This window comes from Kocuria sp. 2SI, assembly GCF_005502825.1.
Classification (GTDB): Bacteria; Actinomycetota; Actinomycetes; order Actinomycetales; family Micrococcaceae; genus Kocuria; species Kocuria palustris.
In genome coordinates this window covers 1-57,671 of the sequence record NZ_SCNB01000017.1, presented here as the reverse complement: position 1 = coordinate 57,671, position 57,671 = coordinate 1, and the positions used below count along the sequence as shown (strand labels likewise).

Below are 57,671 nucleotides of genomic sequence, written 5' to 3'. Positions count from 1 at the left end.
CTCGGCCAGCGGCTGGGCACCGCGCTCCAGGGCGGAGTCCCGGTCCTCGATCAGCACGCTGGCAGCGCCCTCGGCGGCGTGCCAGTCGCCGCCGTCGAACAGGCCCAGGTCCCGCAGCCCGCGCACGACCGACGGGGTCAGCGCCTCGGCGGAGGTGCCCAGGATCGCGTCGGCGCGACAGCGCCGGATCTCCTGGGCGCCCATGCTCAGCGTGAGCGCCCCCGCGGCGCGTCCTGCGGTCAGCGTGGTGGTGGGGCCCACGCAGCCCAGGTTCATGGCGACCTGGCCGGCGGCGGCGTTGTAGACGGTGTTCGGGAACAGCGCCGGGTTGGCCGCGGAGGGGTCCTCGTCGAACAGGGGCTGGGCGAAGCGCTCCATGACGTCCATGGGCCCGATCTCGGTGCCCAGGATGATGCCGGTGCGCTCGCCTGCGGTGTGGTCGGCGTGCTCGAGCGCGGACTGCGCGGCCACGACCGAGCCGATCGCCAGGCGATCCATGCGCCGGCGCACGCGGGGGGCAAGCTGCTCTTTGCCGGTCGCCGTGAACAGCCCGACCTGCTGGCCCTCGACCTCGGTGAAGGCCTGTTCGCCAGCGGCCACCGCCTCCTCGAGCGCCGACACCGTCTCCCCGGCGGAGGTCACCGCGCCCAGACCCGTGAGGACGACCCGGCGATCGCTGACCGGCAGGCGCGTGTCCTCGTGATCGCGGGTGAGCACGAGCGAGGCGTTCGCCCCGCCGAAGGCGAAGTTGTTGCAGATCGCCGCGTTCGTCTCCATCGGCTGCGCCTCGATCGGCACATGGCGCAGGTCGCAGACCGGGTCGGGGGTCACGAGCCCGGCGGTGGGCGGCGCGGTCTGGGTCTGCAGCGCCTTGACCGTGACCATGGCCTCGGAGGCCCCGGCCGCACCCAGCAGGTGCCCGATCATGGACTTCGTCGACGACACCCGGATCTGGTCCAGGTCCTCCCCCAGAGCCCGTCGCATGGCGGCGGTCTCGGCGGGGTCGTTCTTGGCGGTGCCCGTGCCGTGGGAGTTCAGGTAGCCGACCTCGGAGGCCGAGACCCCGGCCTGGCGCAGCGCCTCCTGGATGGCCCGGGCCGCGCCGCGGCCCTCGGGCTCGGGGGCGGTCGGGTGGTAGCCGTCGGCGGACAGGCCCAGCCCGGCGAACTGCGCCAGGACCTCCAGGCCCAGCTGCTCGGCCAGGTCCTCGCGCACGAGCACCATCATGGCCGCGCCCTCGCCCAGCGAGAGTCCTTGACGGTCGGCGGAGTACGGCTTGGCCGGCTCCGGCGACAGCGACTCGAGCGAGTTGAACCCGGCGAACAGCACATCGGACAGGGCATCGGTGCCGCCGGTGAGCACGGCATCGGCGCGACCGTCGGCGATCAGCTCGGCGGCATAGCCCACCGCGTTGGCGCCGGCGGCGCAGGCGGTGTTCAGCGACAGGACCGGGCCGCGGATGGCGTGGGCTCCTGCCACGGCCTCGGCCAGGCCCTGCGGGGTCGAGTACGCCAGAGCCTCGCCCTTGCCCTCGCGCCCGGCGCGCTCGTCGAGGTACCACTGCTCGGCCGAGAGAAGCCCGGCGTTGCAGGTGCCCAGGACCAGGCCCCAGCGCTCCGGCTCGATGCCGAGGCCCTCGGCTGCGGCCATGGCCTCCTCGGCGGCGATCAGCGCGAAGTCCAGCGCCGGATCGTCGTAGCCCTCGGGGTAGCCGGCGCGATCGGCGGGCTTGTCCAGCGGGGCGACCTCGCCGGCGATGTCCGTGCGGATGCCCTCGGTGGACAGACGCTGGACGGTGCGGATCGCGACGCTGCCGTCGCGCACGCCCTCCCAGGTGGCCTCGGCTCCGCGGCCCTGCGAGGTCACCGCGCCCACGGCCACCACGACGGGACGGGGCTGAGCTGCTGCGTGCTGCTGGTTCATTCGGATCGTTCCCCCTGGTCTGCGGTCTGGTCGGCGGCGCCGGTCCCGGCGGCGCGCGAGGTCTGGGCGCGGCGCAGCACGGCTGCGCCGGACTGGCCCTGGAAGCCCTGGGCGAGTGCGAGCGCACCGGAAGGGCCGTCGTCGGACAGCGGCAGCGGCCGGGCGCTGCCCAGCACGAGATCGAGCTCGGGCTCGTCTGCCTGCTCGGCGGAGGTCCCGACGATCGCCGGAACCGTCCCGGCCTCCAGCACCAGCGCAGCCACGGCCACGTTGAGCAGCCCGGAGGCCGCCGTCGTGTGCCCGGCAGCGCCCTTCACCGCCGTCACGGCCGGACGGGCAGCGCCCAGCGCCTCGCTCAGCGCCTGGACCTCGCGGAGGTCGCCGTCAGCGGTCGCGGTGCCCTCGGCCACGACGGCTGCGATCTGCTCGCCGTCGATCCCGGCCCCGGCCAGCGCGGCGCGGACGGCGCGGGCCAGTCCGTCGCCGTCGGCCAGGGGCGTGAAGACCCTGGCGCTGTCCTGGCGGGAGGACACGGCCTCCAGCCCCGCGTAGACACGGGCCCCGCGGGCGGCGGCGTGGTCGGAGGATTCGAGCACGAGGAACACCGAGCCCTCGCCGAGCACCGTGCCGGCGCCCTCAGCGGCGAACGGGTGCGGCTGGTCCTGCCCGTGCTGCAGCAGTCCCCAGTCCTGGTACTTGGACTGGTTCCACCACGACGTAGCGTCGTCGAAGCCCCCGACGACCACCACCTCGGCCTCACCCCGGCGGATCGCGCGCAGGCCCATGCCCAGGGCGGACATCCCGGCCTCGGCGGCGCCCGATACGTAGGCGTTGGTGCCCTTCATCTCGAGCACCTTGGAGATGTAGAACAGCGAGGCGGCCTGCAGGCCCTCGAGGTAGAACAGCGGGTAGAAGTCGGCGGCGCCCTCGGCGCCCATGACCTGGTAGTCGACCGAGCCGTCCTCGTCGCGGGCCACCAGCACGGCGTCCATGACCTTGTCCGGCTCGGAGATCTCCTTGGCGCTGGCCAGGTACAGCCCGGCCTGCTCCAGCTGGCCCTCCAGGCCCGCATCGCGGACGGCATGCACGGCGCCCAGTGCGGCCAGGCGGTCGTTGCGGATCATGTTGCGCAGCATGCGCCGGTCCACGAGCGGCTTCAGCGCCGACTGCAGCTCCGCGACCTCCGCGCTGGCGCGGCAGTCCAGCGACGAGGCGTCGAAGGACTGCGTGGGGGCGACCGCGCTGCGTCCCTCCAGCAGCGCCTCCCAGTTCTGCTCGGCGCTGTGTCCCAGGCCCGTGACGGCGCCGATGCCGGTGATGACGACGTCGCTCATGCGCCGACCTCGCTTCCCTGTCCGGTGCTGTCGGCGCCGTCGACGGTCCCGCGCGCATCCGGCGCGCCGATCGGGGCCACGCGCTCCAGGCGCAGCGCGTTGACCTTCATGACGGCCTTGCCCTCGACCGAGGCCGAGGCGCGGTAGGTCTTCTCACCGGTGCGCTTGACCTCCAGCTGCAGGACGTCGCCGGGGCGCACGAAGGTGCGGAACTGCACGCGGGTGGCCCCGCCCAGCTGCAGCGCCGGCGCCGCGGTCTCGTCGGTCGTCGACTCCTCGACGATTGCCGCGAGCTCGGCCAGCGAGCCCAGCAGCAGGACGCCCGGCAGCACCGGGAAGCCCGGGAAGTGGTCGTCCAGCAGGTCCATGGTCCCGCCGACCCCGCGCACGCCGCGGGCGCTCACGCCCGGGACGAGCTCGGTCACGCGGTCCACGCCGGTGAGCTGAGGCATGCGGGTGGTGCTGCGCTGCGTCATCGTGCGGCCTCCTCATCGGCGGGTCGGGCGGGCTGCGCCGCGTCGTCGACGTGGCGGGTGATCACCGTGCAGGCGTTCGTGCCGCCGAAGGCGAACGCGTTGACGAGCACGGCGTCGGTGTCCAGGACCCGGCCAGGCTGCGGGGCGTAGTCCAGGTCGCAGTCCGGATCCGGGTTCTCCAGGTTGATCGTGGGCGGGACGCGGCCATCGGCCAGCACCCCCAGGGCTCCGAGCGTTCCGAGCGCGGAGGCCGCAGCCGTGAGGTGACCGCTCATCGACTTCACGGAGGTCATCACGAGCTCGCCGGCGTGGGCACCGAAGACCTCGCGCACGGCCTGGGACTCGCTGACGTCGTTGCCCGGAGTGGAGGTGCCGTGCGCCGCGATGTAGCCGATGCGCTCGGCGGGGACCCCGGAGTCTTCGACGGCCCGGACCATGCACTGGGTCACCCCTCCCCCGGGAGGCGGCGGATCCGTCATGCGGTAGGCGTTCATGGTGGCGGCGTAGCCGGCCATCTCGCCCAGGATCGGGGCGCCGCGGCGCAGGGCGGACTCGCGCTCCTCGAGCACGAGCATGATCCCGCCCTCGCCGAGCACGAAGCCCGAGCGGTCGTCGCTGAAGGGCCGGGAGGCTCGCTCGGGCTCATCGGCGTGGTCCTTGGTCAGCGCTCCCAGCAGGGAGAAGCCCAGGACGTCGAGCCAGGTCACGAGCGAGTCGTAGCCGCCGGCCAGGGCCGCATCGGCCTCGCCCTCCTGGATCTGGCGGAAGGCCTCGCCGATCGCGTGCCCGGAGGCGGTGCAGGCCGTCGAGACGGACTCCACCGCTCCGCGGAAGCCGGCCTCTCGGGCCAGCACCGCGGCAGGGATGTTCTGGTCTCGGCGCAGCACGTCCTCGATCAGCGGCCTGTGCAGGGGCAGCTCGGACTTGACCCGGTGGAAGAACTCGGCCATCTCCTGCAGGTCGGGACGGCCGGCGGTGGCTCCGACCACCACGGTGCGGCGGTCGGCCTCGTCCTCGTCGCGGGCGGCGGGCAGCCCGGAGCGGCGCAGCGCTTCGAGCCCGGCGGCCACGCCGAAGGCTCCCTGCCGGGAGAGCAGCTCGGCCTCGGCGACGTCGGGCACCAGCGTGCGGGCATCCTCCACGGGCACCGTGCCGGCGATGCGCACGGGGTAGGTCGAGGCGTCGAACTGGGTGATCTCCCGGACGCCGCTGCGACCGGCCACCAGGGACTCGAGGGTCGACTCGGCGTCCAGGCCCAGCGGGGTCACGGCACCGGCGCCGGTGATCACCACGCGGCGGCGGGCGGTCTGGGCGGGGCTCATGCGCGCACCAGCGTCTCGTAGAGCCGCCGCGAGGTCTCGCGGTCCTGCAGCGTCTCGGCGTCCATGAGCGAGCACATGATGTCCTCGGCCTCGAGCACCAGCTCGCCGTCGGCCGCGGCGCGGCCGCTGAGCACGGCGATCTCCTCGGTCCAGCTCACGACCGTGCCGGTGAGCTCCAGGCGCTGGCCGGGGCGGACCAGCCCGTGGGTGCGCAGCTCGCCCACCTGCAGCAGCACCGCGCGGCGGGTCAGCTCGGTCGAGCCCATGATCAGCCAGGTGCCGGCCTGGCAGATGCTCTCGAGCACGAGGCTCGGCGGCATCACGGGCGGCTCGCCCTGCCAGTAGGGTTCGGCCAGCGAGGTCGCCTTGACGGCGCGCACCGACTCGTGCGGCCTCAGCTCCTCGATCCGATCCACGAGGTGGAATCTCATCAGTGCTCCTGACGGTGGTGTGCCAGCTGGTGGTGGTCGCGGCCGGCGCGTGCGGCTCCGGGGCGCCCCAGCGGCTCGGGCCGCAGGGCGGTGCCGGCGCCGCTGTCGTGCCGCGGGTCGAAGGCGGCCGCGTAGAGGACGACGTGGGCGATCGCGTAGTCGCGGGTGTGCGAGAGGCTCACGTCGGCCCCGGTGAGGCCCAGCCGGGCAGCCGTCTCGGCGGCGCGTCCGGTGAGCTCGAGCCGGGGCCGGCCGCTGAGCTCGCGCTCAATGCCGATCTCGGTCCAGGCCACGCCCCGGCTCATGCCGGTGCCCAGGGCCTTGAACGCGGCCTCCTTGGCGGCGAACCGGGCGGCGAGCCGCTCACCGCTGCGCCGTCCGCCGCGCAGCGCGTAGGCCAGCTCGGCGGCGGTGAACAGATCGGGCAGTCGGTCCGGGAACCGCTCGGCGAGCCGAGCGACCTTCTCGGTCTCCACGAGGTCGACCCCCACCCGCACCAGCGCAGCCTGCGGTTCCCGGACCGTCATGATCAGGCCCGGGAGGCGACGAGCTCGGTGAGGTTCGCCACGGTGAAGTGGCTCATGACGTCCTCGGGCGAGAGCTTGCCGTCGAGGTCCTTCTCCGCGATCTGCGGCATGACCTTCTTGAGCTGCTCCATGCCCTTGGGGGTGATGACGTCGGCGTCCTCGTCGCCGAACTCCTCGTCGGGGATGCCGCCCTGGACGTAGGAGGCCAGCTCGTCGGACTGGATCTTCACGCCGGTGGCGCGGTCGATGCGGAAGAGGATGTCGAGCAGGTCGATGGACTCGGCGCCCAGCTCGTCGAGCAGGGTGGACTCGGGCGAGATCTCGTCCAGGTCCAGGGCCAGGGCCTCGGCCACGCAGTCGCGGACCTTCTCGTAGAGCTCGGTGTTGGTCTCGGCGATCGAAGCGGTCATTGCGCTCTCCTTCTTCGTGTCGGTCCGAGCGGTGTGCTCGGCGGATCCTTCGGGGTGGTCGGGTGGTTCGCGGCGCGCCGGTCGGCGCGGGTCACTTGGGCCGGCCGAGGCCGAGCTGGGCGGCGGCGCCGCCGTCGACGGCCAGGCACTCGCCGGTCATGTAGGCGGAGTCCTCGCCTGCCAGGAAGGACACGACGCCGGCGATCTGCTCCACAGCGCCGAACCGGCGCATGGGCAGCTGCCTCTTGATCCCCGCGCCGGACTTCGCCACGAGCTCCTCGACGAGCTCGGTCGGCACGAAGCCGGGCATCACGGCGTTGACGCGGATGCCGAAGCGGGCCAGCTCGACGGCCGAGCAGCGGGTGAAGGCGTTGATCGCGCCCTTGGAGGCGGAGTAGTTGGCCTCGCCCACCCAGCCGCGCTCGCCCATGACGGAGGACATGTTGATGATCGAGCCGGTGCCGCGGGACATGAAGTGCTCCAGCACGGCCTTGGTGCCGTTGAAGACGCCGCCGAAGTTGACGTCCATGACGGAGCGCCAGTCCTCGGTCTGCATCGACGAGATCAGCACGTCCTTGGAGATCCCGGCGTTGTTCACGACCACGTCGAGCTGCCCGAAGGCCTCGATCGCGCTGGCGGCCGCGGCCTTCATCTGCTCGAGGTCGGCCACATCGCCCTGCACGGCGATCGCCTCCACGCCGAGCTCGCGGAGCTGCTCGACGGTCTCCTGCGCGGCCTCGGCGCCGGAGCGGTAGTTGACCGCCACGTCGAAGCCGTCCTGGGCCAGGCGCAGGCTCAGCGCGGCGCCGATGCCGCGGGAGCCGCCCGTGACCAGGGCGGCCCGGCGCCCGGCGCCCTCGGTCTGGTTCTGCTCGCTCATCTGATTCCTCTCGGTTGCAGCTGACATGTGCTTCGGGTCCGGCTCTTTCAGGAACCGGCCCGAGCGGCTTCGCGCAGCGACGACGGCCCGCCGAACGACGGCACGGCCCCGGGGAGCCCGTGGCGCTCGGCGGCCAGCTCGGCGACGGCTCGGCCCGAGGTCAGGGCCCGCAGCGACGACTCGCCCTCCTCCGACCAGTGCCCCGCCAGCAGCAGGCCCTTGAGCGGGGTGACGTGGGGCAGGCGCTTGGAGGCGGTCTGCGACGGGGTGTTCTCCCAGCCGTAGGCCGCTCCCCCGCGGTTGCTCGTCCAGCGCGCGTAGGTGGCCGGCGTGGCGGTCTCCATCAGGTCGAATCCGTCGCGGAATCCCGGGAAGGCCGTCTCGACGGCGGCGATCATGTCCTCTGCCAGCTCGGGCTTGGCCGCCGACCAGTCCCGGGACAGCTCGGCCGGCACCAGGCCGGTGACCGTCACCGAGTGCCTCCCGGCCGGGGCCATGCCGGGATCCACCAGGGTGGGCACCGAGGCCCAGAGCCCGCCGGGGCGCCCGTCCTGCAGCTCGGCCCAGGTCCGGCGGTGGTCCCAGTGGCGGAAGACGATGTTCTCGTCGACCATGCCCAGCTGCTGCGGGTCGCCGTCGAAGCCGCCGAACAGCGTCACGGCGGAAGGGGCCAGCGTGTAGCGCTCCACGCGCCGCTTCCAGGACGCGGGCAGGGCGTCCCAGCCCACGAGCTCTGCCAGCAGCGCGGTTCCGTCGGAGGCGCCGATCACGGTCTCGGCCAGGATCTGCTCGCCGTCGACCAGCTCCACGCCGGTCACGGCGCCGTCGGCGCTGAGCACGCGGGTGACCTCGGCGCCGGTGCGCAGCGTGCCGCCGGCCGATTCCAGCCCGCAGACGATCGCATCCACGAGGGACTGGAAGCCGCCGCGCGGGAACCATCCGCCGGTGTGGAAGGTCTCGAGCATCTGGTTGAACAGCAGGAAGGACAGCCGGTCGGGGCTCGAGCCCAGGTACGGCCAGATCGCTCCCATGACGGCGCGGGCGCGCTCGTCGTCCAGGTACGGCGCGCTGGCCGACTCGACGGTCGAACGACGGTGCTCGAGCACGCGCGGGACGCGGGCCATGACCGCCTCGATGTCCTCGGCGAGATCGAGGCGCTGCGGCATGGACGAAGTCTGCTCGTAGAGCTCGCGGCGCATCTCGAACAGCTCGGCCAGGCCGCGGGCCTGAGCCGGGAACGCGTCCTGATGCGCGGCCAGGAAGTCCTCGCGCCCGGTGGGGGCGACCATCGAGAAGCCCGGCAGATCCACCCGGTAGATCTCGCCGAAGCGCTCGAAGACGACCTGATCGGCCACGCCCAGGTGCTCGAGCAGCAGGCCGATATAGGCCTCCGGCCGCGCCTCCACGGTCACGTGGACGGCCGGGTCGAAGGTGAAGCCGTCGCGGGTGAAGGAGCGGGCGCAGCCGCCGGGGCCGTCGGCCTTCTCCAGGACGACGACGTCCAGCCCGACTCGGGCCAGCAGGGCTGCGGCGCTGAGCCCGGACAGGCCCGCGCCGATCACGATCGCATCGTGGCGGGCGCTCATGCGTCGCGCCCGGTGCTCGCAGGAGCCGGCGCGGTCCAGTCCAGAGTGATCCCGGCCCAGATCCACTTGGTGGCCTCGACGCCGATCAGGCTGACGCGCTGGCCGACCTCGATCATGCCCGAGCGCCAGGCGTGATCGAGGAACAGCGGGACGGCGGCCGAGCCGCAGGCGCCGGTGTCGGCGAGGTTGTCGAAGACCTTGCCCTCGAGGGCCTTGAAGTCGGCGTTGAGCGTGCCCTGCTCCTCCATGGAGTCCAGCAGCCAGCCCACATTGCCCTCGGGGATCAGGCACCAGTCCAGATCGGCCGGTGTCGCCCCGGCGGCGGCCAGGGTCCCGGACAGCGCCTCCAGGACCATCACGGGGGTGAACTCGCCTGCTCCGACCACGTCCACGCGCAGATCGACCAGGCGCTTGGTGCGCTGCTGCTCCACGAGCGGCTTGAACGTGCCTCCGCCCACGGCGTGGATGCCGGGCTTGCGGTTCCCGCCGATGGCCTGCTCGGCCCCGGGCTCGAGGCCCTTCGACTCGTCGTCGGAGGCCTCGACCACGATGGCGCCGGCGCCGTCGGAGAACATGTAGATCGGCACGCGGTCGCGCATGCGGATCTTCTCCTTGGGCATGGCCAGGTAGGTCCCGGCCAGCACCGGGGAGATGCACTCCGAGCCGATCACGAGCACGCGGCGCCGCGTGCCGGCCGCGATCTGCAGGCGCGCGATCTCCAGTGCCTGCACCGCGCCGGCACCGGCCGAGCGCAGCTCCATGGTCGAGACCTTCTCCAGCCCCAGCTGCTCCTGCACGTAGCCGACCGTGGGCGGCAGCGTGTACTCGGGGGTTCCGGTCGAGAGGATGATGCCGTCGATGTCCTCCGGGACCAGTCCCGCCGAGTCGAGGGCGCGATGAGCGGCCTTGGTCGCCATGTCGGCGTTGGACTCGCGGTGCTCACCGGTGCGCGGGTCGATCAGCCAGAAACGCTGCTGAATGGACAGCCCCTCCAGGACCTCGGCCGGCAGCTCGCCAGCCAGCTCCTCGATCACGTCGTTGCCGATGGGCTCGCCGGGCTGGTAGCCGCCGACGCCGGTGATCCGTGCTCGTGCCATGGTCCGTGGGGTCCTCTCGGAGGTGCTCGGGTGGTGCTGGGTCTTCGGGCAGTGCCCATCAGGGGCCGCTGCAGGGGCGGTGCGGTGGGGCCTGGCGGACGCGCTGCGCGTCCTGCTTCCGGGCTGGGAGCCGCTCGCGGCCGGCTCGGTCAGGTGCGGGCTACTGCCCGTGCTCCGGCGAGGCGCAGATCGGCGCGGCTCGCGGCGGCTGCCGTCGGATCGGCGACGGCCTGCCGTGCCACCGCCCCCGTCGCGTGCATGCCGGCGCCCTGTCCCTCGAGCGCTGTTGCCTGTCCAGCCATGCTGCAGCCTCCCTCTGGCCTGTGGTCCTGCTCGAGCGGTGTGCTCCACCGCCGTGCGGCACGGAGAGGGCGCCGATGCACTGCACGCATCGACTGCGCCTGCCCGTCGAGCCCGCAGCCTCACCGGCTTCCGCGCCGCGCCCGCCTGGCGCACCCTCCCCAGGGGCGCCGTAGTTCGCGGGCGGTCCCGGCGCGGACGTCGCACCGCGGTCATCGCCCTGGATCAGGTGGGCTCGCGCGGCGCGAGTTTCCGGTCACTGCCGAACTCGAGTATTCATCGTGGCACGTCACGGGCCTGCGTCCAGGGGCCGATCGGCGCCTGAGAGAGGACTTGTAGGCCGCTTGGCATACAAGTCGCGGACCCCGGCAGATGGGGACAGGACCCCGCCGCGCGAAGGCTCGCTCAGCTCAGGCTGAAGCCGCCCGGGGATCGATGGACGCCCCCTGCGCATCTCGAGAGGCCCCATCCGTCAAGACATAAGTGCATTTTCGCGGCGTGATTGTCCCCCGAGCGGGGAACGTGATCCCCCAGGAGTGGGGACACCCCGTCTCGCCCGGACCGGATACGCCCCGTCACATCCCCGCCCGCGCCGCGCGCCCTCCCAGGCCGGTGCCCCACGATGAAGGGGATCTCGGCCTCCGCACGGCCGCCGCACCCCACCAGGAGGACAGGACATGGATCGCACGCCCACCCCGCAGCAGGACCCGCAGACGCGGGCCTCCGGAGCTCCGCGCACGATCGCCGTGATCGGCAGCACCGGGCAGCTCGGACGCAGCGCCGTCGAGGTCTTCGCCGCCCGCGGCCACCGCGTCCTGGCAGTGGCCCGCGGCCGGCAGACGGACCTGCCGGCCGGCGTCGAGGCCCGCGTGGCCGATGTGACGCGCCCGCAGACCCTGCCGGGGGCGCTCGAGGGCGCCGAGGCCGTGCACCTTTCCCTGAGCGGAGGCAATGATCCCGAGCAGATCCGCGCCGTCGAGGACGAGGGCGTGCGGCACGTGGCACGGGCGGCCGGGCAGCTGGGCATCACCCGGATCTCGATGATCTCCGGCATGTACGCCCGCCCCGAGTTCGCCGATCACCCCGGCGAGGGGGCCAAGGTCCGCGCCGAGCAGCACCTGCTGGCCGCGCGCACACCGGCGACCGTCTTCCGACCGGCCTTCTTCGCCGAGACCCTCGAGTCCTTCGTGCAGAACGGGCGCGGCATGCTGCTGGGCTCGCAGCCGCACACCCTCCACCCCATCATCAGCGCGGACCTCATGGATGCGATCGCGCGCAGCTACGCCATGCCGCAGGCCCAGGACCGCGTCTTCGAGGTCACCGGCCGCGAGCCCATGACGCTGAAGTCCGCGCTGCGCCGCTACCTGGAGGCCACCCGCCCCGGGGCCAAGGTCACCGTGATGCCGCTGTGGTTCATGAACCCCGTCAATCGCCTGTTCATGAAGGGCGGGCTGACCCGCGCCCTGGACACCATGGGACTCATGCAGGCCCACGGCGAGATCGCCGACCCGACGACCTACTTCCACGTCTTCGGCGAGCAGACCACCCCGTTCGACGCCTGGCTCGAGCAGCAGCCGGTGCGCAGCGCCTGAGCCGCAGCCCCTGCGCGCTGTCGCCCCGCGCCGCGCTGATAGCCTCGGCGGGGCCGCAGACCGCGGCCCGTTGTCGTGTCGGCATCCCGACGAGGAGGCGGTCGTGCAGCTGCTGGACCCTGAGGCGGTATTCCACGCTGTCGACCTGGCGGGGGTGTTCGTCAACGCCGTGCTCGGCGGAGCGATCGCCCGCTCCCTGAAACTGGACATCATCGGCTTCCTGGTCCTGGCCGTGCTCTCCGGGCTGGGCGGCGGCATGATCCGCGATGTCCTGCTCCAGAACGGCAGGCCGGTGGCCCTCAGCGATCCGACCTACCTCATCACCGCGCTGATCGGCACGGGCCTGATCTTCAACCTCCCGATCAAAGGCCGCTGGATGCACCGGGCCCTCTCGGCGGCGGATGCGCTGGCCCTGGGCTGCTGGGCCGCCACCGGCGCCTCCAAGGGGCTGGCCGCCGGGCTGGGCTGGATCCCGGCGATCATGCTGGGCATGATCACCGCGGTCGGCGGCGGCGCCGTGCGCGATGTCTGCATCGGCCGCGTCCCCGGCATCTTCGGCGGCAACACCCTCACGGCCACCACTGCGTTCGCCAGCGCGCTGACCATGGCGGCCGTGTGGGAGCTGGGTCGACCCAACTGGGGCATGGGGGCCGCGATCCTCCTGGCGGCCCTGCTGACCGTGCTCACGCGCACCCTGGGGTGGACGCTTCCGGGTCAGGGCGGCTGGGATGTCGGCTCGGCAGGGCGGCAGCTGGCCCGCACCGCCAGCGCCAAGAGGCCGCGGATCGTGGTGCACAAGGGTCGGCTGGGCCGGCAGCGCAGCCAGCGCAATGAGCAGGCCCGCACGGGGATGGTGCCCATCGTCCAGGTCGAGCGGGAGGACTCCGCCGCCTCGGACAAGGACGACGACTGAGCGCACTCACCTGCCGCCGCCCGGGCTCAGCGCCCGCCTGAGGCCAGCAGTCGCAGGCCCTCCTGCCGGCGCTGCAGCACGATCTCCAGGATCTCCTCGGCCACTGCGTCCTCGGCGAGCAGCGGCGCCGAGATCCGCTCGGCTCCGGCGTCCGCGGCCCGGTCGTGGAACTGCCCCGGCGCCAGCAGGAACGACGCCGCCGTGACCGGCCGCCCCGTCCGCTTCCGCACCGCCTCCACGGCCTCCGGCGCCGATGGCTGCGCGGCCGAGACGAAGCCCGTCTCCACGGGGCGCCCCAGACGCCCCGCGAGATCCTGCGCCTGGGCGCGGACATCGGCCACCGCGCGCTCGTCGGAGGAGCCGGCGGCGATCAGCACGATCGGATCCTCGCTGCGCTCGCCTGCCCCGGCCGCGGCGTGGCCGTCTTCGGCCGCAACGGGCTCCTGCTCAGCCTCCGCCAGCCGGCGCGCGAGCAGCGTGGAGAGCCGCGGATCCGGTCCCAGAGCACCGACGACGACATGGTGCGGCCGCCCGTGCACGGCCAGCTCCAGATCGTGGCGCACGTGGTAGCCGGCGGACAGCAGCAGGGGCACGATCACGACCGGGCGATCAGCCAGCTCGGCGCATCGCTGAGCGACATCCGGGGTCTGCACGTCGACCCAGGTCTCGACCACCTCGGTTCCCGGCAGCAGGCGCCCGACCTGCTCGGTGATCCGCGCCGTGGCGCGCTGAGCCGTCGGCGAGCGCGAGCCGTGCGCGCACAGCAGCAGGACGGGATCGACCTCGGACCGGGGTCCGGGGGCTCCGGCGCCCCGCGCGCTCACGGGCGCAGCGCCACGACGACCCGGCCCTGCGGGGAGACGGTCGCGTCGTGGACGGGCAGCTCGTAGGCATCGGTCGTGAGGCACTGGCCCGTGCGCAGGTCGTAGACCTCCTTGTAGAGCGGGGAGGCGATCGTGGGGGTCCCGTCGAGCGTGGCGCCCACGATCCCGCGGGCGATCACGAGCGCGCCCGAGCGGGGATCGGCGTGATCCACCGCGGCCACGGTGTCGTCCGGCAGCCGGAAGACGGCCACCTGGCGGCCCTCGACCAGGGCGACCTCGCCCCAGCCGGTCTCCAGGTCCTCGAGGCGGCAGATCTCGACGGCGGTCGTGGCGCTCATGATGCGGCTCCTTGCCTGGGTCCTCGGGCGCGGCGAGCGCCGTGCCCGGTGTGCGAGCCCTCCGCAGGAGGCCTCGAGAGGCGCCGCGAGCTCGGCGCGGCCCTGTCCCGAACCGTACCCGCAGGCCGCTGCCGCGCGCAGGTCCCGCAGCATCTGAAGGCAACTGAGGTCCTCCTTGCCCGGGGGCGCGTGGTCTGATCGGAACGAGCCCACCCGCGATGCGAAGGAAGCCACTCATGTCAGAGACCACCGCCCAGGACACCTCGACGGGACGCCGGATCCTCGTCATCGGAGGGGGCCCCGCCGCCCACCGCTTCGTGCAGTCCATGCTCAAGCGCGGGCTCGGCCAGGACACGATCACGGTGCTCTCCGAGGAGCAGTGGACCCCGTACGACCGCGTGGCCCTGGAGAAGCTGTTCGTGGACGCCGAGCGCGACCTCACGCTGGGCGATCCGCAGATGTGGCAGACACCGGGCATCGAGCTGCGCTCGGGCCAGCGCGCCGCCGAGCTGGACGTCAAGGCCCGCACGGTGCTCACCCGCAGCGGCGAGACCTTCGCCTACGACGAGCTCGTGCTGGCCACCGGCTCGAACGCCGCTACCCTGAACATCCCGGGCGCCCACCGGGTCCACGTCTTCCGCACGATCGACGACGTACGCGGCATCGTGGCCGAGGTCGAGCAGCTGAAGCAGAAGCTGGGGCGCGCCCCGCGCGGGGTGGTCGTGGGCGGCGGTCTGCTCGGTCTGGAGGCCGCCGCCGGGCTTCTGGATCTGGGTGCGGAGGCCACCATCCTGGACGTCGCAGAATTCCTGCTGTGCACCCAGATGGACCGCGAGGGCGGACTGGCCGTCAACTCGCTGATGCGCGAGCAGGGCCTGGACGTGCAGTGCTCGAGCTATATCCAGGGCGTGGAGCTGGACGAGCAGGAGAACGTGATCGGCGTGAACGTCGCCGACGGCCCCGGCCCCGAGGCGGTGGTGCGCCGGCTCGAGGCGGACATGGTCATCCTGGGCGTGGGCATCCGCCCCCGCTCCGGCCTGGCGCGGCGCTCAGGCTTCCACCTGGACCCGCGCGGCGGCGTGGTCGTCGACGAGGCCTGCCGCACCTCCGTGGCCCACGTGTGGGCCATCGGCGAGGTCGCGCACATCCTGGGCCAGACCTGGGGCCTGGTGGGCCCTGCCAACAAGATGGCCGAGGTCGTGGCCGATCGCCTCCACGGCGGGGACGGCGAGGTCTCCGGCTTCGATACCTCGACCCGGCTGAAGTTCGCTGGCGTGGACGTGGCCTCCTTCGGCGACGTCTACGCGACCACACCCGGGGCGATCGAGGTCGATTACTCCGATCCGGTGGCCGGGATCTATCAGAAGCTCGTGGTGGCCGAGGACCGCGAGACCCTGATCGGCGGCGTGTTCGTGGGCAATGCCGAGCCCTACGACGCCCTGCGCCCCCTGCAGGGCCGACCGCTGCCGGCCGAGCCGGCTCGCTACCTCTCCGCGGCCGGCGGCGACGCCCCCGAGACCGAGCTGCCCGATGACGCCATCCTGTGCTCGTGCAACGGCGTGCCCTTCGGGGAGATCCGCCAGGCCGTGCGCGACGGCCACCAGTCCGTGCCGGAGCTGAAGAAGCGCACGGATGCCGGCACCCAGTGCGGTTCGTGCGTGCCGATGATGCACAAGACGCTCGAGAAGACCATGGCCGAGATGGGCCTGACGGTCTCCAAGGCGCTGTGCGAGCACTTCGAGCTCTCGCGCGCCGAGCTCTACGCGGCGGTGCGCGCCACCGGCATCCGCACGTTCCCGGAGGCCCTGGAGCGCTTCGGCAGGGGTCAGGACGGCTGCGCGATCTGCAAGCCCACCATGGCCTCGATCCTGGCCTCCCAGCCGCACGCCTACGTGCTCGACGAGGGCCGCGGCACCCTGCAGGACACCAACGACCGCAACCTGGGCAACATGCAGAAGGACGGCACCTACTCGGTGGTCCCGCGTATCCCGGGCGGGGAGATCACCCCGGAGAAGCTCGCGGTGATCGCCGAGGTCGGGCACGAATACGGGCTCTACACCAAGATCACGGGCGCTCAGCGCATCGGGCTCTACGGCGCCCGACTCGAGGAGCTGCCCGCGATCTGGAAGCGGTTCGTGGACGCGGGCTTCGAGTCCGGGCAGGCCTACGGCAAGTCCCTGCGCAACGTGAAGTCCTGCCTGGGCTCCACCTGGTGCCGCTACGGCGTGCAGGACTCCGTGGGCATGGGCATCCGCCTGGAGAACCGCTACCGCGGGCTGCGCTCGCCGCACAAGTTCAAGATCGGCTCCTCGGGCTGCGCCCGCGACTGCGCGGAGTCCCAGTCCAAGGACATCGGCGTGATGGCCACCCCCGAGGGCTGGACGCTGTATCTGGGCGGCAACGGCGGGGCGAATCCCGCTCACGGCAGGGTCTTCGCCGAGTCCGTCTCGGAGGCCGAGCTTGTGCAGTACGTGGACCGCTACCTCATGTACTACATCCGCACCGCGGACAAGCTGCAGCGCACCGCCCGATGGCTCGAGGACCTCGACGAGGAGTACGGCGACGGCATCGTCCACCTCAAGGCGGTGCTGATCGACGACTCCCTGGGCATCTGCGCCGACCTGGAGGCGGACATGCAGCGCCAGGTCGAGGGCTACGAGGACGAGTGGGCCGCGACCCTGCGCGACCCGCAGCGCCTGCGCCGGTTCCGCCCGTTCGTCAACGACCCGGATGCCTCGGACGACTCCGCCCGCCAGTACGTGCTCGAGCGCGAGCAGATCCGCCCGGCCACCCCGGAGGAGATCGCCGCCGCCGAGGACGGCACGGGCCCGGTGCTGATCTCCGGGACCCGCATCCCGGTGGGCGCCCAGGGCTGAGCCGCACTCCGCCGGGGGCGTGGACCAGACGACCGGCCTGCCGTTCTAGGCTGATCACATGCTTCTCGACACCTCTGTGGACGGCGTTCGCCTCCTGCTGCTCGGCGCCGACGACGACTCCCGCCCGGCCAGGCGCTTGCGCGCCGCCGGCGCCGAGGTCCGCGCGGTCGCCGGTCCGGCTGGTGCCGCCGGTGCTGGTTCCGGCGCCGCGGCCGAGGCGGGCGAGACACCCGGCGACGAGGCCGCTGCCGAGCAGGCCCTGAGAGGCGGGGCACCGGGACTCGTCGTCGTGGTCGGCGATCGCGCCCCGTGGGAGGGGCTGCTGCTGCGGCTCCGTGAGGCCCACGGACCCGTGCCGGTCTCGATCGTGCCCGCCCCCGGCAAGGGCGTGTCCCTGGTGGGCGGCGGCCCCGGTGCGCCGGAGCTGATGACAGTGCGCGGGCTGGAGGCCGTGGCCGATGCCGACGTCGTGCTGCTGGACCGGCTGGCCCCGCAGGGCGTCGTCGAGACCCAGGCCCCGCACGCCGAGATCGTGCGCGTGGGCAAGTGGCCCGGGCACCACCCGGTGCCCCAGGAGCAGATCCAGCGCCAGCTGCTCACCGCGGCCTCCCGCGGCCGCCGCGTGGTGCGCCTCAAGGGCGGGGATCCCTACGTCTTCGGCCGCGGCGGGGAGGAGGCCGCCGACTGCGAGTCCTGGGGCATCCCCGTGGAGACCGTTCCCGGCATCACCTCCGCCGTGGCCGTGCCCGGCGCGGCTGGCATCCCACTGACCTTCCGCGAGGTCTCCCGGGCCTTCACCGTGGCCTCCGGGCACCTGCCCTTCGACGACGACGAGCTGGCCGGCTTCGCGCGGCTGCTGGGCACCGGAGCCACCCTCGTGGTGCTGATGGGGGTCTCCACCCTGCCGCAGCTCGTGAGCGGGCTGATGCGCGCCGGGGTCTCCCCCGAGCTGCCGATCGCCGTGGTGGAGAAGGGCTTCTCCCCCGATCAGCGCACGCTCACGGGCCAGCTGGGCAGCGCCGTCGTAGACCTGGCCTCGGCGGTCTCGCCCGCGGTGACCGTGATCGGGCCGGTCGCCGCGCTGGCCGCCGAGGACCGCGAGCGCGTGCTCGGCGAGCTCACCCCGCACCGGGCCGTGGCACCGCCCGACATCGCGCAGAAGGACCTGCCGCTGGCCGGGCGGCGCATCGCGGTGACCGCCCACCGCCGGGCCGAGGACCAGATGGGCGCGCTGCGCCGTCGCGGGGCCGAGGTCCTGGCCGCTCCGTCGCTGAAGCTCGTACCCGTGGAGCAGGAAGAGCAGGTCATCGCCGACACGCGCCGCCTGCTGGCCGCACGCCCGGGGCTGTTCGTGATCACCACGGGCTACGGCTTCAAGCGGTGGTGGGAGGTCGTGGAGGCGGCCGGGCTGTCCCAGGAAGCGCTCGAGGTCCTCTCTGAGGCCGATCTGTGGGTGCGCGGGCCCAAGGGACGGGCGGCCGTGCGCAATCTGGGGCTGCAGGACGCGGGCATCTCCCCCGACGAGACCCTGCCCCGTCTCGTCGACCTGCTGCAGGAGGCCTACGGCCGCGGCCTCAGCGGCGCCGTGGTGGGCTGGCAGGAGAACGGGTTCGCGGATCGGGACCAGCGTCAGCGCCTGGCCGAGGCCGGGGCGCAGATCCTGACGGTCACCCCGCACCGATGGGCCGACGCCGATGAGACCGGCGCCGTGCCCGAACTCGTGCGCGAGGTCTGCGCCCGACGGATCGATGCAGTCACCTTCACCTCGGCCGCCGGCGCCCAGGCCCTCGTCTCCGCAGCCGCCGCCCTGGGACTGGCCGAGGACTTCGCCGCGGCCTTCCACCCGGGGCAGGACGCATCGGCCCGCGCGGTGGTCGCGGCGACTGTGGGGCCGGTGACCGCTCAGCCCCTCGAGGAGGCCGGGATCCCCGCCCTGGTGCCCGAGCGGTTCCGCATGGGCGCCATGATCAACCAGCTCTGCGACGTCCTGGGACCCGGGCCGCAGCGCTGAGGCGCACTGACGAGTTCAGCGAGCCGGCGTCGGGGCTGCCCGATACCCTCGACAGCAGAGACCGCCGAGCCGCCCACAGGTCGCCGCGCGGCATCCGAGCCGCTGCCCGTCCGCACAGGGCGGGATCCCCCACACATGAGGAAGGCCCAGCACATGACCTCCGCCTACGACCCCACCGAGCGCCAGCCCATCTCCTCGCTGTCGGACATCACCGCCGCAGACATCGCCTCGCGCGTGGATCACACCCTGCTCAAGCCGGAGGCCTCCGCGGAGGCCATCGACCAGCTGTGCGCCGAGGCCCGTGAGCACGGCTTCGCCTCGGTGTGCGTCAACGGAGTGTGGGTGGCCCGTGCCGCCGAGGCCCTGGCGGGCTCGAATGTGCTGGTGTGCACCGTCGTCGGATTCCCCCTGGGCGCCTCCACGCCCGAGGCCAAGGCCTGGGAGGCCCGCGAGGCCATCCGCAACGGCGCCCAGGAGATCGACACGGTCCTGGACATCGCGGCAGCCCGCGCCGGCGACCGCCCCACCATGGAGCACGACGTCCGCACGGTGGCCGAGGCCGTCCACGAAGGCGGGGCGCAGCTGAAGACCATCATCGAGACCTGCCTGCTCGAGGACTCCCAGAAGACCGTCGCCTGCGAGGCAGCCGTGGCCGGTGGCACCGACTACGTGAAGACCTCCACCGGCTTCTCCACCGGCGGCGCCACGGTCCATGACGTCGAGCTGATGCGCGCGGCCGTGGGCCGAGGCATCGGCGTGAAGGCCTCCGGCGGCATCCGCACGCACGAGGCGGCCGTCGAGATGCTGCGCGCCGGGGCCTCGCGCATCGGCGCCTCGGCCGGAGCCGCCCTGCTCGGCTGAGCCGCCGCGCGCCCTCGGGCCACGGCTGGGCAGCTCGCGGGCAGGGGCTCGGAGCGACCGCTGCACGAAGGACGTACACTGGCCGTCAGGAACCCGCACGATCGCGGCCGCACCCGCCGCACCATGGAAACGAGGACTCAATGGCTGTCGATGCCCAGGGACGCAAGGTCCGCCGTCATTCCGGCGAAGGCACCGGCGCGGTCAGCCTGATCCTGCTGATCGGCGCCATGGCCACCATCCTGGTGAGCTTCTACCTGTTCGCCTACCACGATAATTGGCTCTTCCTGCTGGGCATCGGCGTCTACGGAGCGGCCCTGCTGGTCCCCACCGGGATCATGGCCTCCAAGACCCGCTCGCGCCCCATCGGCGGGCACGAGACGGCGCTGGACCTGCCGGCCTCGGCTGCGACCAACATCAGCAAGCCCGCCGGCCACTGAGCCTCGTCCGGAGCATCTTCCGGCCCCTTCACGGCGCGCCGCCCCTCCCCTCGCGGGATCGGGCGGCGCGCCGTCGTCGTACCCAGGAATGTGGCCTCGGCAGCGTTGCGGGCCCGCTGCCGCCCCCGAGCCGCCAGGAGGAGTCGCCTGTGCAGGCCTTCGCGGCGCGAAGGCCTGCACAGGCGATCTCTCACGGGCGGACACGCAGGGTATGGGCAGGAATGAGTACGCGGTCGAGGATCGTCGCCGAGGGGACCCATCCGCCGCAATTCGGGCCCGGAAGGCCGTCCGCTGCGTCCCCTCGGCGTGCTCCTGTCTCCCGCAGTCTCGAACGGGATGGCTGGGGGTGCCGGCTGGGGAGGGCGGACGGGACGACAGAAGCCCCGCACCGACCAGGGTGCGGGGCTTCTCCTGCGTCACGGGCCGAAGGGCCTGCGCGACGCGCGCGGGTCGTCAGCCGCAGCGAGCTGCCCGAGGGTCAGGTGCTCCATCTGCGGGTCTGCCGCTTCAGCGGGAGGTGCTGGTGCCCCCAAGGTCACAAGCACCTTCTGCACAGTACAGCGGCAGGGTGGTGAACCCGTCTCCGCTCAACCTTCAGAAGAATAGGTGAGATGTCCTCGATCAGGTAGCGATCCGTGCAGAAAAGCGGACATGTCCCCTTAAATAGCCGAAGTAGATGAGCTTCCGCACAGTAGAGGACATCTGCGCCCTGGCGTGGGACGACGTTGGGATCACTGCGAACCGCTCTGCGCCTGCGCTGTGCTCGACGATGCCTGCGGCTCCTGCGCCTCGAAGATCGACACGAGCACCTGGCGAGCCCAGTCGATCACGGCGGCATCGGTGAGGTCCTTGCCTCCGACGCGCGCCGTCTTGGGCTTGGGGATCAGGACCTGACGGGCACCGGAGGCGTCGGCCCCCGGAACCGGCACGATCTTGGATCCAGGGTGCATGCGCTGCAGGCGCATCTGCTTGGACTCGGGCAGATCGGCCGGGGCGAAGCGGATGCTCGGCCCCTGCACAGCGATGTCCGACAGGCCCACCGAGCGGGCCATCACACGCAGGCGGGCGACCTCGAGCAGCAGCCGCGCCGGCTCCGGAAGCTCGCCGAAGCGGTCCTCCAGCTCGGCCTCGACCTCGCGGATGCCGTCCACGTCGGAGGCCTGGGCCAGGGTGCGGTAGGCATCCAGGCGCAGGCGCTCCCCCGGGACGTAGTCGTGCGGCAGGTGCGCGTTGACCGGCAGCTCGATCTTCATCTCCGTGGGCGCGGTGTCCTCGTCACCGCGGAACTCGGAGACGGCCTCGCCGACCAAGCGCAGGTACATGTCGAAGCCCACGCCCTGGATGTGACCGGACTGCTCGCCGCCCAGCAGGTTGCCGGCACCGCGGATCTCGAGGTCCTTCTGCGCCAGCTGCAGGCCGGCGCCGAGCTCGTTGTGCGCGGCCACGGCCTTGAGCCGCTCCAGGGCGGTCTCGGTCAGCGGCTTCTCGACGTCGTAGAGGAAGTAGGCGTAGGCCCGCTCGCGGCCGCGGCCCACGCGCCCGCGCAGCTGGTGCAGCTGCGAGAGCCCGTACTTGTCCGCGCCGTCGACGATCAGGGTGTTGGCGTTGGCGATGTCCAGGCCGGTCTCCACGATCGTGGTCGAGACCAGGACGTCGAAGCGCTTCTCGTAGAAGTCCAGGATGATCTGCTCGAGCTCGGTCTCTGACATCTGCCCGTGCGCCACCGCCACGCGGGCCTCCGGGACCAGCTGGGCGATCTCCGAGGCACGGCGGGTGATCGACGAGACCCGGTTGTGCACGAAGAAGACCTGGCCCTCGCGCATGAGCTCGCGGCGGATCGCGGCGGTGACCTGCCGGTCCGTGTAGGCGCCCACGTACGTCAGCACGGGGTGGCGCTCCTCCGGCGGCGTAGCCAGCGTGGAGGTCTCGCGGATGCCGGTCAGCGACATCTCGAGCGTGCGCGGGATGGGGGTCGCGGACATGGACAGCACATCGACGTCCGTGCGCATGGCCTTGAGCTTCTCCTTGTGCTCCACACCGAAGCGCTGCTCCTCGTCCACGATGATCAGCCCGAGGTCCTTGAACTGGACCTCCTTGCTCAACAGGCGGTGGGTGCCCACCACCAGGTCCACGGAGCCGTCGCGCAGCCCAGCCAGGACCTCCTTGGACTCCTTGGGGGTCTGGAAGCGGGACAGTCCCGCCACGCGCACGGGGAAGCCCGAGTAGCGCTGGGAGAACGTCTCGACGTGCTGCTGGCCCAGCAGCGTGGTCGGCACGAGCACCGCGACCTGCTTGCCGTCCTGGATGGCCTTGAAGGCCGCACGCACCGCGACCTCGGTCTTGCCGTAGCCGACGTCACCGGAGATCAGGCGGTCCATGGGGACCTCCTTCTCCATGTCGGCCTTGACCTCGTCGATCGTGGTGAGCTGATCGGGGGTCTCGATGTAGGGGAAGGCCTCCTCGAGCTCGCGCTGCCACGGGGTGTCCGGGCCGAAGGCGTGGCCCCGCGTGGCCATGCGCGCCGAGTACAGGCGGATCAGCTCGGCGGCGATGTCCTTGACCGCCCGCTTGGCCGCGCGCTTCTTGGCATTCCAGTCCGAGCCGCCCATCTTGGACAGCACCGGAGCCTCCCCGCCCTGATAGGTCGAGATCTGGTCCAGCTGGTCCGTGGGCACGAACAGCCGGTCCTTGGGCCCATTGCGCTTGGACGGGGCGTACTCGAGCACCAGGTACTCGCGCTGCGGCTTGGGCTGCCCGGGCTTGGTCACCGCACCGGCGATCGGTCGGGCGATCAGCTCGATGAACTGACCGACGCCGTGCTGCTCGTGGACCACGTAGTCGCCGGGCTGCAGCGCCAGCGGATCCACCGCGTTGCGCCGGGGCCGCTGCGGCAGCGCCGTCTTGGTCTTGGCCGCGTAGGACGACGAGCGCCCCAGGACGTCGGCCTCGCTGAGCAGCGCCACGCGCTGGTCGTCGAGCACGAAGCCCGTGGACACCCCGGCTGTGGTCAGCTCGACGACGCCGGCGGTGGGCTCGACCTCCAGGGACTCGTGGCGAGCGGCGGGGATGTCCGCGCTGCCCATCAGCTCCGCCAGGCGCTGCAGCGGACCCGGCCCCTCGGTCACGGCCACCACGCGCCAGCCCTCGCGCACGAGCGAGCCCAGGTGCTCCAGCAGAGCCTCCACATCGCCGCCGAAGCGCCGCGGTGCCCGCCCCGAGACGGTCAGGGTGTCGGCGTCGGTGTCCATCAGCCGCACGAGCGCCTCGTCGGTGTCGGCGTCGACCTCCGAGAGCTGCGCGCCCACGGTCAGTGCGGTCGTGGACCACCAGCCCAGCCCGGCCTCCAGAGCGGTCTCCCGGGACTGGGCCAGCGTGTGGAAGGACCCGGAGGCCAGGGTGCGGCCGTCGTCCTCCAGGGACTGGGCCTGGGCCACGTCCAGCGGCGCCTGATCGGTGTCCGCCGCGGACTCCCAGGCCGCGGCCAGGAACTCCTCGTTCGTGGCCACCAGGTCCTCGGCACGGGCACGGACCTTCTCCGGCTCCTGCACCACCACGATCGACCCGGCAGGCAGCAGCGAGAGCACGGGCACCATGCGATCGGCCAGCAACGGGGCCAGCGACTCCATGCCCTCCGAGTAGATGCCGCCGGCGATGCGCTCCAGGATGGCCTCCGCACCGGGCAGGCGATCCTTCAGCCGGGCGGCGCGCGACTGCACCGCAGGGGTGATCAGCAGCTCGCGGCACGGCGGAGCCACGATGCGCTGCGGGTGCTCGCCGCTGCGCAGGGTGCGCTGATCGGCCACCGCGAACCAGCGCAGCTCCTCGATCTCATCGCCGAAGAACTCGACGCGCACCGGATGATCGGCGGTGGGCGGGAAGACGTCGAGGATCCCTCCGCGCACGGCGAACTCGCCGCGGCGGGAGACCATGTCCGTGCGGGAGTAGGCGGCATCGGCGAGGGCCCGGACGGTGTCGTCGAAGGACTGCTCGGCCCCGCGCTCGAGGACCACCGGCTGCAGGTCCCCCATGCCCTCCACGACCGGCTGCAGCACCGCGCGCACCGGAGCCACGATGACATCCAGCGCCCCCTGCTCCGGGTGAGCCAGCCGGCGCATGACGTCCAGGCGCTGGCCCACGGTGTCCGAGCGCGGCGAGAGCCGCTCGTGCGGCAGCGTCTCCCAGGCCGGAAGCGAGGCGACCTGAGCCTGCGGGGCCCAGGCCGGCAGCTGCTGCTCGAGCTCCTCGGCCTCCCGGCCCGTGGCGGTGACCACGAGCAGCACCGGCTGCTGACCGTCGGAGGCCGGAGCACTGCGCAGACCCGCCAGCAGCTGGCTGATCAGCACCGGGCGCATGCCATCGGCCACGCTGATCACGGTCTCGGCGGAGCGCTCCGCAGGGCGCACGCCCGCCTGGGCGCGGACCGTGGCCAGCGAGGGCTCCTGGGCGAGGATGTCGGCGAGGCCGGTGAGGGACATGTGCTGCGGGACTCCTGGTGGGCACGGCTGGATCGAGAAGGGCGCGGTCTGGGGCGACACGGCGAATGGCCCTGCACTCGGATCGAGGGGCGGCTCGAGGTGCGTGCGGGACTGAGGCCACCAGGCTACTCGTCGGGTCGGACGCCGCAGCGTCGGGCTGGGACGCAGGCCTCAGCCGCCGGCCGAGGTGTGGTCCTGCACCGAGGCCGTCCCGGCGCTCGGGTGCGCCAAGCCCAGGCTGCCTCGCAGCGCGGCTACGGCGCGCCGCCTGCTCGACTCGGCCAGCAGCGCGTGATCCGCATCGCCCAGGGACATCGCACGGAAGTGCACGCCGCGGCGCTGCAGGGCGCGCACCTCCCGCTGACCTCCGGCCATCTCGAAGCTCTCGCGGTCGCCGTCGCCCAGATGCAGGTCCACCGGGGGCAGCCCCGACGGATCTCGCAGCATCTGCCCCAGCATCTGGACCTGGCCGGTGCGCGCTACGATCCGCAGCTGCCACAGCGGCATGGTGCTGAGCACCACCCGCCGCGCGGTCTTCAGCCGCTGCTTGAGACGAGCGCGCCATGCGTGCGGGTCCCGTCCGAGGCGCTCGCGTCCGCCCAGCAGCCGCTGCACGGCGCCGTCGCGGTAGAAGCGCCAGTAGTAGTCGCCGTCGGGGGTCCAGGCGACGCTGTTGAGCAGGATCGCCAGGTCGAGCTGCCGAGCGGACTTCAGCGCCATCCACGCCCCGGAGCACAGTCCCGCGGCGGCCACGGGTCCGTCCACGCGCGCCCTGAGCCAGCGCACGGCCTCCATGGTGTCCTCCACGGCCTCCTCGGTGTACGGCATCGGCTCGCCCAGGGCTGCCGGGTCCCCGGCCTCGCCGATCCCGCGGCGCTCGGCGCGCAGCACGACCAGCCCCTGCCCGGCCAGCTCCCGGGCGGTGCGCGCCCACAGACCGGTGGGCCCGTCCATGGGCTCGGCATCGGCGGCGATCAGCAGCAGCCCCGCTGCCCGCTCCGACGACGGCCCTCCATCCCGGCCCCACGCTGCACCGGACGGCGGCCGTGAGGCCTGAGCCTCGGGAGCCTGCCCCGGCACAGGCCGCGTCAGCACGCCGGGCAGTCGATGGGGTCCGATCGTCACGAACTCGCTGCGCACGGCGAGCAGGCCGTCCCGGAGCGGGTTGTCCCAGTGCCTGGGCCAGGCCAGCTCCGGAGCGGAGGCCGTCGCCGTCTGCGCATGATGACGCTCACCAGCCGAGGCGTCCGCGGAGGGTCGCCGCGCCGTGCGCTCCTCCGAGCTCGGCACCGCCAGCGAGATGACCCGGTCCAGCACCTCGAGAGGGACCCGAGCATCCCGGGAGCCCACGGCGTACATGCGCTCGGCCCCGACCCTGTCCTGCGCCGCGGCGCGCACGATGCTGACGTCGCCTCGGCCGTGGAGCGCCTGGTCGGAGGGCAGCCGCAGCGCGGCCAGGGAGGCGGCCTGCTCTGCACTCAGGCTCAGCCCCGGCAGCTCGATCCCCTCCGCCGGCGGAAGGCCCGCGGACATCCGTCGCAGCGCCCGGTGCTCGCGCACGAAGCGCCGGCCGTCGACCGGCTCCCACAGGACGGTGCCCTCGGCGGCCTCAGGATGCTGCAGCGCCCCGGCCGCCACCGCGGCGCCCAGGCGCATGCCGATGACCGAGACCGCCGCCCCCGGCGCTGCCACGCGCGCCGCTGCGATCAGCCGCAGCAGGTCCTCGTGCCAAGCGCCGGCCGGATCTGCGGGCAGCCGACCCGTTGATTCACCGACCCCGCTCCACGACGGCCTCAGCACGACTGCTCCCGCCCTCGCCGCCGCTCGGATCGCCAGGACCCGCAGGGTCCGGTAGGAGATGACCTGCTCGCGGCCCACGGGCGGAGCCAGGACGATCGCTGCGCGCACCGGTCCCTCGCTGGGACGGTGCACGTGGACTGCCAGGGCCTCGCCGTACACACCGCCGGGGAGCCAGCGCGCGGTCCCCAGCACCGGATCTCGCGGGGCATCGCAGTGCGAGGACCTGTTCGGCGCGGCACCTCGGTCGGGCTGCCTGTCGGACCCGTCCCGCTGTCTGCCGTGCGCGACGGCCCAGGGCGCTGCGCCGCCGTCCGTCGATCGCGATATCTCGGTCATCGCCGCTCCCCCTGTCGCCGTGACTGCTGTCCCCGTGGCTGCGCTCAGCCGGCGCGCTCCTCCGGCCGTCGCCGCGCAGCACCCGAGCCGGGGATCCTTTCGGCGCTGAGCGCGTCCCCACGCGCTCCCCGGGCCCGGCCGGTCTCACTCCCAGCGTAGGGGGCCGGTGCGAGGCAAGCCGAGGCGCGGACGTCATATGCCGACCCGTTCACGAGGCTGCGTTCGAGCGCTGCCGCCGCCGATCGGCGCCATGGCGGGCGCGCGGCGGCTTCACCCCTTGTCAGGCGGCCCGCGAGCCGGTCGAGCTGTTGGTACATTGACCGCAGGAGCGAGCCGTGGGCACCAGAACCGGAGGCTCCTGCACGGGGGATAAGAACGGGCTGCTCAGCTGCCGGCGTGGGGATGCCGACAGCGGGACGGAGTCCGCAGCCGGGATGCGCTCTGCATCCGGGCCGCGGTTCGGCGCAGCCCCTCATCAGAAGGGCTCGAGGCGCACATGACCTCTGCACACGGCCACGACGTCGGCAATGACGCCGCACTCGTCCTGGACGCACCCGCCGCACAGGACGGCCGGGACCCCAGGACCGAGGAGGACTTCGCGCCCAGGGCGCCCAGCAGGCGAGGGTCCGCGGTCGACTGGTTGATCATCCACCAGTTCGACGCCGCGCGCGCCTCCCCCGGCGGCATCGACACCGTGATCCGCGGGATCCTGCGTCATCTCGATCCCTCCGTCTCCGTGGCGGTCGTGGGCGTGGACACCACTCCGGGCGGCGATCCGCAGCGCGTCGGCCGGTGGGAGACGCATTCGTACGGGGGGCGCACCTTCCGCTTCATGCCGGTCGTGAGCCTGGATCCGGCCGATCAGTCGCGGCGCATCCCCCACACGGCCAGGCTCGTGGCAGGCGTGGTGCGGCATCGGGGCTCGCTGCCCCCGGCTCGCCGCCTGCAGTGCCACCGCATGGACACGGCTCTGACCCTCTCCGCGCTGCTTCGGGTCCCACTGGCCTATGTGATCCACACCCAGGTGGCCGGATCGACCGGCAGGTCCTCCGACTCCTTCTGGCGCTTCGCCGGACAGATCCACCCGCGGCTGGAGAACGCCGTGATCCGCCGCGCCGCCGACGTCCGCGTCTTCAGCCCCGCCCGCCTGGAGGCGGTCCAGCGGGTCAATCCGATCGCCCGTGCCGCTACCACGTGGTGGGAGCCCGAGCTGCTCGAGCGCGCCGCCGCGGAAGCCCCCGTCCGCGATTCGCACCGGATCGTGTGGATCGGACGCGTCGAGAAGCTCAAGTCCCCGGACTTCGCCGTCGAGGCCTTCGTCGAGCTGCTGCGCGAGGATCCCGGGACCCCGTGGTCCCTCCACTTCTACGGGCCGGGCACCGAGCTCGATGCCCTCACCCGGCAGATCGAGGCGCTGCCCCGGGAGATCGGGCAGCGGATCACGATCCACGGACCCGTTGCTCCGCAGGAGATCGCCCGCGTCCAGGCCTCCTCGGGGGTCTTCCTGATGACCACCTTCACCGGGTACGAGGGCTTCCCCACGGTGATCGTCGAATCGCTGGCCGCAGGCATGCCGGTCGTGTCCACCGAGGGAGCAGATCCCGCCGGGCTGGTGCAGGACGGGCGCACCGGGTTCACCTCCCCGCGCGATCCGCGCGAGTTCGCCGAGCGGATCCGACGCAGCGTCGGACTGGACCGCGACGAGCTGCGCAGCGCGGTCGCGCATCTGTCGGCTCCGGCCGCCGTCGGGCGGCTCATGCAGGCAGCGGAGGCCCGGGACAGGGCCTTCTCGCCTCGCTTCGAGGCGCTGGACGGCCGCCTCCTGCTGGATGGCATGGAGTTCATGATCGGCTCGGACGCCCAGGTCGACGACGAGCTGGACCGCCTGGCGCACACAGGCCGCCCCGAGCTGGTGGTGACGGCCAACGTCGATCACGTCCTGTCGCTGCGCACATCCTCGGCGCTGCTGGCCGCCTATCGCGGGGCCTCGCTGCGCCTGGTCGACGGCATGCCCCTCGTGGGCCTGGCGCGGGTGCTGGGCCTGGCGCAGGCCGAGCGCCACACCGGAGCGGACCTGCTGCCGCACACCGCCGCCGTGGCCGCCGAGCGCGGCTGGCGCATCGTGGTCACCGGGGGCGCCGACGACGTCGCGGCCGAGGCCGTGGCCCGGCTGAAGTCGGCGCATCCGGGGGCCGACCTGCACCACGTCCCGTTCCCATACATGCCAAGGGTCGATGACCCCCTCTCCCAGGAGGTCATCGACCGGCTGAAGAGGCTGGATCCGTCGCTGGTCTACCTCTGCCTGGGCTCGCCCAAGCAGGAGGCGTGGTTCGAGCACTGGCGCCGAGAGCTGCCCGCGGCCGTCTACGTGGGCGCCGGGGCGGCCGTGGACTTCGCGGCCGGAGCGCGCAGGCGCGCCCCGCGCGCGCTGCAGATGATCGGCGGCGAGTGGACCTGGCGACTGGTGCAGGAGCCGCGGCGCATGGCCGGGCGCTACCTGGGGCGCGGTCCGCGCTTCCTGGGCGTCATCGCCCGCTCCGTGCTCAGGGACCGGCTGCGCGTGGGCCGCTGAAGCGACCGTGCCCGGCGCCTCCCGACAGGACGGGAGGCGCCGCGGCTCGCGGGGAGGCTCAGCGCCCCATCGCCGGGTCGTAGTCGACCATCTCGTCCGTGGTCTCCTGGCGCCGCTTGAGCAGTCGCATGCCGCCGGGCACCCTCGCGATGCGCGCCTTGACCCCCACCCGCTTCTGCGCCGGCATCAGCTCGGCGGCCAGCAGCAGCTTCTGCTTGGCCTCCTCGATCCGTCCGGCACGCAGGGCCTCATTGGACTGCCGGATGATCCGCTGCGGGGACCCGACGGACAGTCGGTGCTCCACGAACGCGATCTCCCCCGGCGTCATCTCCTCCCGGAACCCCTCGAGCAGCAGCTGCAGGGCCCGGTCCTCCCCGCGGCCCATGTCCTCGACGTCGGAGCTCATGGATCCCGGCGACCACCACAGCAGCAGCAGGACCTCCTCGAGGCGGTGGAACCGCCAGCCGGAGAAGACTGCCCGCAGCCACAGCTCCCAGTCCTCGACATAGCTCTGGGTCTCGTCGAAGAGCCCTACCTCGTCGAAGAACTCCCGTGGGAACAGGCTGGCCAGGCTGCCGATGTTGTACTGCAGCATCACCTCGCGCTGGCGCTTGGGCTCGGGCAGGGGCTCCCGGTGCAGGGGCCGCGTCGTGTCGAGCGGTCCGCGCGTGATCTCGACGCCCTGCAGCGAGACCAGCACCCGGCCGCCTCCCAGCCGCTCGCGCTCGGCCACCATCCGGGAGATCGCCGCAGGCATGAAGGCGTCGTCGGCGTCCAGGAACGTGACGAACTCGCCGCTGGCCATGCGCAGCGCGCGGTTGCGGGCGCCGGCCACGCCGGTGTTCTCCTGGCTCTGCACGATGACGCGCCGGCCGGGCAGCGCCATGCGCTCGTACACCCGGGCGAGCTCGGCGGTGGCGTCCTGGGAGCCGTCGTCGATCACGATGATCTCGAGGTTCTGCCAGGTCTGGCGCATCAGCGAGGTCAGCGCCTCGCCGATGAAGCGCTGAGCGTTGTAGGCGCCCATGATCACCGTCACGAGCGGGACGCCGCCCTCTTCGGGCACGGCGGCGAGGTGTCTGCCTCGGTGGTCGTTCGTGGTCACAGGGGTCTCCCGTCATCGATGCTGCTCGGGCGCCGCCTGCCGGATCGTGCGGCAGCGCCTGCGGCCGCCCATGGCCGCGCTCGGGTCGCGGCGCCTTCCCCACGGCGCTCGCGCGACCCGCCACGAGCCTGGCACCGCCGGCCCGGAATCGGAACTCCGGCATGTTTCACTTCATGAGTTCCCGAAGCGATGTCCCCACATGCGTGGGGCGTCATCGGGGCGAACGAGTGGCCGGAGCCGAGGTCGGCGCCCCATGTGTCCGCACAACTGTGCCGGGCCCGAGGCTGCGAGCCCGTCCGATGAGGCTCGGGCCTGCAGACCAGGCGGTATCGTCTGAGCCCGATGCGCCGGGGACGCTTCTGGGGTCCCTTCCGCCTGGCAGCCGACCGTGGTCTCGGATCCGGCTGGCGGCGGCCAGACGGCGGGGCCGTCGCGGGGCGCAGGATCCATGCATCGCCCGGGGTGGGGACCCCGGCGCAGCTTCGAGGGGAGAACCGTCGTGACCCTGGCACGCTATCTGAAGGCGCTGCGGCGCTGGTGGCCGATCGTGGTGCTGTGCGCACTCGTGGGACTCGGACTGGGCTACGGCTCGGCCCTGCTCATGCCCAAGTCGTACGAGGCGCAGACCACGATCTTCGTGAACGTCTCAGAGTCCGCCACGGTCCAGGACCTGCAGATGGGCGAGCAGTTCGCCCAGTCCCGCGCCGCCTCCTACGCCGCGATCGGCACCTCCTCCGAGGTCCTCCGCCCGGTCTCGGACGAGGTCGGCGACGATGTCGAGGACGCCGTGACCGTGACCAACGCGCCGAACACGGCCACGCTCAGCGTCACCGCCGAGGACCCGGACCCGCAGCGCGCGGCCGAGATCGCCCAGGGCGTCTCGGAGAGCCTCGTCGAGCGGGCCGCGGACCTCGAGGGCTCGTCGGCCCCGGATGAGTCCCCGGTGCAGCTGTCGATCATGGACGAGGCGGAGGTGCCGCGGGCCCCCGCCTCGCCCTCGCCGTCGATGAACAGCCTCGTGGGCGTCGTGGTCGGCCTGGTGGTCGGGCTGCTGATCGTCCTGGCCCGCGCCGGCTCCCAGGCCGGCAGGCGCGCACCGTGAGCCGCCGCCCCACCACCTCCCGGGGCGCCCGCGTGCTCGTCGTGTGCCCCACCGAGTACGGGGGGCAGATCGAGCACGCCGCGGACACCGCCATGGCCCTGGCCGCGGATCCCCGCACGCAGCGCGTGGTCCTGCTCTCCCGCAAGGGCGCCGACGCCTACCTGGGCCGGCCCCGGGTCGAGGGGCTGCGGATCGTGGAGTCGATCCCCCCGCGGCGCACCGGCTCAGGGATCCTGCGCCGCGGGATCCAGGTCCTGGATCTGGTGCGCGAGCACCTGCAGATCCGCCGCCTGGCCGCACAGGCCGGCCCCGGAGCGGTCGTGGCGCTGGACTCCTCGAAGTACCCGTTCCCGTCCGTGCTCACCCCCGGCAGGGACCAGACCTCGGTGCTGTTCCTGCACAACGTCCGCCCGCATCACGACGACGCCGGCGCCTCGCTGCGCCTGCGGCTGCTGCGCCGCCTCGAGCTGGGTGCGGCCACAGGCTGCGACCGCGTGATCGTGCACGGCCGGGACCAGCGCAGCACCGCGCAGCAGAACCTGGGCGAGACCCGCGGCGACCTCATCGCCGTGCCCCTGCCCACCAGCACCCGGATCGACGAGGCGGCCACCGCCGAGTCGGTGCCCGTGCCCCTGCACGACGACGGTCCTGCCGCCTCCGCCCGCCTCGAGCTGCCCGAGCAGCCCTACGCGCTGGTGCTGGGCGAGCTTCGTGCCAACAAGGGCGTCGAGCTCGCGATCGACGCCGCCGGGCAGGCGGGCGTGCCGCTGCTCGTGGCCGGTCGCACCGAGAGCCCCGAGCTCGCCGCGACCCTGCGTGAGCGCGCCGAGCGCGCGGGCACCGTCCGGCTCGAGGACCGCTTCCTGGAGCGCGGCGAGTTCCAGAGGGCGCTGGAGGGCGCGGCCGTCGTCGTGCTGCCCTACACGCACTTCGACGCCCAGTCCGGGATCCTCGCCAAGGCCATCGCGGCCGGACTGCCCGTCGTGGCCTCCGACCTCACCTCGCTGCGCGAGCAGAACGGCGCGCACGCCCCCGCCCGCTTCGCGGACATCCACGACCGCGATGCGTTCGCCGCAGCGCTGCGGCAGGGCTTCGACGACGCCGTCGCCGCCGGGCCGCGCACCGGTGCCGACCCCTCGTCCCGCGCGGACTGGGAGCCCACGGTCGAGGCCGTGCTCGGGGCAGTCCCCCGCGGCTGAGCAGGACGCATCCGATCGGGGTCCTCGCATGAGCATCCCCAGGACCAGGAAGGAGCAGGCAGCATGACGGAGATCAGCACGCTGCGCCCGGCTCGGCACACCGCCCTGCCCAATGGCCGTCTCCCCGAGACCGGGACGCGCCTGGACCGTGCCCTGTCCGGGTTGCTCATCGTGCTCTCGGCCTTCCCGTACGCGGGGTTCGCGGTGGGCGGCGACACGAACATCCCCGTGTCATCGGTGCTCGCGGGCATCCTGGTGCTGCGCGCCATCCGCTACCTGCCGCTGTTCGCGATCGCCGTGGTGCTGGCGGCGGTGCCGTTCTTCTCGGCCTTCATCCGCCTGTTCCTCACCTCGGATCCGCTGCAGCTGATCCCCACCATCACGTGGGTCGCTGCGACCCTGGCCCTTCCGGGAGCCGCGGCCGCCGTCCTCTTCCTGCGCCGCCGTGCGATCGCCTGGCTGTCCTGGACCCTGATCGGCTCCGCCGGCTACGCCGTGGTGCAGAAGCTCGTGTTCATCGACCGGCTCGACACCATCCCCTTCATGTGGCTCTACACCCTGCCGGGCTACGCCAACATGTCGGACTTCGCCGACACCTTCCTGCTGTACGTCAGGCGCCCCTTCGGGTTCTTCCCGGAGACGTCGTTCATGGTCGGGTCCGTGACGCTGATGGCCATGGTGCTCATCGTGCTGCTGCGCCACTACGGGATGACCCCGTCCTGGCTCGAGTGGTCCGCGGTCGGACTGGCCGTGTGGGCGGCGGCCATCTCCGGCTCCGGCTCGGCGGTCGTCGTCGTGGCGGCCGTGGCCATGGCCATCATCCTGCCGGTGGCCATCCGCCAGGCCTGGCTGTTCCTGCTGGGCGTCCCGGCCGCCGCGCTCGGCGCCGCCGTGGTGGCCTCCAGCGTGCTCCAGGAGCGCTCCGAGAGCTTCAACTGGTCCTGGGCGGACCGAGGCAGCTCGGTGCAGGCCGTGGTGAAGCGGCTGATGGAGGACCCGATCGCCTTCTGGGGCGGACTGGGCCGCGGAAATGTGAACCAGGAGTTCGTCTCCGGGCGCATGCCCCTGGAGACCTTCCAGCACTACAACCCGATCCCGGACGTGTACTCCGTGCTCGGTCGCATCATCGCCGAGAACGGGATGCTGGTCGGCGGGCTCACGGTGGCCTGCATGGGCCTGCTCATCCTGCGCTCCGGCGGGCGCGTGCCGCCGCTGATCGGCGTGCTGCACGTCCTCACGTGGGTCGTGGTCGCCGGGGCCACCATCAGCTACGACAACGCCTTCTGGCTGTGGGGAGGGGCGGGCGCGGCCCTGGGCCTCGAGCTGACCCGGCGCTGGCCGGAGGAGCCCGTCCCGGACGGACGCCGCATCCGCTCCACGGCCGAGATCGAGGACGACTTCGATCGTCGTCAGGACCTGCTCGACGCACCGGCCGGTGCCGTCGCGGCGCATCCCCGCGGCGGCGGCTCGAGCGCTGCCGCTGCGCGCAGCGACGACGGCGCCGGTGCCGCTCCGTGGGACCGCTGACCCTCTGACCCGCTGAGTCGGCTGCGGGGGCCGCTCGGCCTGCTGCACCTCCGCCCCGGCATCATCCCTTCACCTCACGAGGACAGGACGAGAATGCGCATTCTGCATGTCATCAACGACGCCGAGACCGGCGGCGCCCAGACCCTCGTCGAGGCTCTGGCACGCCACCGGGACCCGAGCGACGAGGCGCACATCCTGGTGCTGCTCGGCCGCGGCGGGCTCAGCGACCGGCTGGAGGAGGCGGCCAGCTCGGTCGAGCACGTGGGCATGTCCCGGAAGGACCTCGTCCCGGCGCGGGCCGCAGCGCATCTGCTGCGCATGGTCCGCAGGCTGGAGATCGACGTGGTGCACTCGCACCTGCAGCAGTCCGACCTGCTCAGCGCGCTGACCCCGCACGGCCGCCCGCGCGTGTCCACGCAGCATTCGAGCCAGGACGGGTCGTCCTCCGCCGTCGCCCGCTTCGCGTGGCAGGCCGCCGCCAAGACGTCCTTCCGCATGGATGCGGTCGTGGCCTGCGCGCCGTCGGCGCGCAGGGTCGCCACCGAGTTCGGCTACACGTTCCCGGCCGAGAAGATGCCGGTGATCGTCAACGGGACCGCGACGGCGCCCGCCCCCTCCCCCGATCCCGGGGGCCAGCGGCTGCTGCATCTGGGGCGCTTCGCCCCGGCGAAGGACCATCGCACCCTGCTCGAGGCCATGGCGATGGTCCACGAGAGGCTCCCCGGCGCCACGCTGCGCTGCGCCGGCAACGGGGTGGACGAGGACAACGACGAGCTCACCTCCTGGCGCCGGGAGCTCGGGCTGGAAGGCAGCGTCGAGCTGTGCGGCACGATCTCGGACGTGCGCTCCGAGCTGCGGGCGGCCGACGCCCTGGTCTTCTCGAGCTCGACCGAGGCCCTGCCGATGGCGGGGATCGAAGCGCTGAGCGAGGGGCTTCCGGTCGTGACCACGGACGCCGGCGATGCCGGGCTGCTGGCCGTCGACGAGCACCTGCTCTGCCCGCCGCGCGATCCCCGCGCGCTGGCCGAGCGCCTCCTGTGGCTGCTCGAGCGCTCCCCGCAGCAGCGCGAGCAGCTGCGCCGCGAGGCGTGGCAGCTGTGCGGCGAGCGCTTCGGGATCGAGCGCACCGTCGCCCGCTACCGGAGCATCTACCGAGATCTGATCGGGGTCGCCTGATCCGAGCCCTCATCGAGTGAGGCGCCCTCGGCCCGGGACGGATCCTCGTCCCGGGCCGCCTGCTCGGCGGCCTCGGCCACGATCTGCCCGTCGGCGCGCACGGTGCGCATCATGCGCACGGCCATCAGCGCCAGACCGGCCCCGACCACGAGGATCGTGGGCCAGCTCGGCAGCAGCCGCGCGACCAGCACGGCGAACGCGACGTAGGCGAGCGCTCCCGCGAGCATGACGGCCCAGCGCTTGAGGTCCTGGCCCTGGATCCGGTAGGGCAGGTCCCGGTTCGCGCCCATCACCTGCGCCGCGCTGAGCAGCAGCGACGGGGCCACGGTGCCGAGGATGACCCACTCGATGTCCCCGGTGCTGGTCGCCAGCCACACGGCGGGCAGCGTCAGCACCAGGATCGCCAGGTTGATCAGCGAGGCCCGAAGCGCCGAGCCGCGAAGGGTCATCACCATGCTCGCCGGCTGGTTGATCGCCTCGGCGATCAGGCCAATCGTCAGCGTGGCCAGGCCCATGGCGGCGAAGGCGAAGTCCTCGCCCATCCACGCCGTCATCAGCTCCGTGGGGATGCTCAGCAGCGCCGCACCCATGAGCATGCCGATGCCCAGGGTGAGCGTCTGGCAGCTCTTGAGCACGCGCGAGGCCTGCTCCCCCTCGGCCACGCGCAGCGGATAGCCGTAGGGCATCGTGATCCAGCTGACGATCAGGCGGCAGCTCTGGTAGACGCGCATGAGGGCGCCGAACGCCGTGGCCGCCGCCAGGCCCAGAGTCGGCCCGACCAGGAACAGCGGCAGCTGGTAGACGCCCAGCAGGGCCAGCGAGCCGATGGACATGACGGAGGACAGCCGCAGCAGCGGGGCCCCGTGATCGACCCACAGGCGACGATCGAGCACCGGAGCCCGGAAGCGCCGCCACACCGCCCACAGGCACACGAAGGGCGGCAGCATGAGCGAGAAGCACTCGACCATCACGATCCCGATCAGCCCGCTGCCCGTGAGCAGGACGGCCCCGTAGCCCAGGGCCCGCAGGATGATCGACACGACGGCGGCCTTGCGCTCGATGTCCGGGCGGTTGAGGCCCCACAGCACCGAGTTCAGGCCGCGGCCGACCATGGAGACGAACAGCGTGCAGCCGGCCAGCACGGTCATGGGCATCACCGCGTGCTGGTCCTGGTCCGGGACATCGACGGCTGCCAGGTACAGCGGGAAGGCCAGCAGGTACACGATGGTCAGCCCCGCGCCGAGCAGCACGAAGACCAGGATCGCCGCCGTCACGAAGCGCCGTCGCTCGTACGAGGCGCCCGGGCCCTCGGCGATCCCGGTCAGGGTGCGCACGATCCCGGAGCCCAGCCCGAAGTCGGTCATGGTCAGCATCTGGATCGCGCCGATCGCCAGGACCCACAGGCCGTAGGACGGCGCACCGACGATGGACACGGCCAGCGGGTAGAGCAGCAGCAGCCCGAAGATCGAGGTGAAGCCGGAGAGGTAGTTCCACAGGATGTTCTGCCCGAGACGCTCCGATCCTGTGTCGGCCGAGGTGTCGGCCTCGGGCTCCTGGCCTCCGCGGACCTCGTCCGCGGCCGTCTCGGCGGGCAGCGGCGCGGACGCGGTGCGCTCCCGGCGCCGATGACGGCGCAGGGGCCCGGAGGCGGGGCCTTCGAGGCGGTGCTTGGCCATGCGGACGGTCCTCCTGGACGGGTGCGGACCTCGAGGTCCTCATGAGCGAGGGGAGAAGGGACCCCTGCGCGACGTGCAGCTGCTGCGCCACGGCGGAGATCGCACGTGGTCAGGACGTGGTCTCGGCATCCCCCGATGCCGTCGGCGCGGCGCGATCCCCATCGCGGCCGTCCGATACGAGCATGTCCCGGAGCATCGTACGCACCTCCGCCCGCCCGGACGCTGCAAGCAGGGCGTGGTCCAGTGGGGGGACATCGTGCACCCGAACAGTGCGTCCGAGCCGTCGCGCGATGCGCACGCCCCAGTCGCCGCGGGCCTCGCGGAACTCGGCCAGGTCCTCGGCGCCCAGGATGAGATCGATCTCACGCGCTCCACCGGGCAGGACGAGCATGCTCGAGACCGCGTCGCTGATCCCGAGCAGGGCCAGCAGGTGCCGGGCCGGGGCGGGGGCGTGCGTCTCGACGGCGCCGCGCAGTCCGCGCAGCCGACGACGCAGCACGTCGCGCACGCCCGCGGACCACGTCGGCCGCTGCTGCGCTCCCCCTGCCTCCCGTGCGAGGGACTCCGTGAAGCCGCGCGGGGCGTTCTCCCAGGTGTCCCGCTCGGCGTAGAGCAGGTCGTAGTAGCCGGTCCCGGGTCGCCAGGCCACGTTGTTGACCGCGATCACCCGCCGCGTCACGGTCCGCTTCGCGCTGCGCAGCGCCAGCCAGGAGCCGACGCACAGCCCGACCGCCGTCACGGGCAGGCCCGTGCGCCGCGTCAGCCAGGCGGCATCCGATCCGACGGCGCGCAGCGTCGCAGGGTCATAGGGCGAGGGGATGGTGTCCAGGCTCGCGTCGGAGAGGATCCCGCAGCCCGGGCGCTCGGCCCGCAGCACGGTCATGCCCTCTCCCGCCAGGTCCCGCGCCGCACTGGTCCACAGGCCCGTGGGGCCGTCCGAGGGCTCGGAGGCCGCCGCGATCAGCTGCACGGCCGTCTCGGGCTGACGGCGCCGCCCGCCTCCCGTCGGCCGATCCTCCGCAGCGCTGAGCACTGCCGGTCGGCCGTCGGCCACGCGCACGAAGGTCTCGATCACCCGTTGCGACGCTCCGGACGAGTCCGGCACTGTCAGCGCGGCGCTCGCCCTGGGCTCCATGTCCACGGCCCGCTGCGCCTCAGTGCTCAGCGGAGGCTCCAGCGGATCCGCAGCCGTCAGGAGCTCGACGATCTCGTGGACGGCCGTCCGCGGGACTCGCGCGAACTCCGAGCCCACGCCCCACAGCATCTCGGCGGCCTCCCGATCCTCCTCCTCGCGGATGCTCCACCGATCCGAGGGCAGCGGGCCGCGCCGAGGGTCAGGCAGGGTCCGCAGGCACTCGGCCTGCTCGCGGCTCCACAGCATTCCGCTCACCTCGGCGCCCTCGTCCGCCGTCGGCCTGGGCACGCTGACCCGACGCAGAGCCTGGTCGCGACGCAGCTGCGCCCGACCGCCCTGCGGCTCCCACAGCACGACTCGCTCCAGCTCCGGAAGCGGCCGGGCGTCGGGGCCGTCACCGGCTGCGGCGCCCTCTTGTGCCGGCTCGTCAGCCGCAGTGCAGGCGTCCAGCAGCACGGCCGCCCCCAGGCGCAGGCCCACGGCGTGCACGGCAAGCCCCGGCGCCCGCCGCCGCAGCTCGTTCACGGATGCGCGCACATCAGCGCGCCAGGCCGAGCGGACGTCGTCTCCGGGCAGGTCGTGGGAGTCGCCCGAGCCGCGCAGGCCCAGCCGCAGCACCAGGCAGCCCTCTCCCGCCAGCTCCCGGCTCAGCACGGCGATCGCGGCCGTGGACACGACGCGCTCGCGTCCCAGCGGTCCCACGACCAGCACGGCCGCGCGCGCCCTGCCGTTCACGGGGCTCTCCAGGACGCCCGCCGCCGCCGGAGCCTCCACCACGCGGCCTCGCGCCTCCTCGCCGTGCACCATCCGGTCGTCGCCGACGGGGATCCACGTCTGCTCGATCCTCGTGCTCGCACCACGGCGCTCGGCACCGGCCGGGCTGTCCGGCCTGGCAGATCCCTGCGCCGGGCTCACGAGACCCGCGCCCCTCCCGCGGGTGCTCCGGCATCCGGCGCCGGAAGGGCGCTGCGAAGGGAGGCGACCAGCAGCCGATGGGACTCGCTGGTGAGCAGCGAGTGGTCCATGTGCTCCAGACGCCGCTCACTGAGGGGCAGCCCGCGCTGGGCGAGCTCGCGCACCGCGCGGTCGGCGCGGGTCTGCTCCCAGCGCTCGATGTCGTCACGGCCGTTGACGACGTGCACTGGCTGACGGGCCGCCATGGGCTCCAGCACGGACTCCGGGCCGATCACGCGGCGGGAGCGGTTCAGGCGCAGCCACAGCGGGTAGGGCATCTCCCACCGCATCCATCGCACGATCTCCGGACGGATCTCGGACTTCAGCCCCCGGAGGTCTCGCTCGCGCAGGCGTCGAGCCGCGATCCTGACCAGTGCCGAGACCGGGGAGGCCTTCGCCGCTGCGCCATCGGCCGGCCCCTCCGACGGGACGTCGCCGGCCGCCGTGTCGGCGACGTCGGGCAGCGCGGAGTCGTCGGCGATGCCCAGGTAGGCGCTGCGGGCCTTCGCGCGCTCCACCGCGGGGAGGTCGGCGTCGTAGACCAGGCGCAGGCCCTCCCACCAGGAGAGGTCCATCTTCCACTCGGCATGCCCGATCAGCGTGGTCGAGTCGGAGAGCACGGGACGGCCGTGCAGCTCGCCCAGGCAGGCCGCCCAGGCCGAGGCGCAGTGCAGCCCCGCGTGGACCTCAGCGCAGCCGTGGTCGCGAAGCCACTGGACCATGTCCTGCAGCCCCACCGCCGAGCGCAGCGTGTAGGAGTTGCTGGCCTGCAGCTCATCCACCGGAGTGGAGTCCGCCACGGTCGGACGGTCGCAGCGCAGCACCACGAAGCCGCCGGCAGCCAGCTCGCGGGCGGCATAGGGCCACTCCCCGCCGCCTGCTCGTCCGTCCGGGCCTCCCCCGGAGACGATCAGGCCCGGCCCCCGCCAGCACAGCGCATCGGCCCTCGGGTCCTCGCCTGCGGCCTCGTCCCGGGACTGCAGGGAGCCCTCGGCCCAGGTCACGATGCCCACCCGCGGCTCAGGGCCGACATCGACCAGGCGCTCGTGGAGTCGGACGCCGTGCTCGTCGTCCCAGCTGATCTCGCGCACCGGGGCCGAGACGAGCCCGCCCTGGACGGGCTGGTGCTCCGGCAGGGCATCCATGACCAGGTCGAGGACGTCGTCGTGCAGATGGGTGTCGAACGGCTCGACGGCGTACATGGCCTTCGCCCGTCGGCGGTCCTTCTCCTTCACGATCGCTGCGTTCTCGGGGCTCGGGGCGGGCAGCCCGCTGAGGCTCTCGGCCTGGGCACGGGTCAGGGTCAGGCTCAGAAGATCAGCCTCGCCGTCGCGCTGCGGCGTGGAGGAGGCCAGCGCCGCGCGCATGCGGGTCCACTGCCGCACGAAGGCGCTGCCGCCCACGGGCTCCCAGGCCACCACGGTGCCGAGCTCCCCGGACATGCTGGCCAGCAGTGCCGCCCCGATCCGGTAGCCGATCGCGTGCACCGGGACCTGCGGCAGGCCGCGGGACTCGCGGACGTGGGAGATCACGGTGCGGACGTCGTCCTGCCAGCGTCCGACGAGATCGGGGTCCCCGTAGAGCGGCTGCGAATCCGAGGTGCCGCGCCAGAAGAAGCGGACGGCCGTGTAGCCGCGCCGCGCCAACAGCACGGCCAGCCGCCGTACCGCCAGCAGGGACAGCACCTGCTCGCGTCCGACAGGCTGGCCGAGCACCACGATGCCGCGGCTCGTCCCGTCCTCGGGCGCGTGGATCCACGCCAGCACGGCCTCTCGGCCGGTTCCCGCCCATGTGGGCTGTCCTTCGAGCATCTCTCCCCCAAACGATTCGACCGGGCCCGGCCACGGCGATCCCTCGCCCCACCCGACCCGCTCCCCCATTCCGGCCCCGGAAGAGGGGACAGCGGCTCCCCTGCCGCTTCAGCCGCCGGTCGTCGTGCGACCAGACACGACGACGGGCGGCCAGGCGCTCGCCTCGACCAGCGCGACGTCCCGGATCCCGTCTGGCTCCAGGTCGAAGCCCTCGTCCAGCGGGATGCGGCCTGCCCCGCAGGGCACGCGCACGGACGACGATGCGGCCGCCGAGCTCAGCCTCAGCTGCCCGCTCCGGGCACGATAGCCGGGCTCGCCGGCACGGCGCTCGTATGACGACTCATCGTCCTGTCTCCCGAGCGTCGGCTCCGTCCGCAGGTCGGCCAGAGCGTCGCGGCTCTCGCCCCCCAAGAGGCGGACAGCCTTGAGTGCGCTGTCCGGCCCGACCGGATCGGAATCCGGTCCGACCTGCAGATCCACCGCCAGCGCCTCCCACTGCCGGTCGCCGAATCCCCAGTTCCGATCGAGATCCAGGAAGCCGCCGAGCTCGTCCTCCACGACGAATGTGACGGACCCGGGGCCGTCGATCGACACGTCGCAGTGCGTCTCGTGGCTGAGCACGCCCTGCCGCGTCCAGACCCGCAGCCGCAGCCTTCCCCGCAGCCGCAGCGGGCGGTCGCACACCACGTGCGCGTGCAGTCCGGCCAGCCCCTCGTCGGTGAGCAGCACCGCGACCGGGGCGCAGGCACGGCGCATGGCGTACCAGGTGGCCTTGGGCAGGCCCTCGGAGTCGAGCAGCCCCCAGCCGGCCCCCGGCACCAGGTCCCGGGCCGCGAGGATGATCACGCCGTCGCAGCGCGACCCCGGGCGGCGCAGATCGGCCAGGGTGCGCTCCACGGCCCGGGCCGATGCCGCGCGCTCCAGCCGCAGCTGCTCCTCGCGGACGAGCCCCTCCCAGTCCACGTCCCCGGGATGATCGGCCACCAATCCCGTGGCACCGCGGTCAGCCTCGATCCCCGGAGCGATCCAGCGCCGGGCGTAGTGCGCGGCGATGTCCTCGAAGTCCCATTCGGCCCCCGGATCCCGGGCCGCCGCCGCGGACCATGCCGCGCGGGCGGCCTCGTCGTGATCGGCCGTCGCAGAGCCGAAGGCGGCCTCGATCGCTTCGGGGCGGGGCGGGCACCCGAAGGCCAGGGCCTCGGCCGCGAAGCGCACGCCGCTGAGGCGGGCGTCCGTCAGCGGCCGGCGGTAGGCGCCCACGCCGAACCAGTGGGAGATCCCCTGATCGGGGCGGGTGGGCGGCTGCCCGCCGCACGGACTCGTGGGCACGTGCACGGCCTGCGGGACGAGCTCGGCGCTCAGGCGCGGGATCAGCTCGTCGATCGCGGTCATGGTCATCTCCTGCGGGCTGCGGCCCCACAGCACGGGCTGCTGCAGGACCTCGTTGCCGCCGGAGACCACCGCCAGGCACGGGTGCGCCCCCAGGCGCGGCAGCCAGGTCCGCAGCTCGGCCTCGAGCAGCCCCAGCCATTCGGGATCCTCCGGTGGATCGAGGGTGGCCAGCATGGCGTCCTGCCAGACCATCAGGCCCAACCGGTCGCAGGCCTCGTAGAAGGCCGGGGACTCCCAGGCTCCGGTGCCGGAGATCCGCAGGATGTTGGCGCCGGCAGCGGCCATGGCTCGCACCGTGCGCTCGATCTTCTCGGCCGCTGCGCCCAGGCTCAGCGGGTCCACGGGCGCCCAGACGGCGCCGCGGGCGAAGACCGGGCGGCCGTTGACGATCAGCCGGAAGCCGCCGTCGTCGGTCTGCGCCTCCAGGCGGCGGAATCCGACGCTGCGCCGGGCCAGCGGCTGCAGCTGTCCGGGACGGGATCCGGCGCGCACGGTCAGCTCGTGCAGCGCGGGCTCGCCATGGGTCGCCGGCCACCACAGCGCAGGCTCACGCACCTCGAGTCGCACCCGGCTCTCACCCGCAGGGACCTCGACAGCCGTGACGGCGCCTGCGCAGGCGAGCTCCAGGTGCCCCCCGCGCTCGGCCATGCAGTCCACGAGCACCCGCGCGCTGCGAAGGTCCGCATCGAGCTCGGTGCGCACGCCCGTCAGCTCGATCCCGTGCTGCGGCACAGGCAGCAGGGAGACCTGCCCCCAGGGCCCGATGACGGGAGAGGTGCCGGCCCACGGGATCCGACCGATCAGCGGCGTCCGGCGCCAGCGCAGCGACTGATCCGCCACGAGGCTGGAGCGCCATCGTCCTCGAGGCCGGCGCGGCACGGGCAGCAGGGACAGGGCGCGGCACACGATCGCCAGCTCATGACGGCCCGGCGACGCCGTCAGGTGCACGACCAGGTCGTCCAGCCCGGTCGCCGATGTCGCGGCGCGCCGGCCGTCCCACCAGACCTCGGAGACGGTCGCCACCCCGCGCAGGCTCAGCTCCCACTGCCCCTGCGGCTCGCCGGAGGGCAGCTCGAGGTCGGCGCGCCACCACCAGTCCCGGTCATCCGGCTGCGCCACCGGCTCGCGCCCCGCATCGCGCAGGGCGGCGGCGAGCGTTCCCGGCACGGAGGCGGGCAGGCTCAGCTGCGACAGCTCCTCGAGCCGAGGCCTCAGGATCGAGACCCCGCCCGCGCGCAGCACCGGGGCCTCGGCCTGCTCCCAGGGACCCGTCCAGCCGATCGCCCCGGACTCCGTCCCGTGCAGTGTCCAGTTCAGCCTCCCCAGGGCGACGCCGCCCGAGCCTGTGCCGAGCGGGTCGTCCACGAGCGGGTCGGGACTCATGAGGCGGACTCGGACCCGCCGCCGTCGGCGGCCCAGGAGGCCAGCGCCTCCGCCGCCTGCGCCCAGTGCTCGACCGCGGAGTCCATGGTGGCCGCCAGGGCCGAGGAGCCCCGGCCGCGGGCGAGCCGAGCCAGCTGGAACTGCATGCCCTTGGCCTCCTCCGAGACGGCGGTCCAGGCCTCGACGGCCGGTTCGAGCTCGGGCACCTCGGCATGCCGGCATGCGGCGGCCGCCAGCATGGAGACGACGCCGAGCTGCCGCGTGGTCTCGAAGCACAGCGCGTGGTAGCCCTCCATCCCGTTCTCCCCCAGCCAGGCGAGGCGCGAGCGGAGGATCTCCATGAGATCGGCGACCGGGTTCGTCTGCGGTGCCCGGGCGGCGTGCAGCCGCAGCAGGCGCCGGGTCTGCGCCGCGGCGTCGACGTCCTGCGGGCCGCGCAGCCCCTCCAGGGAGATCAGCTCGGTGTAGGGCGAGGGCACGATCCCCTGGCTGCGGCCCGCGCCCAGCACGTGGTCGAAGTCCGCGCCGTCGAGCCGGTGCAGCCCCTCGTTGTGCAGGTAGACGAGCCCACGCGTGTCGGGATCGACATGCAGCACGACGATCGAGGTCTTGGTGTGATCCTGCCCGTAGGACACGCCTCGGGTGTCCGGCAGCCAGAACGCATCGGCCTCGATCAGCATGGGGTTCCCGAGGCCCAGCTGCAGCATGACCTGCTCCTGCAGTCCCAGCCAGATGTCGTGCTCGCCCACCCGGATCCCGGTGACCTCCTCGAGGTCGCGGTGATCCACCTTCAGGAACTCGAACTGCGTCGCCTGGGCCGTGGCCGCGACAGCCGCTGCGAACAGCGGCTCCGGTGCATGCCCCAGACCGTGCAGCAGCTCGATCCACACGTCCAGGTAGCAATTCGTGTTCGACCAGACGGACTCGTCCCGGTGCAGCGGGTGCTGGATGAAGCCCTCAGGGCTCAGCGCTGCGACCCCGAGTCCGGCGGCGGAGGTCGTCGCGGTCATCCGGTCTCCCCCGTCGGCAGGCCGAGAAGGGCCCGCACCTGCTCGGGCCAGGCCATCAGCTCGGTGCCGTGGACCCGCGCCAGCGCCAGCGCCACGCGCTCCAGGCCGAAGCCGAAGCACGCGGAGTGCGCCATCGAGCCGTCGGCGCCATGCAGGTCGAACTCGGCGCCGAAATGGTCCTCGTGGTAGTTGCCGGAGGCGATCGCCGTGCGGTGGGTGCCGTAGACCGGTGCCGTGATCTCGAACTTCAGCTCGGCCTGCAGCTGCCCCTTGGCCAGCATCACGCCGGCACGGCCGAAGAACGGGTCGTTGGCGCTCTCGATCTCGACATCCAGCCCCAGATCGCGCAGCAGCCCCGAGCCGAGCTCGAGCATGGCCTGACGGTGGGCCAGTGCCTGCTCGGGCGTGCCCACGAGCACGAACTCGAGCATGCGGAAGGAGACGAAGCGCATGGGGTCCGGCGACGGCTCGTTGCGGAAGCAGTCGCCGATCAGCGAGTACACCGTGCCATCGACCTCGCCCCGGGCGGAGCCCAGCTGCAGGGCGCCGTAGAGCGGGTGGCAGGCTGCCGGCACCAGCGCATAGCCGCTGGTCGACATGTGCCCGTCCCACGGCTGCCCGGCCTCGCGGTCGGCCAGCAGCCGCCGGTGGGCCTTCGTGTCGCCCTCGAAGGTGTCGATCGTTCCCAGCAGCTGCGGGAAGCTGGCCACGTAGTCCGTGCGCTCGAGCAGGCTGCGGGCATTGACCGGCGGGAAGCGGACGGCTTCGAGCCGACCGGGGCGGGGCAGGTCCACGGCTCGCTCGCGCGCGGCCAGGATCAGGCCCTGCACGACGGCCTCCATCACCGCCCCGGTGCCCGTGATCCCCTGTCCCAGCGTGGGCAGCAGCCACCCGGCCTGGAGCAGCTCGGCCTCGAAGCGCTGCTCCTGGGAGATCTCCTCCGCGGGAGGCTGCGGCATCCCGGCCTGCGCCCCGCCGCTCATGCCCGCCCCTTGGAGACGGTCAGCAGCGAGGCGCTGCTGTTCAGGATGCGGTCGTTGCTGACCTGCAGCGACGGCCCCATGGCATCGCGCAGCGAGCGAGCGAGCGAGAACGGGCCGGTGTTCGAGTACGAGGCGATGCCCACGATGACCATGGCCTCGGAGACGATCGCGCGCACGGACTCGGAGGTCGAGACCTTGAGCGTGTTCATGGCGATCGCGAAGTGCATGGACGTGGCCAGCTCGGGATCATGGGCGGCCTCCTCGAAGCGGGCGATCGAGCTGCGCACGGTGTCGATCATCGACTGGATCCGCACCTCGAGCTCGGCCAGTCGCAGGGCTCCCGGAGGCGTGGTCCCGGGGTTCGAGCGGGCCTTCTTCTGGATGAAGCGCCGAGCCACGGCACCGGCTCCGGTGGCCAGGCCCAGCCAGGACGACGCCCACAGCGTGTGCGATGCCGGGAGCATGGTCTGTGCGGAGATGGTCGCGAAGTCGACCGGCAGCACCATGTCTGCCGACACTGTGCCCTCCAGCTCGAAGCCCTCGGACATGGTGCCGCGCAGGCCCAGGGCATCCCACTCGCTGGTGCGCTCCAGGCTCAGGTGCTCGCGCGGCACGACCACCAGTGACTGCTCGGAGGCCGGTGCCTCCGGATCACGGCGCGCCGTCACCAGGATCGCGTCGGCGAAGCGCCCGTAGGAGATCACGGGAGCCGACTTGGCCACGGTGACGCTGCCGTCGTCGTGGGCGACGACCGCGCACGACGACGTGCGCGTGTCGCCGCCGATGTTCTTCTCGGTCGTCGAGGAGGCCAGCAGCAGCTGCTCCGCCGCCACCCGGCAGGTGAAGCGCGACAGGGCCGTGTCCTCCTCGAGGTCCACGTGGCGGGTCAGGCACAGCTCCTGGCTGAAGTGCATGGCGATCACCGCGGCCGAGGAGGCGCACACGGCACCCAGGGCCTCCACCAGCCGGCAGATCTCCGTGATCGAACGGCCCAGGCCGCCGTGCACGGCCGGCACGTGAGCGCCCAGGATCAGCTGCTCGCGCGCGGCGTCCAGCATCTCCTGGGGAAATCGACCCTGGGCGTCGACGTCGGCTGCCGCAGCCGCTGCGGCCGCGACCACGGCGTCGATCCGCTCGGACCAGTCCCTGCGCTGCATGTCCTCGCCGGAGCCGCTGCGGTTCTCGCGTGTCGGGGCGCTCACTGCTGCTCCTCGAGTGTGCGCACGACGGCGGCGATGGATTCGAGGCTCTCGAAGGTCTCCTTGGTCAGCATCTGCTCCGGGAACTCGAGGTCGAAGGCGTCCTCCACCCCGAGCATCACATTGACGGAGGCGTGCGAGGTCATCCCCGCCGCGTAGAGGCTGTCGGATTCGGCCAGCGAGCCGGCGTCGCGGGCCAGATGCGCATGCTGCGCGACGACCTGACGGACCTCGGCGATGATCTCTTCGGTGCTGCTCATTCTGCTTCTCCCCGATTCTTCCGGGGGACCTGAGGGGTCCCCCTGTTGTGCGGGAGCGGCTGCGACTGCTGCCCGCAGCCCCTCCGCCGGCAGAACATCGCCGTGCGGATTCCCCGTTCCCCTGTGCTGAGCCCCGGCCGGCATGCCGCGGACCGCCGAGCGGCACTTCGCGGCATCCCCCGGCCTCCGGGACGCATCCAGCGTCCCCGGGGCCGTCCCCGCCTCGATCCTCCCCCCAGGTGACCGTCCCGACAGCGCGACGGCTCTCGCCGTCGCGGACAGGAACACCGTCTCCCCCGTCTGCGCAGTGCGCGCAGCGGGCACGGTGGTCGAGGCCACTGCCAGGAAGCTGCGGATCCCCCGTCGCCGCGCCAGGAGCGCGGCCGATCCATGCAGCTGCACCCGATGAGCGGTCTGCTCCTCGGATCCGGTCCCCTCGGCGGAGGATCGCCGTCGGATCGGTGCACATCGTATGTCAGTCCATGAAATCGGATCTGAGGCGCTGAGGTCCAGACATTTCATGACAGTTTCCTTGAGCGCCACCAAAAGGGCCACACGCGCCGTGAGCTCCGGATCGGGTGCGGCCCCCTCCGCCGGCGCATCCAGGCCGACCCTCTCCTGGGGGTGGAGCACACGACGGAGGTAGGCCGGGCCGAAAGATTCGATCGCCTCCGCCACCGGCCCGTGGGCCTGGATGTCGCAGCCCACCGCGACGACGCGGCGGGAGGCCTGCGGCGCAGCGGACATGGCGAGCTCCTTCGATCAGCCCAGCCGCGGATCAGCGGCTCGGACCGGCATATCCTGCCAGCTCCGCGGAGCCCTTGGTCTCGCGCGTCACCCCGTCGACGATCTGCGTCGCGCTCTGCCGCCCCGGAGCGCCGCGTCCGCCCACGCCCCACGGCCGGACCTCGAGCCCGTAGGCCTGGGCGAGCCTGTCGTGCTGGACACCTGCGCAGTTCTCGCGCAGTGCCCGGTCCTGCTGAGAGACCATCTGCTCGCGAGTGGCGTGCTCAGCGATCCGCTCCCAGCGCTCGGCGAGATCCGAGGGCCGATCGAGCACGACGGGCAGCGACACCTCGTGGAAGGCCTGGATCGAGCGCACGGCGATGGGCCGCCCCAGTTGTGCGGCCTCGAGGACCGTGATCGGGAAGCCCTCCCAGGCCGCCGTGTGCAGGTACAGATCGGCCTCCGCGAGGTGGCGCTCGACCTGTGCAGGAGGGATCCACCCCGTGACCTCGATGCCGGCGGACTCCAGATCCGCCTGCATGGTCTCGTCGCCGCCGCCGACCCACAGCGCGCGCACGGGGTGGCCCTCTGCGCGCACCGCGCGGACCGCAGCGCGGAACCACGCGGGGTCCTTCTGCGCGGTCAGGCGACCCGAGCCCACGATCAGGAGGCCTCGAGGATCCGAGGGCTGCTGCACCAGAGTGGGGGTCGAGTCCGCCTCGAGCTCGGCGATGTTGGGGACGTGGACCAGCTCGACGTCCGAACGCCAGGCGCGCGCCGGCGCCAGCTCGGCGCGCGAGCAGCCGGCCAGGACGTCCGTGCGGTGCAGCAGGACGCGCTCGACGCCGCGGAATGCCGCGCGCTCGAGCCGCGACTTGTCCTCGCGGGCGAACGCCCACGCGTGCGGGGTGTAGACCGAGCGGAAGCCGTCGAGCCCGATGCCGGCGACGCGGGCCCACACTCCGGCGTAGCTGGAGTGCGAGTGCACGACGGCCGGATGCAGCTCGCGGATGGTCTCGCGGACGGTGCGCACCGCACCCAGCTGACCGCCGGTGATGGCGGTGACGGAGGCGAAGTCCTGGCGCCACTGCGCTCCGAGAGCTTCGGCCTCCGGGCGCAGCCGGCACACGATGTGGTGACGAGCCTCGGGCAGATCCCGGACGTAGTCGCGCACGGCTGCGGCCACGCCTCCGCCGAATGCCTCGACGACGTGCAGGACGTCGATGGCAGGGCTGTGCTCCATGCGGTTCCCCCTAGCGGCCGGGCGGATCGACCCGGCTCAGAACAGCGCCGCGGATCGAGCCCCTCGATCGCTGCGACGCCGGATGAAGATGTTCGAGGCCCGCTCCCCCGAGCGACGACCCCGGCGAGCGACTCTACGCGTCGAGCGGCTCGGACTCGGCGTTCGGGACCTCCACTTGACCCCACAGATGCGCAGGGACGTCCCCTCACCTGTCGATCTCCGGCTCGCGTCGAGGGCCGTCCCAGGTCTCGCCGTAGAATGGCCGATGAATGACAGTGCGCGATCGGCCCCACCGCATTTTCGGCCAGGCGCGGTCGCCGCGTGCTCGACCAAGCTCCCGTCGTCGTCCCAGCAGGAGGAGTCCCATGGCCGTCAACGCCAGCCAGACCATCAATGCCCCCGTCGAGAAGGTCATCGAGACCTTCACCGATGAGGCCTTCAACCGCCATGTCGCCGAGCGCGGCGGCGCGACCCTGGTGTCCCAGAACGTCGAGGGCGACACCTCGGGTCCGTTCAAGGTCACGATCGTGCGCAGCATGGGCGCGGAGAAGCTGCCGGACATCGCGAAGAAGTTCGTCAAGGGCGGACTCACCGTGACCCAGGTCGATACCTGGTCCGGTCCTCGCGACAACGGCTCCCGCGACATCCAGACCGAGGTCTCCGTGGGCGGCATGCCCGTCTCGGGCTCCGGCACGCAGACCCTGACCGCCAAGGGCGAGACCACCGACGTCGCCGTGGACGTCACCGTCAAGGCCAACATCCCGCTGGTCGGCGGCAAGGTCGCCTCGGCCGCCGAGCCCTATGTGGGCAAGGCCCTGAGCCTGCAGTCCCGAGAGGCCGACGCCTGGATCGCCTCGCACTGACCCGCCCGGCGGCTGTCCTGGCCGCACCGGCTGCGCGCCCCGGAACCCCGCCACGCAGCAGGGTCCCGGGGCGTCGTCATCTCCGGCGCCATCGGCACTTCGACGCGACGCAGGCAACTGCGGTCGTAGACTGGCCCGATCCGCGGCCGGTGCCCAGCACGGGTCGATGCCATGCCGCACGGAAGGTCCCCGATGTCCCAAGCCCAGTCAGCCAGCAGATCGCCTCTGCTCCGTCTCGGACATGCCCTGCGCCAGGACCTGGTGGGCGGCGTGCTGCTGCTCGTGGCGCTGGTGGCCGCCCTGGTGCTGGCCAACACGCCGGCCGAGTCCTTCTACTTCGGACTGCGCGATGCCGAGGTGGGCATCCACTCCGTCCCCGGGCTGACCCACACCGTCGGCGAATGGGCCGCCGACGGGCTCCTGGCGATCTTCTTCTTCCTGACCGGCCTGGAGCTCAAGGCCTCCTTCGTGGACGGCGAGCTGCGCAATCCGGCCAAGGCCGCCGTGCCGATCGTGGCGGCTTTCGGCGGCGCCGCCGTGCCGGCGATCATCTACGCGGTGCTCAACCTGACCGCCGGCTCGGACCCCTCGACCATTCAGGGCTGGGCCATTCCCACCGCCACGGACATCGCCTTCGCCGTCTCGGTGCTGGCCGTGGTGGGCTCCGCGCTGCCGGTGGCCATGCGCACCTTCCTTCTGACGCTGGCCGTGGTCGATGACCTCATCGCGATCGTCATCATCGCCATCTTCTACAGCCACGGCTTCAGCTTCCTGCCCCTGCTGGCCTCGTTCGCCGTGCTGGCCGTGTACTGGGTGCTGACCCACCGCTTCGCCTCGTTCTTCATGGCGCGGGCCTGGGCCGCCTGGGTCATCCTGCTGCCCCTGGGCTTCGTGGTCTGGATCCTGATGTACAACAGCGGCATCCACGCCACGATCGCCGGCGTGCTGCTCGGCTTCGCGACGCCTGTGCTGAAGACCCGTCCGCACGTGATCAACGACGAGGACCCCGCCCAGGGCCTGGCCCCGACCCTCGAGCACCGCTTCCGCCCGCTGTCCAACGGACTGGCCGTTCCGATCTTCGCCTTCTTCTCCGCCGGTGTGGCCGTCGGAGGCGTCGAGGGCATCCGCTCGGCGGCCACCGACACCGTGGCCGTCGGCATCGTGCTGGGACTGGTCTTCGGCAAGATGATCGGCGTCTTCAGCTCCGCTTGGCTGATGGACCGGTTCACCCCTGCCAGCAAGGACCGCGACTACCAGTGGATCGACATGGCGGGCCTGGCCATGGTGGCCGGCATCGGCTTCACGGTCTCGCTGCTGGTCGCCGAGCTGTCCTTCGGCATCGGCTCCCCGCACAACGACCATGCGAAGGTCGGCATCCTCTTCGGCTCCACGATCGCCGCGCTTGCAGGCGGCGGCCTGCTCGTGGCTCGCAACCGCCACTACAAGAAGCTGCGCGACGAGGGCGCCGAGGTGGACACCATGGGCTGATCGGCGCGCTCGGTTCCGCGCACCGACGACGACGGCGCTGCACCTTCTCCAGATGGAAGGTGCAGCGCCGTCGTCGTGAGAGACGAGCGCGGACCCGGCGATCAGCCCTGCTGCCCGGCCTGAGCCCGCTCGATCGCCTTCTCGGCCGCGACCCAGCCCAGCGCCGCGCACTTCACCCGGGCGACGAAGCGCGAGACGCCGGCGAAGGCCGCGGCATCGCCCAGCAGCTCGACATCCGGCTCGATGCGACCGCGCGAGTGCAGCATCTCTCGGAAGGCGTCCAGCTGCTCGCGCAGCTGCTCCAGGGACGAGCCGGGCGCCATCTCCGAGAGCACGGAGGCCGCGGCCATGGAGATCGAGCAGCCATCGCCCTCCCAGGTCACGGACTCGACGGTCTCACCGCGCAGGCCCACCCGCAGCCGGATCTCATCGCCGCAGGTGGGGTTGTACTCGTGGTCCGCCCCGGCGGCGCTCTCCTGCCCCACCGGCTCCGTGACGGCGTCCTTGCCGGGCAGCTCCCGGATCTCGGCCGCCAGGCCCTCGCCGACGCGGCGCTTGGAGTGGTCCAGGATCACCTCCTGGTACATCTGATCGAGCTCGCTCATGCTCTCTCCTTCCCGCTACTGGCGGCGCTGGTGTCCTCGTCGACCCGGAAGTAGGCTCGCACCTTCCCCAGCTCCTCCAGGAACCGGTCGATGTCCTCCGTGGTGCTGTGCACGTAGGCACTGGCCCGTGTGGTCGCCGCGGTGCCGAGCCGCCGGTGCAGCGGTTGGGCGCAGTGGTGCCCCACGCGCACGGCCACCCCTGCGACGTCGAGCAGCTGGCCGACGTCGTGGGAGTGCACGCCGTCCACCACCACGGAGGCCAGGCCCACGCGGGGCTCCCCGGCTGGCGGGCCCACGAGCTGGATTCCGGGCAGCTGCTCGATGCCGGCGGCCAGGCGCTGGCCGAGCTCGGCCTCGCGGGCCTCGATCCGGGACATGCCGATGCCCTCGAGGAAGCGCACGGCCTCCGCCAGGGCGACCGCCTGGGAGATGCGCTGGGTGCCGGCCTCGAACCGGGTGGGGGCCGGCATGTACTCGCTGGACTCCATGGTGACCCGCGTGATCATGGACCCGCCGGTCAGGAAGGTGGGCAGCGCCTCGAGCAGCTCGCGGCGGCCCCAGAGCGCGCCGATGCCCGTGGGCCCGAGCATCTTGTGCCCGGAGAACACGGCGAAGTCGACGTCGAGGGCATGGAAGTCCACCGGGAGGTGCGGCACCGACTGGCAGGCGTCGAGCACCACGAGCGCTCCCACCCGGCGGGCCGCCGCGACCAGCGCGGAGACGTCGTGGACGGCGCCGGTGACGTTGGAGACGTGGGCGAAGGCCAGCACCCTGGTCCGCTCGGTCACGACCTCCTCGAGGGACTCGAGATCGAGCAGCCCCCGGTCATCGACCGGGATCCAGCGCAGCGAGGCTCCGGTGCGAGCGCACAGCTCCTGCCACGGCACCAGGTTGGCGTGGTGCTCGGCCTCGGTGATCACGATCTCGTCGCCGGGCCCCAGACGGAAGCGCTGCGAGGCCTCGGTGGCACCGTTGGAGCCTGCGGTCGCGTTCGAGAAGGCGTAGGTGAGCAGGTTCAGGCCCTCGGTCGCGTTCGAGGTCCACACGATCTCCTCCTCCTGCGCGCCGACGAAGCCGGCGACCGTGCGGCGAGCGTCCTCGAAGGCGTCCGTGGCCTCGACGGCCAGGGTGTGCGCGCCGCGGTGCACGGCGGCGTAGGACGTCTCCAGGAAGGAGCGCTCGGCATCCAGCACGCTGACGGGGCGCTGGGAGGTGGCCCCGGAGTCCAGGTAGACCAGCCTGCGGCCGTCGAGCTCGCGCTGCAGGATCGGGAAGTCGGCGGCCAGGCGCCGAGCCTCGGCGTCGTCGAGGGGTCCGTTCGGGGTGTCCATGTCGAAATGCCTCCATCGCGTCGGGCCCGTCCGGCGCACGAGGCGCGGGACGGACTATCCACGGTAGTCCAGGGCTCCGACGGCCCAGCGGAGCCTCAGGAGCTGTGGAAGGCGTTCTGGGCGGCGGTGAGGCCGTCGTCGATGATCCGCTCGACGGCATCGGCCGCCCGGTCCAGGTGCAGCGGCAGGTCCTTGGCCTCGGCCGAGCCGAACGGGCGCAGCACGTAGTCCGCGGTGTCCATGCGCCCCGGAGGACGCCCCACGCCCACACGCACTCGGAGGTAGTCCTTGGTGCCCGCGGCCTTGGAGATGTCGCGCAGCCCGTTGTGCCCGCCCTCGCCGCCGCCGCGCTTGAGGCGCAGGGTATCGAAGGGGATGTCGAGCTCGTCGTGGACCACGATCAGCTGCTCGGCGGTGGCGTCGTAGTACTTCAGCAGCGCGCTCACCGGCCCGCCCGACGTGTTCATGTACGTCAGCGGCTTGGCCAGCACCAGGCGCGGGCCGCCCGGGCGCAGGCGGGTCTCGATGACCTGGGCCCGCGACCTGTGCGCCGAGAAGCTGCCTCCGGTGCGGCCGGCGAGCTCGTCCAGCACCATCTGGCCCACGTTGTGGCGGGTGGCCGCGTACTGGGGACCGGGATTGCCCAGTCCCACCACGATCCAGCGATCGGTCGTCATGCGGGGCTGCTCCTCGAAGTGCTCGTCGTCGTCATCGTGTCCGTGGCGCACACCGTGCGCTCGGTCCATCCTGCCCGCTCGCGCGCCAGGACGACGATGGCACCCCGTCGCGCGGACGGGGTGCCATCGGGATCCGGCGCGCCGTCGGCCGGAGCCGGGCGCACAGGGGGATCACTCGGAGTCGGAGGACTCCTCGTCGGAAGCCTCGCCGCCCTCGGACTCGCCCGACTCCTCGCCGGACTCGCCCTCGGCGCCCTCGGTCTCCTCGTCCTCCGGCTCCTCGCCGAGATCCTGCTCGATGGGCTCGGAGACGTTGATGACCATGGTCTCGGGGTCGGTGAGGACCTCGACGCCCGACGGCACCACGATGTCCGACACGAGCGCGTGCTCGCCCGGCGTGCGGCCCTCGATGTCGAGCTCGACCTGCTCCGGGACGTTCAGGGCGTCGGCCATGACGGTGATAGTGGTCTCCTCCTGCGTGTAGATCGCGGAGGGGTCGACCTCGCCGGTGACGTTGATCGGCAGGTCGACCTCGACCTTCTGGCCGCGCTTCACCGTCAGCAGATCGATGTGGTAGATCTCCGGGCGGATCGGGTGGCGCTGGACGTCCTTGAGCATGGCCAGGTGCTTCTGGCCGTCATCGGCCAGGACCTCGATCACGGCGTTGGCATTGCGGGAGATCAGCATCATGTCGTGGCCCGGCAGGGACACGTGGATGGGATCGTGACCGGCGCCGTAGATGACGGCGGGGATCTTGTCGGCCTGGCGGATGCGGCGGGCGTAGCCCTTGCCGAAGTCGGTGCGGACCTCGCCGGGGACCTTGGTGGTATCAGCCATGGTGGCTCCTCCTGATGCAACGGGTTCTCGTGGTGGTTCATCGGTGCCGATCGGCGAGCGACCGGGACCTTCAGCCTCCACGGCTTTCCGGACACGAATGCGAGGCATCCGATCGGATCATCCCGCGCGCTGGATCCGCGAGCCTCGAGCTCCGGATGCGCTGGAAGAGCAGGTACCAGCCTCGTCGATCACGGGAGTCCGCGGGATCTCACCCGCGCGCTCCCCTCGCCTCGGCAGCCCGCACAGCATACCAGCCTGCGCTCACGACCCCGGAATGCGGACATCGCCCCATGTCACACGGTTCGAGCTGCCCCCGGCTCGCTCGAGGCCCCGACCAAGAGACCACAGCAGAGAACACCCATATCGGGCTCCGGACTCGTAGGATGGGCCTGTGGGATGCTCGCGCACCCGCTCGAGATCAGCCGTGGGGACGGCGGATTCCGAGCAGGTCGCGGGCGCTGACCCGCATCAGCATCGCAGGAAAGCATCGGGACGCCCCTAGCAGCGCGTGGCCCTTCGACGGCGCCGTCATCGCACGACGTACCCGCGGCAGTGCCGCGGCGACGATCAGGGACCAGGCGCGATCGCCTCGGTGCATTCCACCAGGGGGAGGAATCATCCATGAGCAGGTCGCTCGGCACATCGCCGCAGACCGATCGCCGCACGACCGCCCGGGAGTACCGCTCGCAGCGCCGCGCGCACCCGTCGCAGGGCGCGGGCTCAGGCCCCGCGGCCACCACGGAGCACAAGGGGTCTGCGCGCCACGACCCTGCCCCTCTGCCCCGCCGGCCCGACGGCAGCGGCGGGGAGCCGACCACCGGCCCCATCCGCATCATCCCCACCCCGGATGCCCCGTCCCGCCCGCTGCCGACCGCCACGGAGCAGCAGTGGCGCACCGGATACGTCACCCGCATGCGGATCGTGGACGCCCTGGCCATCGTGGTCACGCTCGTGCTGGCACAGGTGGCCCGCTTCAGCCTCCCCGATGCCCAGGCCGAGCTGATCATCGGCCGGTTCGGCATCCACTACCTCGTGGTGGGCCTGATCATCGGCCTGCTGTGGTGGTGCGCGCTGGATCTGCGCGGTACCCGAGCCGTGCGCCTGATCGGCAGCGGCATGGAGGAGGCCCGGCAGGTCCTCACCGCGACCCTGATGGTCTTCAGCGCCGTGGCGATCGTCTCCTACGCCCTGGCGCTGCCCGTGGCGCGCGGCTACGTGCTCGTGGCTCTGCCGGCCGGTGCGGCGCTGCTGATCCTGGGCCGCGTGATGCTGCGCTCCCAGCTGATCCGCCGCCGTCGCGCGGGCGAGGCCATGGCGCCCACCATGATCGTGGGCCGTCGTCGCGGCGCCCTCGAGACTGCCGAGTCGCTGCGCGCGCACGTCGAGTCCGGGCTGGACCCGGTGGCGGTCTACGCCCCCACCACGCGCAAGCAGATGCCCTCGAATCTCGAGGAGATCGAGATCCCCAATGCCCTGGCCCCCGACCAGACCCCCTCGGTCTCCGGAATCCTGGAGGCCGTGCGCCGCCACCGCATCCAGACGCTGGTGCTGACCAACAGCTCGCCGCTGACCTCGGCCGAGATCCGCCACCTCTCCTGGTACCTCGCCGATGCCCACGTGCGACTCGTGCTCAACACCGGGCTCACGGACATCGCAGGGCCCCGCATCCACACGCAGCAGGTCGCCGGTCTGCCCCTGATCCACGTGGCCACCCCGCGCATGACCCGCTCGCGACGGATCCTCAAGCGCCTGGTCGACATCGTGGGCGCGCTGGGAGCGCTGATCGCGTTCTCGCCGATCATGCTGGTCGTGGCTCTGGCGGTGAAGGCCCACGACCGCGGCCCCGTCCTGTTCCGCCAGCAGCGCGTGGGCCTGGACGGGACGCACTTCAAGATGCTCAAGTTCCGGTCCATGTACACGGATGCCGAGGAGCGCAAGGCGGCCCTGCTGGCGGAGAACGAATCCGGCGGCGACGTCCTGTTCAAGATGAAGGACGATCCCCGCGTGACCGGCCCCGGCAAGGTGCTGCGCCGCTACAGCCTCGACGAGCTGCCCCAGTTCCTCAACGTCCTGCGCGGAGACATGTCGCTCGTGGGACCCCGTCCCCCGCTGGACTCCGAGGTCAGCAAGTACGACTCGTACGTGCACCGCCGCCTGCGGGTCAAGCCCGGCATCACGGGCCTGTGGCAGGTGTCGGGACGCTCGGACCTCGACTGGGAGCAGGCAGTGCGCCTGGACCTCTATTACGTCGAGAACTGGTCGGTGCTCGAGGACCTGCTGATCCTCCTGCGCACCGTGAAGGCCGTCTTCGCCCACGAAGGCGCCTACTGAGTCTCAGCCCAGCGCGGACGCCGTGAGCTCGGCGACACTGGCCGCCGGCTCCGATCCCGCTCCGGCGACCTCCTCGAGGCCGCGCCACCGGTACCGGCGGCGCGGCCTCGAGGCGTCTGCCGCGGCATCGCGCGGCTGTCCCCCAACCTGTTATTGATCTGTTCGTGATCTGCGCAGATGCGCGCGATCAGTAGCGATACACCTTTGTATCGTGATTCCCCAGAAATTGCTGATAACGACCTGATAAATAACCCGAGACTCGCTTATGCTTTGAGGCGTCCGCGCGCCCGGGTGCGTCGCGGATGCCTCAAAGCATAAGCGAGTCTCGGGTTATTTA

43 protein-coding genes and 1 pseudogene (1 of these 44 running past the window's edge) are annotated in these 57,671 nt (G+C 72.4%); 14 read left to right on the top strand and 30 right to left on the bottom strand.

Annotated features, from left to right (window positions below):
• From FFS25_RS10125 to FFS25_RS13445, 11 genes are all read right to left on the bottom strand, one after another.
• Positions 1–1,923, bottom strand: partial view of a beta-ketoacyl synthase N-terminal-like domain-containing protein gene (locus FFS25_RS10125; RefSeq protein ID WP_137802823.1) — the 5' portion only. 399 nt of this gene lie to the left of the window's left edge; the window shows 1,923 of its 2,322 coding nt (coding positions 1–1,923); its start codon is at positions 1,921–1,923; the stop codon falls past the left edge of the window.
• The gene (locus FFS25_RS10120; protein ID WP_137802822.1) at positions 1,920–3,257 is read right to left on the bottom strand and encodes a beta-ketoacyl synthase N-terminal-like domain-containing protein; all 1,338 of its coding nucleotides are present in this window, start codon (positions 3,255–3,257) and stop codon (positions 1,920–1,922) included. Before FFS25_RS10120 ends, FFS25_RS10125 begins: the two co-directional genes overlap by 4 nt.
• A complete protein-coding gene (locus FFS25_RS10115; protein WP_137802821.1) occupies positions 3,254–3,733 on the bottom strand; it encodes a 3-hydroxyacyl-ACP dehydratase FabZ family protein in 480 nt (159 codons plus the stop codon). The genes FFS25_RS10120 and FFS25_RS10115 overlap by 4 nt, the downstream gene beginning before the upstream one ends.
• A complete protein-coding gene (locus FFS25_RS10110) occupies positions 3,730–5,055 on the bottom strand; it encodes a beta-ketoacyl-[acyl-carrier-protein] synthase family protein (protein WP_137802820.1) in 1,326 nt (441 codons plus the stop codon). Before FFS25_RS10110 ends, FFS25_RS10115 begins: the two co-directional genes overlap by 4 nt.
• Positions 5,052–5,486: a hotdog family protein gene (locus FFS25_RS10105; RefSeq protein WP_137802819.1), complete on the bottom strand. Its 435-nt coding sequence runs from the start codon at positions 5,484–5,486 to the stop codon at positions 5,052–5,054. The genes FFS25_RS10110 and FFS25_RS10105 overlap by 4 nt, the downstream gene beginning before the upstream one ends.
• Positions 5,486–6,013, bottom strand: a complete 528-nt coding sequence (gene acpS, locus FFS25_RS10100; RefSeq protein WP_137802818.1) for a holo-ACP synthase — start codon at positions 6,011–6,013, stop codon at positions 5,486–5,488. Before acpS ends, FFS25_RS10105 begins: the two co-directional genes overlap by 1 nt.
• A gap of 2 nt (positions 6,014–6,015) precedes the next feature.
• Positions 6,016–6,423: a phosphopantetheine-binding protein gene (locus tag FFS25_RS10095; RefSeq protein WP_137802817.1), complete on the bottom strand. Its 408-nt coding sequence runs from the start codon at positions 6,421–6,423 to the stop codon at positions 6,016–6,018.
• 91 nt (positions 6,424–6,514) lie between these two features.
• The gene (gene fabG, locus FFS25_RS10090) at positions 6,515–7,303 is read right to left on the bottom strand and encodes a 3-oxoacyl-ACP reductase FabG (protein WP_058871732.1); all 789 of its coding nucleotides are present in this window, start codon (positions 7,301–7,303) and stop codon (positions 6,515–6,517) included.
• Positions 7,304–7,350: 47 nt separating this feature from the next.
• On the bottom strand, positions 7,351–8,889 hold the full coding sequence (locus FFS25_RS10085; RefSeq protein WP_137802816.1) for a phytoene desaturase family protein: 1,539 nt from the start codon (positions 8,887–8,889) through the stop codon (positions 7,351–7,353).
• Entirely contained in the window at positions 8,886–9,986 is a 1,101-nt protein-coding gene (locus FFS25_RS10080) for a 3-oxoacyl-ACP synthase III family protein (RefSeq protein WP_137802815.1), read from the bottom strand. The genes FFS25_RS10085 and FFS25_RS10080 overlap by 4 nt, the downstream gene beginning before the upstream one ends.
• 149 nt (positions 9,987–10,135) lie before the next feature.
• A complete protein-coding gene (locus tag FFS25_RS13445) occupies positions 10,136–10,288 on the bottom strand; it encodes a hypothetical protein (RefSeq protein WP_171004167.1) in 153 nt (50 codons plus the stop codon).
• A gap of 675 nt (positions 10,289–10,963) precedes the next feature.
• Here FFS25_RS13445 and FFS25_RS10075 point away from each other — a divergent pair.
• Positions 10,964–11,878 carry an SDR family oxidoreductase gene (locus FFS25_RS10075; RefSeq protein ID WP_137802814.1) on the top strand — a complete coding sequence of 305 codons (915 nt, stop codon included), beginning with the start codon at positions 10,964–10,966 and terminating at the stop codon, positions 11,876–11,878.
• 103 nt (positions 11,879–11,981) lie between these two features.
• Positions 11,982–12,791 (top strand): trimeric intracellular cation channel family protein, encoded by an 810-nt coding sequence (locus FFS25_RS10070; protein WP_137802813.1) that lies wholly within the window; start codon positions 11,982–11,984, stop codon positions 12,789–12,791.
• 26 nt (positions 12,792–12,817) lie between these two features.
• Here FFS25_RS10070 and FFS25_RS10065 read toward each other — a convergent pair whose 3' ends face one another.
• Both FFS25_RS10065 and nirD read right to left on the bottom strand, forming a co-directional pair.
• The gene (locus FFS25_RS10065; RefSeq protein ID WP_137802812.1) at positions 12,818–13,615 is read right to left on the bottom strand and encodes a sirohydrochlorin chelatase; all 798 of its coding nucleotides are present in this window, start codon (positions 13,613–13,615) and stop codon (positions 12,818–12,820) included.
• On the bottom strand, positions 13,612–13,953 hold the full coding sequence (gene nirD / locus FFS25_RS10060; RefSeq protein ID WP_061710765.1) for a nitrite reductase small subunit NirD: 342 nt from the start codon (positions 13,951–13,953) through the stop codon (positions 13,612–13,614). The genes FFS25_RS10065 and nirD overlap by 4 nt, the downstream gene beginning before the upstream one ends.
• A gap of 236 nt (positions 13,954–14,189) precedes the next feature.
• Here nirD and nirB point away from each other — a divergent pair, with 236 nt between their 5' ends.
• The 4 genes from nirB to FFS25_RS10040 all read left to right on the top strand — a co-directional run bounded on the left by nirB (position 14,190) and on the right by FFS25_RS10040 (position 20,138).
• Positions 14,190–16,829, top strand: a complete 2,640-nt coding sequence (gene nirB, locus FFS25_RS10055) for a nitrite reductase large subunit NirB (protein ID WP_137802811.1) — start codon at positions 14,190–14,192, stop codon at positions 16,827–16,829.
• Positions 16,830–16,887: 58 nt separating this feature from the next.
• Entirely contained in the window at positions 16,888–18,840 is a 1,953-nt protein-coding gene (gene cobA, locus FFS25_RS14040; protein WP_137802810.1) for a uroporphyrinogen-III C-methyltransferase, read from the top strand.
• Between the two features lie 153 nt (positions 18,841–18,993).
• Positions 18,994–19,701, top strand: coding sequence for a deoxyribose-phosphate aldolase (deoC, locus tag FFS25_RS10045; protein WP_235586791.1), 708 nt, complete (start codon positions 18,994–18,996; stop codon positions 19,699–19,701).
• 140 nt (positions 19,702–19,841) lie between these two features.
• Positions 19,842–20,138: a hypothetical protein gene (locus FFS25_RS10040; protein ID WP_024290039.1), complete on the top strand. Its 297-nt coding sequence runs from the start codon at positions 19,842–19,844 to the stop codon at positions 20,136–20,138.
• Between the two features lie 731 nt (positions 20,139–20,869).
• Here the strand turns inward: FFS25_RS10040 and mfd are convergent.
• A complete protein-coding gene (mfd, locus tag FFS25_RS10035; RefSeq protein WP_137802809.1) occupies positions 20,870–24,613 on the bottom strand; it encodes a transcription-repair coupling factor in 3,744 nt (1,247 codons plus the stop codon).
• A gap of 171 nt (positions 24,614–24,784) precedes the next feature.
• Positions 24,785–26,521 (bottom strand): hypothetical protein, encoded by a 1,737-nt coding sequence (locus FFS25_RS10030; protein ID WP_137802808.1) that lies wholly within the window; start codon positions 26,519–26,521, stop codon positions 24,785–24,787.
• Positions 26,522–27,245: 724 nt separating this feature from the next.
• Here FFS25_RS10030 and FFS25_RS10025 point away from each other — a divergent pair.
• The gene (locus FFS25_RS10025) at positions 27,246–29,321 is read left to right on the top strand and encodes a WecB/TagA/CpsF family glycosyltransferase (RefSeq protein ID WP_137802807.1); all 2,076 of its coding nucleotides are present in this window, start codon (positions 27,246–27,248) and stop codon (positions 29,319–29,321) included.
• Between the two features lie 58 nt (positions 29,322–29,379).
• Here the strand turns inward: FFS25_RS10025 and FFS25_RS10020 are convergent, their stop codons facing one another.
• A complete protein-coding gene (locus FFS25_RS10020) occupies positions 29,380–30,426 on the bottom strand; it encodes a glycosyltransferase family 2 protein (protein ID WP_137802806.1) in 1,047 nt (348 codons plus the stop codon).
• 499 nt (positions 30,427–30,925) lie between these two features.
• On the opposite strand from FFS25_RS10020, the gene FFS25_RS10015 reads away from it, so the two are divergent.
• The 4 genes from FFS25_RS10015 to FFS25_RS10000 all read left to right on the top strand — a co-directional run bounded on the left by FFS25_RS10015 (position 30,926) and on the right by FFS25_RS10000 (position 35,430).
• Complete coding sequence (locus FFS25_RS10015; protein ID WP_171004166.1) at positions 30,926–31,528, top strand: YveK family protein; 603 nt, start codon at positions 30,926–30,928, stop codon at positions 31,526–31,528.
• Positions 31,525–32,727, top strand: coding sequence for a glycosyltransferase (locus FFS25_RS10010; RefSeq protein ID WP_006214217.1), 1,203 nt, complete (start codon positions 31,525–31,527; stop codon positions 32,725–32,727). The genes FFS25_RS10015 and FFS25_RS10010 overlap by 4 nt, the downstream gene beginning before the upstream one ends.
• A 63-nt stretch (positions 32,728–32,790) precedes the next feature.
• Positions 32,791–34,254: a hypothetical protein gene (locus FFS25_RS10005; protein ID WP_137802804.1), complete on the top strand. Its 1,464-nt coding sequence runs from the start codon at positions 32,791–32,793 to the stop codon at positions 34,252–34,254.
• 93 nt (positions 34,255–34,347) lie between these two features.
• Entirely contained in the window at positions 34,348–35,430 is a 1,083-nt protein-coding gene (locus FFS25_RS10000) for a glycosyltransferase (protein ID WP_137802803.1), read from the top strand.
• Here FFS25_RS10000 and FFS25_RS09995 read toward each other — a convergent pair.
• The 10 genes and pseudogenes from FFS25_RS09995 to FFS25_RS09955 all read right to left on the bottom strand — a co-directional run bounded on the left by FFS25_RS09995 (position 35,403) and on the right by FFS25_RS09955 (position 49,202).
• Positions 35,403–37,106 (bottom strand): lipopolysaccharide biosynthesis protein, encoded by a 1,704-nt coding sequence (locus FFS25_RS09995; protein ID WP_137802802.1) that lies wholly within the window; start codon positions 37,104–37,106, stop codon positions 35,403–35,405. The genes FFS25_RS10000 and FFS25_RS09995 overlap by 28 nt on opposite strands.
• Positions 37,107–37,215: 109 nt before the next feature.
• On the bottom strand, positions 37,216–39,156 hold the full coding sequence (locus FFS25_RS09990; protein WP_137802801.1) for an alpha/beta hydrolase family protein: 1,941 nt from the start codon (positions 39,154–39,156) through the stop codon (positions 37,216–37,218).
• The gene (locus FFS25_RS09985; RefSeq protein WP_137802800.1) at positions 39,153–41,006 is read right to left on the bottom strand and encodes an alpha/beta hydrolase family protein; all 1,854 of its coding nucleotides are present in this window, start codon (positions 41,004–41,006) and stop codon (positions 39,153–39,155) included. Before FFS25_RS09985 ends, FFS25_RS09990 begins: the two co-directional genes overlap by 4 nt.
• A 108-nt stretch (positions 41,007–41,114) precedes the next feature.
• Positions 41,115–43,781 carry a glycoside hydrolase family 2 protein gene (locus FFS25_RS09980; protein WP_137802799.1) on the bottom strand — a complete coding sequence of 889 codons (2,667 nt, stop codon included), beginning with the start codon at positions 43,779–43,781 and terminating at the stop codon, positions 41,115–41,117.
• Entirely contained in the window at positions 43,778–44,791 is a 1,014-nt protein-coding gene (locus FFS25_RS09975) for a DUF1839 family protein (protein WP_137802798.1), read from the bottom strand. Before FFS25_RS09975 ends, FFS25_RS09980 begins: the two co-directional genes overlap by 4 nt.
• Positions 44,788–45,774, bottom strand: a complete 987-nt coding sequence (locus FFS25_RS09970) for a class-II aminoacyl-tRNA synthetase family protein (RefSeq protein ID WP_235586792.1) — start codon at positions 45,772–45,774, stop codon at positions 44,788–44,790. Before FFS25_RS09970 ends, FFS25_RS09975 begins: the two co-directional genes overlap by 4 nt.
• Positions 45,771–46,976, bottom strand: coding sequence for an acyl-CoA dehydrogenase family protein (locus FFS25_RS09965; protein ID WP_137802797.1), 1,206 nt, complete (start codon positions 46,974–46,976; stop codon positions 45,771–45,773). Before FFS25_RS09965 ends, FFS25_RS09970 begins: the two co-directional genes overlap by 4 nt.
• Entirely contained in the window at positions 46,973–47,233 is a 261-nt protein-coding gene (locus tag FFS25_RS13810) for an acyl carrier protein (RefSeq protein WP_249933858.1), read from the bottom strand. The genes FFS25_RS09965 and FFS25_RS13810 overlap by 4 nt, the downstream gene beginning before the upstream one ends.
• Positions 47,234–47,668: 435 nt before the next feature.
• Positions 47,669–47,980, bottom strand: a pseudogene (locus tag FFS25_RS14160) (4'-phosphopantetheinyl transferase family protein); the annotation flags it as partial.
• A 31-nt stretch (positions 47,981–48,011) separates the two neighbouring features.
• Positions 48,012–49,202 (bottom strand): glycosyltransferase family 4 protein, encoded by a 1,191-nt coding sequence (locus tag FFS25_RS09955; RefSeq protein WP_006214202.1) that lies wholly within the window; start codon positions 49,200–49,202, stop codon positions 48,012–48,014.
• Positions 49,203–49,567: 365 nt separating this feature from the next.
• Between FFS25_RS09955 and FFS25_RS09950 the strand changes: the two genes are divergently transcribed.
• Both FFS25_RS09950 and nhaA read left to right on the top strand, forming a co-directional pair.
• Positions 49,568–50,065, top strand: coding sequence for a DUF2505 domain-containing protein (locus FFS25_RS09950; RefSeq protein WP_006214201.1), 498 nt, complete (start codon positions 49,568–49,570; stop codon positions 50,063–50,065).
• A 192-nt stretch (positions 50,066–50,257) separates the two neighbouring features.
• Positions 50,258–51,553, top strand: a complete 1,296-nt coding sequence (nhaA, locus tag FFS25_RS09945) for a Na+/H+ antiporter NhaA (protein WP_137802795.1) — start codon at positions 50,258–50,260, stop codon at positions 51,551–51,553.
• Positions 51,554–51,654: 101 nt separating this feature from the next.
• Here the strand turns inward: nhaA and sufU are convergent, their stop codons facing one another.
• From sufU to FFS25_RS09925, 4 genes are all read right to left on the bottom strand, one after another.
• Positions 51,655–52,158 carry a Fe-S cluster assembly sulfur transfer protein SufU gene (gene sufU / locus FFS25_RS09940; protein WP_006214199.1) on the bottom strand — a complete coding sequence of 168 codons (504 nt, stop codon included), beginning with the start codon at positions 52,156–52,158 and terminating at the stop codon, positions 51,655–51,657.
• Positions 52,155–53,489: a SufS family cysteine desulfurase gene (locus FFS25_RS09935; RefSeq protein ID WP_137802794.1), complete on the bottom strand. Its 1,335-nt coding sequence runs from the start codon at positions 53,487–53,489 to the stop codon at positions 52,155–52,157. The genes sufU and FFS25_RS09935 overlap by 4 nt, the downstream gene beginning before the upstream one ends.
• Positions 53,490–53,584: 95 nt before the next feature.
• A complete protein-coding gene (pth, locus tag FFS25_RS09930) occupies positions 53,585–54,166 on the bottom strand; it encodes an aminoacyl-tRNA hydrolase (protein ID WP_137802793.1) in 582 nt (193 codons plus the stop codon).
• Between the two features lie 171 nt (positions 54,167–54,337).
• Positions 54,338–55,003 (bottom strand): 50S ribosomal protein L25/general stress protein Ctc, encoded by a 666-nt coding sequence (locus FFS25_RS09925; RefSeq protein ID WP_006214196.1) that lies wholly within the window; start codon positions 55,001–55,003, stop codon positions 54,338–54,340.
• Positions 55,004–55,624: 621 nt separating this feature from the next.
• On the opposite strand from FFS25_RS09925, the gene FFS25_RS09920 reads away from it, so the two are divergent.
• Entirely contained in the window at positions 55,625–57,334 is a 1,710-nt protein-coding gene (locus FFS25_RS09920; RefSeq protein ID WP_058871753.1) for a sugar transferase, read from the top strand.
• The last annotated feature ends 337 nt before the right edge of the window (positions 57,335–57,671 follow it).

Coding starts and splice junctions, on each gene's coding strand:
- nirB (WP_137802811.1), top strand. CDS start 14,190: ATGTCAGAGACCACCGCCCAGGACACCTCGACGGGACGCCGGATCCTC.
- FFS25_RS10080 (WP_137802815.1), bottom strand. CDS start 9,986: ATGGCACGAGCACGGATCACCGGCGTCGGCGGCTACCAGCCCGGCGAG.
- FFS25_RS13810 (WP_249933858.1), bottom strand. CDS start 47,233: ATGAGCAGCACCGAAGAGATCATCGCCGAGGTCCGTCAGGTCGTCGCG.
- sufU (WP_006214199.1), bottom strand. CDS start 52,158: ATGAGCGAGCTCGATCAGATGTACCAGGAGGTGATCCTGGACCACTCC.
- FFS25_RS10075 (WP_137802814.1), top strand. CDS start 10,964: ATGGATCGCACGCCCACCCCGCAGCAGGACCCGCAGACGCGGGCCTCC.
- cobA (WP_137802810.1), top strand. CDS start 16,888: ATGCTTCTCGACACCTCTGTGGACGGCGTTCGCCTCCTGCTGCTCGGC.
- nirD (WP_061710765.1), bottom strand. CDS start 13,953: ATGAGCGCCACGACCGCCGTCGAGATCTGCCGCCTCGAGGACCTGGAG.
- FFS25_RS10120 (WP_137802822.1), bottom strand. CDS start 3,257: ATGAGCGACGTCGTCATCACCGGCATCGGCGCCGTCACGGGCCTGGGA.
- FFS25_RS10040 (WP_024290039.1), top strand. CDS start 19,842: ATGGCTGTCGATGCCCAGGGACGCAAGGTCCGCCGTCATTCCGGCGAA.
- FFS25_RS09970 (WP_235586792.1), bottom strand. CDS start 45,774: ATGAGCGGCGGGGCGCAGGCCGGGATGCCGCAGCCTCCCGCGGAGGAG.
- FFS25_RS10005 (WP_137802804.1), top strand. CDS start 32,791: ATGACGGAGATCAGCACGCTGCGCCCGGCTCGGCACACCGCCCTGCCC.
- FFS25_RS09955 (WP_006214202.1), bottom strand. CDS start 49,202: ATGGAGCACAGCCCTGCCATCGACGTCCTGCACGTCGTCGAGGCATTC.
- FFS25_RS09950 (WP_006214201.1), top strand. CDS start 49,568: ATGGCCGTCAACGCCAGCCAGACCATCAATGCCCCCGTCGAGAAGGTC.
- pth (WP_137802793.1), bottom strand. CDS start 54,166: ATGACGACCGATCGCTGGATCGTGGTGGGACTGGGCAATCCCGGTCCC.
- mfd (WP_137802809.1), bottom strand. CDS start 24,613: ATGTCCCTCACCGGCCTCGCCGACATCCTCGCCCAGGAGCCCTCGCTG.
- FFS25_RS09935 (WP_137802794.1), bottom strand. CDS start 53,489: ATGGACACCCCGAACGGACCCCTCGACGACGCCGAGGCTCGGCGCCTG.
- FFS25_RS09920 (WP_058871753.1), top strand. CDS start 55,625: ATGAGCAGGTCGCTCGGCACATCGCCGCAGACCGATCGCCGCACGACC.
- FFS25_RS10110 (WP_137802820.1), bottom strand. CDS start 5,055: ATGAGCCCCGCCCAGACCGCCCGCCGCCGCGTGGTGATCACCGGCGCC.
- FFS25_RS10000 (WP_137802803.1), top strand. CDS start 34,348: ATGCGCATTCTGCATGTCATCAACGACGCCGAGACCGGCGGCGCCCAG.
- fabG (WP_058871732.1), bottom strand. CDS start 7,303: ATGAGCGAGCAGAACCAGACCGAGGGCGCCGGGCGCCGGGCCGCCCTG.
- FFS25_RS09985 (WP_137802800.1), bottom strand. CDS start 41,006: ATGCTCGAAGGACAGCCCACATGGGCGGGAACCGGCCGAGAGGCCGTG.
- nhaA (WP_137802795.1), top strand. CDS start 50,258: ATGTCCCAAGCCCAGTCAGCCAGCAGATCGCCTCTGCTCCGTCTCGGA.
- FFS25_RS09980 (WP_137802799.1), bottom strand. CDS start 43,781: ATGAGTCCCGACCCGCTCGTGGACGACCCGCTCGGCACAGGCTCGGGC.
- FFS25_RS09925 (WP_006214196.1), bottom strand. CDS start 55,003: ATGGCTGATACCACCAAGGTCCCCGGCGAGGTCCGCACCGACTTCGGC.
- FFS25_RS13445 (WP_171004167.1), bottom strand. CDS start 10,288: ATGGCTGGACAGGCAACAGCGCTCGAGGGACAGGGCGCCGGCATGCAC.
- FFS25_RS10085 (WP_137802816.1), bottom strand. CDS start 8,889: ATGAGCGCCCGCCACGATGCGATCGTGATCGGCGCGGGCCTGTCCGGG.
- acpS (WP_137802818.1), bottom strand. CDS start 6,013: ATGACGGTCCGGGAACCGCAGGCTGCGCTGGTGCGGGTGGGGGTCGAC.
- FFS25_RS09975 (WP_137802798.1), bottom strand. CDS start 44,791: ATGACCGCGACGACCTCCGCCGCCGGACTCGGGGTCGCAGCGCTGAGC.
- FFS25_RS09995 (WP_137802802.1), bottom strand. CDS start 37,106: ATGGCCAAGCACCGCCTCGAAGGCCCCGCCTCCGGGCCCCTGCGCCGT.
- FFS25_RS10095 (WP_137802817.1), bottom strand. CDS start 6,423: ATGACCGCTTCGATCGCCGAGACCAACACCGAGCTCTACGAGAAGGTC.
- FFS25_RS10105 (WP_137802819.1), bottom strand. CDS start 5,486: ATGAGATTCCACCTCGTGGATCGGATCGAGGAGCTGAGGCCGCACGAG.
- FFS25_RS10025 (WP_137802807.1), top strand. CDS start 27,246: ATGACCTCTGCACACGGCCACGACGTCGGCAATGACGCCGCACTCGTC.
- FFS25_RS10115 (WP_137802821.1), bottom strand. CDS start 3,733: ATGACGCAGCGCAGCACCACCCGCATGCCTCAGCTCACCGGCGTGGAC.
- deoC (WP_235586791.1), top strand. CDS start 18,994: ATGACCTCCGCCTACGACCCCACCGAGCGCCAGCCCATCTCCTCGCTG.